At 64.7% G+C, this 55,997-nt stretch carries 55 protein-coding genes (2 of these 55 only partly in view); 23 read left to right on the top strand and 32 right to left on the bottom strand.

Features of this window, described 5'->3' with window-relative positions:
- Positions 1–1,627: the 5' portion of an outer membrane protein assembly factor BamB family protein gene (locus N1058_RS06260; protein ID WP_265516641.1), read on the bottom strand. The gene continues 1,028 nt to the left of window position 1, outside the view; 1,627 of the gene's 2,655 nt are visible here — the first part of the coding sequence; it begins with the start codon at positions 1,625–1,627; the stop codon falls past the left edge of the window.
- 320 nt (positions 1,628–1,947) lie between these two features.
- Here N1058_RS06260 and mutL point away from each other — a divergent pair, with 320 nt between their 5' ends.
- Together mutL and N1058_RS06250 are read left to right on the top strand one after the other, a co-directional pair.
- Complete coding sequence (mutL, locus tag N1058_RS06255; protein ID WP_265516640.1) at positions 1,948–3,798, top strand: DNA mismatch repair endonuclease MutL; 1,851 nt, start codon at positions 1,948–1,950, stop codon at positions 3,796–3,798.
- 67 nt (positions 3,799–3,865) lie between these two features.
- Positions 3,866–4,096 (top strand): DUF2093 domain-containing protein, encoded by a 231-nt coding sequence (locus tag N1058_RS06250; protein WP_265516639.1) that lies wholly within the window; start codon positions 3,866–3,868, stop codon positions 4,094–4,096.
- Here N1058_RS06250 and lpxK read toward each other — a convergent pair whose 3' ends face one another.
- The 6 genes from lpxK to N1058_RS06220 all read right to left on the bottom strand — a co-directional run bounded on the left by lpxK (position 4,097) and on the right by N1058_RS06220 (position 9,907).
- Entirely contained in the window at positions 4,097–5,128 is a 1,032-nt protein-coding gene (gene lpxK, locus N1058_RS06245; protein ID WP_265516777.1) for a tetraacyldisaccharide 4'-kinase, read from the bottom strand.
- A gap of 8 nt (positions 5,129–5,136) precedes the next feature.
- Positions 5,137–6,456, bottom strand: coding sequence for a lipid IV(A) 3-deoxy-D-manno-octulosonic acid transferase (gene waaA / locus N1058_RS06240; protein ID WP_265516638.1), 1,320 nt, complete (start codon positions 6,454–6,456; stop codon positions 5,137–5,139).
- A gap of 172 nt (positions 6,457–6,628) precedes the next feature.
- The gene (locus N1058_RS06235; RefSeq protein ID WP_265516637.1) at positions 6,629–7,417 is read right to left on the bottom strand and encodes a lysophospholipid acyltransferase family protein; all 789 of its coding nucleotides are present in this window, start codon (positions 7,415–7,417) and stop codon (positions 6,629–6,631) included.
- Positions 7,417–7,662, bottom strand: coding sequence for a DUF4170 domain-containing protein (locus tag N1058_RS06230; RefSeq protein WP_265516636.1), 246 nt, complete (start codon positions 7,660–7,662; stop codon positions 7,417–7,419). Before N1058_RS06230 ends, N1058_RS06235 begins: the two co-directional genes overlap by 1 nt.
- A gap of 111 nt (positions 7,663–7,773) precedes the next feature.
- Positions 7,774–8,577, bottom strand: a complete 804-nt coding sequence (locus N1058_RS06225; RefSeq protein ID WP_265516635.1) for a 3'(2'),5'-bisphosphate nucleotidase CysQ — start codon at positions 8,575–8,577, stop codon at positions 7,774–7,776.
- Positions 8,564–9,907: a TldD/PmbA family protein gene (locus N1058_RS06220; RefSeq protein WP_265516634.1), complete on the bottom strand. Its 1,344-nt coding sequence runs from the start codon at positions 9,905–9,907 to the stop codon at positions 8,564–8,566. Before N1058_RS06220 ends, N1058_RS06225 begins: the two co-directional genes overlap by 14 nt.
- Positions 9,908–10,046: 139 nt before the next feature.
- Here N1058_RS06220 and N1058_RS06215 point away from each other — a divergent pair, with 139 nt between their 5' ends.
- Positions 10,047–11,855 carry a monovalent cation:proton antiporter-2 (CPA2) family protein gene (locus N1058_RS06215; protein WP_265516633.1) on the top strand — a complete coding sequence of 603 codons (1,809 nt, stop codon included), beginning with the start codon at positions 10,047–10,049 and terminating at the stop codon, positions 11,853–11,855.
- Between the two features lie 126 nt (positions 11,856–11,981).
- On the opposite strand, the gene N1058_RS06210 is transcribed toward N1058_RS06215, so the two are convergent.
- The 3 genes from N1058_RS06210 to N1058_RS06200 all read right to left on the bottom strand — a co-directional run bounded on the left by N1058_RS06210 (position 11,982) and on the right by N1058_RS06200 (position 15,011).
- The gene (locus N1058_RS06210; RefSeq protein ID WP_265516632.1) at positions 11,982–12,860 is read right to left on the bottom strand and encodes a patatin-like phospholipase family protein; all 879 of its coding nucleotides are present in this window, start codon (positions 12,858–12,860) and stop codon (positions 11,982–11,984) included.
- A gap of 103 nt (positions 12,861–12,963) precedes the next feature.
- Positions 12,964–13,518: a 16S rRNA (guanine(966)-N(2))-methyltransferase RsmD gene (gene rsmD / locus N1058_RS06205; protein ID WP_265516631.1), complete on the bottom strand. Its 555-nt coding sequence runs from the start codon at positions 13,516–13,518 to the stop codon at positions 12,964–12,966.
- A 2-nt stretch (positions 13,519–13,520) separates the two neighbouring features.
- A complete protein-coding gene (locus tag N1058_RS06200; RefSeq protein ID WP_265516630.1) occupies positions 13,521–15,011 on the bottom strand; it encodes a pseudouridine synthase in 1,491 nt (496 codons plus the stop codon).
- A 99-nt stretch (positions 15,012–15,110) separates the two neighbouring features.
- Between N1058_RS06200 and N1058_RS06195 the strand changes: the two genes are divergently transcribed.
- Positions 15,111–15,539, top strand: a complete 429-nt coding sequence (locus N1058_RS06195) for a nucleoside deaminase (RefSeq protein ID WP_338040631.1) — start codon at positions 15,111–15,113, stop codon at positions 15,537–15,539.
- A 42-nt stretch (positions 15,540–15,581) separates the two neighbouring features.
- On the opposite strand, the gene N1058_RS06190 is transcribed toward N1058_RS06195, so the two are convergent.
- The 4 genes from N1058_RS06190 to N1058_RS06175 all read right to left on the bottom strand — a co-directional run bounded on the left by N1058_RS06190 (position 15,582) and on the right by N1058_RS06175 (position 21,744).
- A complete protein-coding gene (locus N1058_RS06190) occupies positions 15,582–16,253 on the bottom strand; it encodes a hypothetical protein (protein WP_265516628.1) in 672 nt (223 codons plus the stop codon).
- A gap of 383 nt (positions 16,254–16,636) precedes the next feature.
- A complete protein-coding gene (ileS, locus tag N1058_RS06185; protein ID WP_265516627.1) occupies positions 16,637–19,594 on the bottom strand; it encodes an isoleucine--tRNA ligase in 2,958 nt (985 codons plus the stop codon).
- Between the two features lie 294 nt (positions 19,595–19,888).
- On the bottom strand, positions 19,889–20,878 hold the full coding sequence (locus N1058_RS06180) for a bifunctional riboflavin kinase/FAD synthetase (RefSeq protein ID WP_265516626.1): 990 nt from the start codon (positions 20,876–20,878) through the stop codon (positions 19,889–19,891).
- 5 nt (positions 20,879–20,883) lie between these two features.
- Entirely contained in the window at positions 20,884–21,744 is an 861-nt protein-coding gene (locus N1058_RS06175) for a TIGR01459 family HAD-type hydrolase (RefSeq protein ID WP_265516625.1), read from the bottom strand.
- 256 nt (positions 21,745–22,000) lie between these two features.
- Here N1058_RS06175 and N1058_RS06170 point away from each other — a divergent pair, with 256 nt between their 5' ends.
- The 4 genes from N1058_RS06170 (at position 22,001) to hisG (ending at position 27,910) form a co-directional block, all read left to right on the top strand.
- A complete protein-coding gene (locus tag N1058_RS06170) occupies positions 22,001–23,782 on the top strand; it encodes a hypothetical protein (protein WP_265516624.1) in 1,782 nt (593 codons plus the stop codon).
- 552 nt (positions 23,783–24,334) lie between these two features.
- Positions 24,335–25,879 carry a histidine--tRNA ligase gene (gene hisS, locus N1058_RS06165; protein WP_265516623.1) on the top strand — a complete coding sequence of 515 codons (1,545 nt, stop codon included), beginning with the start codon at positions 24,335–24,337 and terminating at the stop codon, positions 25,877–25,879.
- A gap of 211 nt (positions 25,880–26,090) precedes the next feature.
- On the top strand, positions 26,091–27,212 hold the full coding sequence (locus N1058_RS06160) for an ATP phosphoribosyltransferase regulatory subunit (protein WP_265516622.1): 1,122 nt from the start codon (positions 26,091–26,093) through the stop codon (positions 27,210–27,212).
- On the top strand, positions 27,209–27,910 hold the full coding sequence (gene hisG, locus N1058_RS06155; RefSeq protein ID WP_265516621.1) for an ATP phosphoribosyltransferase: 702 nt from the start codon (positions 27,209–27,211) through the stop codon (positions 27,908–27,910). The genes N1058_RS06160 and hisG overlap by 4 nt, the downstream gene beginning before the upstream one ends.
- A gap of 88 nt (positions 27,911–27,998) precedes the next feature.
- Here the strand turns inward: hisG and N1058_RS06150 are convergent, their stop codons facing one another.
- From N1058_RS06150 to N1058_RS06140, 3 genes are all read right to left on the bottom strand, one after another.
- Positions 27,999–29,765 (bottom strand): TRAP transporter permease, encoded by a 1,767-nt coding sequence (locus N1058_RS06150; RefSeq protein ID WP_265516620.1) that lies wholly within the window; start codon positions 29,763–29,765, stop codon positions 27,999–28,001.
- An 85-nt stretch (positions 29,766–29,850) separates the two neighbouring features.
- Positions 29,851–30,813, bottom strand: coding sequence for a TAXI family TRAP transporter solute-binding subunit (locus N1058_RS06145; RefSeq protein ID WP_265516619.1), 963 nt, complete (start codon positions 30,811–30,813; stop codon positions 29,851–29,853).
- Between the two features lie 236 nt (positions 30,814–31,049).
- Positions 31,050–32,324 (bottom strand): DNA recombination protein RmuC, encoded by a 1,275-nt coding sequence (locus tag N1058_RS06140; RefSeq protein WP_265516618.1) that lies wholly within the window; start codon positions 32,322–32,324, stop codon positions 31,050–31,052.
- Between the two features lie 396 nt (positions 32,325–32,720).
- On the opposite strand from N1058_RS06140, the gene def reads away from it, so the two are divergent.
- The 3 genes from def (at position 32,721) to truA (ending at position 35,144) form a co-directional block, all read left to right on the top strand.
- The gene (def, locus tag N1058_RS06135) at positions 32,721–33,251 is read left to right on the top strand and encodes a peptide deformylase (protein WP_265516617.1); all 531 of its coding nucleotides are present in this window, start codon (positions 32,721–32,723) and stop codon (positions 33,249–33,251) included.
- Between the two features lie 37 nt (positions 33,252–33,288).
- The gene (gene fmt / locus N1058_RS06130; RefSeq protein ID WP_265516616.1) at positions 33,289–34,239 is read left to right on the top strand and encodes a methionyl-tRNA formyltransferase; all 951 of its coding nucleotides are present in this window, start codon (positions 33,289–33,291) and stop codon (positions 34,237–34,239) included.
- 161 nt (positions 34,240–34,400) lie between these two features.
- Positions 34,401–35,144 carry a tRNA pseudouridine(38-40) synthase TruA gene (gene truA / locus N1058_RS06125; RefSeq protein ID WP_265516615.1) on the top strand — a complete coding sequence of 248 codons (744 nt, stop codon included), beginning with the start codon at positions 34,401–34,403 and terminating at the stop codon, positions 35,142–35,144.
- A gap of 85 nt (positions 35,145–35,229) precedes the next feature.
- On the opposite strand, the gene N1058_RS06120 is transcribed toward truA, so the two are convergent.
- A complete protein-coding gene (locus tag N1058_RS06120) occupies positions 35,230–35,796 on the bottom strand; it encodes an Lrp/AsnC family transcriptional regulator (RefSeq protein WP_265516614.1) in 567 nt (188 codons plus the stop codon).
- Positions 35,797–35,844: 48 nt separating this feature from the next.
- On the opposite strand from N1058_RS06120, the gene N1058_RS06115 reads away from it, so the two are divergent.
- The gene (locus N1058_RS06115) at positions 35,845–37,053 is read left to right on the top strand and encodes an MFS transporter (protein ID WP_265516613.1); all 1,209 of its coding nucleotides are present in this window, start codon (positions 35,845–35,847) and stop codon (positions 37,051–37,053) included.
- Here N1058_RS06115 and N1058_RS06110 read toward each other — a convergent pair.
- Genes N1058_RS06110 through dapD form a run of 4 tightly spaced genes read right to left on the bottom strand, consistent with a single transcriptional unit; the run spans position 37,026 to position 40,117 of the window.
- Complete coding sequence (locus N1058_RS06110) at positions 37,026–37,613, bottom strand: transporter (RefSeq protein ID WP_265516612.1); 588 nt, start codon at positions 37,611–37,613, stop codon at positions 37,026–37,028. The genes N1058_RS06115 and N1058_RS06110 overlap by 28 nt on opposite strands.
- A gap of 5 nt (positions 37,614–37,618) precedes the next feature.
- On the bottom strand, positions 37,619–38,806 hold the full coding sequence (dapE, locus tag N1058_RS06105) for a succinyl-diaminopimelate desuccinylase (RefSeq protein WP_265516611.1): 1,188 nt from the start codon (positions 38,804–38,806) through the stop codon (positions 37,619–37,621).
- A gap of 53 nt (positions 38,807–38,859) precedes the next feature.
- Positions 38,860–39,228 carry a DUF805 domain-containing protein gene (locus N1058_RS06100; protein ID WP_265516610.1) on the bottom strand — a complete coding sequence of 123 codons (369 nt, stop codon included), beginning with the start codon at positions 39,226–39,228 and terminating at the stop codon, positions 38,860–38,862.
- A 34-nt stretch (positions 39,229–39,262) separates the two neighbouring features.
- The gene (gene dapD, locus N1058_RS06095; protein WP_265516609.1) at positions 39,263–40,117 is read right to left on the bottom strand and encodes a 2,3,4,5-tetrahydropyridine-2,6-dicarboxylate N-succinyltransferase; all 855 of its coding nucleotides are present in this window, start codon (positions 40,115–40,117) and stop codon (positions 39,263–39,265) included.
- A 163-nt stretch (positions 40,118–40,280) separates the two neighbouring features.
- Here dapD and N1058_RS06090 point away from each other — a divergent pair, with 163 nt between their 5' ends.
- The 4 genes from N1058_RS06090 to N1058_RS06075 all read left to right on the top strand — a co-directional run bounded on the left by N1058_RS06090 (position 40,281) and on the right by N1058_RS06075 (position 43,127).
- On the top strand, positions 40,281–41,120 hold the full coding sequence (locus tag N1058_RS06090; RefSeq protein WP_265516608.1) for an LOG family protein: 840 nt from the start codon (positions 40,281–40,283) through the stop codon (positions 41,118–41,120).
- 202 nt (positions 41,121–41,322) lie between these two features.
- On the top strand, positions 41,323–41,721 hold the full coding sequence (locus N1058_RS06085; protein WP_420847949.1) for a hypothetical protein: 399 nt from the start codon (positions 41,323–41,325) through the stop codon (positions 41,719–41,721).
- Between the two features lie 53 nt (positions 41,722–41,774).
- Positions 41,775–42,725 (top strand): DUF1775 domain-containing protein, encoded by a 951-nt coding sequence (locus N1058_RS06080; RefSeq protein ID WP_265516607.1) that lies wholly within the window; start codon positions 41,775–41,777, stop codon positions 42,723–42,725.
- A gap of 150 nt (positions 42,726–42,875) precedes the next feature.
- Positions 42,876–43,127, top strand: a complete 252-nt coding sequence (locus N1058_RS06075; RefSeq protein WP_265516606.1) for a hypothetical protein — start codon at positions 42,876–42,878, stop codon at positions 43,125–43,127.
- Between the two features lie 15 nt (positions 43,128–43,142).
- On the opposite strand, the gene N1058_RS06070 is transcribed toward N1058_RS06075, so the two are convergent.
- Positions 43,143–43,838 carry a pyrimidine 5'-nucleotidase gene (locus N1058_RS06070; protein WP_265516605.1) on the bottom strand — a complete coding sequence of 232 codons (696 nt, stop codon included), beginning with the start codon at positions 43,836–43,838 and terminating at the stop codon, positions 43,143–43,145.
- A 104-nt stretch (positions 43,839–43,942) separates the two neighbouring features.
- On the opposite strand from N1058_RS06070, the gene N1058_RS06065 reads away from it, so the two are divergent.
- From N1058_RS06065 to N1058_RS06055, 3 genes are all read left to right on the top strand, one after another.
- A complete protein-coding gene (locus N1058_RS06065) occupies positions 43,943–44,704 on the top strand; it encodes a GGDEF domain-containing protein (protein ID WP_265516604.1) in 762 nt (253 codons plus the stop codon).
- Between the two features lie 77 nt (positions 44,705–44,781).
- A complete protein-coding gene (locus N1058_RS06060) occupies positions 44,782–45,141 on the top strand; it encodes a hypothetical protein (protein WP_265516603.1) in 360 nt (119 codons plus the stop codon).
- A 78-nt stretch (positions 45,142–45,219) separates the two neighbouring features.
- Entirely contained in the window at positions 45,220–46,122 is a 903-nt protein-coding gene (locus tag N1058_RS06055) for a DMT family transporter (RefSeq protein WP_265516602.1), read from the top strand.
- Positions 46,123–46,134: 12 nt separating this feature from the next.
- Here N1058_RS06055 and argB read toward each other — a convergent pair whose 3' ends face one another.
- The gene (gene argB / locus N1058_RS06050; protein WP_265516601.1) at positions 46,135–47,028 is read right to left on the bottom strand and encodes an acetylglutamate kinase; all 894 of its coding nucleotides are present in this window, start codon (positions 47,026–47,028) and stop codon (positions 46,135–46,137) included.
- 216 nt (positions 47,029–47,244) lie between these two features.
- Between argB and N1058_RS06045 the strand changes: the two genes are divergently transcribed.
- The 4 genes from N1058_RS06045 (at position 47,245) to msrB (ending at position 49,792) form a co-directional block, all read left to right on the top strand.
- Positions 47,245–47,784, top strand: a complete 540-nt coding sequence (locus N1058_RS06045) for a sigma-70 family RNA polymerase sigma factor (RefSeq protein WP_265516775.1) — start codon at positions 47,245–47,247, stop codon at positions 47,782–47,784.
- Positions 47,781–48,500 carry an anti-sigma factor gene (locus tag N1058_RS06040; RefSeq protein WP_265516600.1) on the top strand — a complete coding sequence of 240 codons (720 nt, stop codon included), beginning with the start codon at positions 47,781–47,783 and terminating at the stop codon, positions 48,498–48,500. Before N1058_RS06045 ends, N1058_RS06040 begins: the two co-directional genes overlap by 4 nt.
- Before the next feature lie 123 nt (positions 48,501–48,623).
- Entirely contained in the window at positions 48,624–49,178 is a 555-nt protein-coding gene (locus N1058_RS06035; protein ID WP_265516599.1) for a fasciclin domain-containing protein, read from the top strand.
- 113 nt (positions 49,179–49,291) lie between these two features.
- Positions 49,292–49,792 (top strand): peptide-methionine (R)-S-oxide reductase MsrB, encoded by a 501-nt coding sequence (gene msrB, locus N1058_RS06030; protein WP_265516598.1) that lies wholly within the window; start codon positions 49,292–49,294, stop codon positions 49,790–49,792.
- 10 nt (positions 49,793–49,802) lie between these two features.
- On the opposite strand, the gene yihA is transcribed toward msrB, so the two are convergent.
- The 8 genes from yihA to N1058_RS05990 form a co-directional block, all read right to left on the bottom strand.
- The gene (yihA, locus tag N1058_RS06025) at positions 49,803–50,447 is read right to left on the bottom strand and encodes a ribosome biogenesis GTP-binding protein YihA/YsxC (RefSeq protein WP_265516774.1); all 645 of its coding nucleotides are present in this window, start codon (positions 50,445–50,447) and stop codon (positions 49,803–49,805) included.
- Positions 50,448–50,605: 158 nt separating this feature from the next.
- Positions 50,606–51,262, bottom strand: coding sequence for a CatB-related O-acetyltransferase (locus N1058_RS06020; RefSeq protein WP_265516597.1), 657 nt, complete (start codon positions 51,260–51,262; stop codon positions 50,606–50,608).
- Between the two features lie 227 nt (positions 51,263–51,489).
- A complete protein-coding gene (locus N1058_RS06015) occupies positions 51,490–51,897 on the bottom strand; it encodes a VOC family protein (protein ID WP_265516596.1) in 408 nt (135 codons plus the stop codon).
- Positions 51,898–52,040: 143 nt separating this feature from the next.
- Positions 52,041–53,879 carry a membrane protein insertase YidC gene (gene yidC, locus N1058_RS06010; RefSeq protein WP_265516595.1) on the bottom strand — a complete coding sequence of 613 codons (1,839 nt, stop codon included), beginning with the start codon at positions 53,877–53,879 and terminating at the stop codon, positions 52,041–52,043.
- On the bottom strand, positions 53,869–54,252 hold the full coding sequence (gene rnpA, locus N1058_RS06005) for a ribonuclease P protein component (protein ID WP_265516594.1): 384 nt from the start codon (positions 54,250–54,252) through the stop codon (positions 53,869–53,871). The genes yidC and rnpA overlap by 11 nt, the downstream gene beginning before the upstream one ends.
- A gap of 22 nt (positions 54,253–54,274) precedes the next feature.
- On the bottom strand, positions 54,275–54,409 hold the full coding sequence (gene rpmH / locus N1058_RS06000) for a 50S ribosomal protein L34 (RefSeq protein WP_265516593.1): 135 nt from the start codon (positions 54,407–54,409) through the stop codon (positions 54,275–54,277).
- Positions 54,410–54,634: 225 nt separating this feature from the next.
- The gene (locus tag N1058_RS05995; protein WP_265516592.1) at positions 54,635–55,489 is read right to left on the bottom strand and encodes a DUF937 domain-containing protein; all 855 of its coding nucleotides are present in this window, start codon (positions 55,487–55,489) and stop codon (positions 54,635–54,637) included.
- Positions 55,490–55,664: 175 nt separating this feature from the next.
- Positions 55,665–55,997: the final stretch of a glutamate--cysteine ligase gene (locus N1058_RS05990; RefSeq protein ID WP_265516591.1), read on the bottom strand. The gene runs 1,041 nt beyond the window's last position; only the last 333 of its 1,374 coding nucleotides appear in the window; its start codon lies beyond the right edge, outside the window — the gene reads right to left on this strand; its stop codon occupies positions 55,665–55,667.

Raw genomic sequence — 55,997 nt, 5'->3', positions numbered from 1 at the left:
GACTGCCGAGATCATAGTCCCACACGTCGCGATAGACCGTCTGAAAGTGCCAAACGTCCTCGCCGGTCGTGACATCCACTGCGACGACCGAAGTGGAATATTCGTTCTCGGCCTCGCTGCGGTTCGAGCCGTAATAGTCGACGGCGGAGTTGCCGAGCGGCAGATACACGTAGCCCAGTTCCTCGTCCGCCGCGGCTATGGTCCACATATTGGGCGTTCCGCGGCTGTAGGTCTCGCCCTCCGGTGGCTCGCCCTTCAGTTGCGGCTGCTCGAGATCCCAGGCCCAGGCTAATTCGCCGGTCACGGCATCGTAGCCGCGCACGACGCCCGAAGGCGAGTCCTCGGCTTCGTTGTCGTTGACCTGATGGCCGACGACTGCAATGCCGCGCACGATGGTCGGCGGTGACGTCACGGCCACCCAGCCCGGCACGGTGGCGCCAAGCCCTTCCTTCAGCGAGACTTCGCCGTTGATGCCGAAATCGGTGCAGGGCTGTCCCAGCCGCGCATCGACCGCGATCAGCCTTGCGTCGAGAGTGGCCTCGATGATGCGCGTTGCGCACAGCGCGTCCGGGTCATCCGCCTCCGGGTCCTCGAAATAGGCGACGCCTCGGCACGCGGCGGCGTGCGGAACGGCGTCGGTAGAGACCTGAGGGTCGTAGCGCCATTCCTCTCGCCCTGTGCGGGCGTCGATCGCGATGATGATGTTCGTCGGCGTGCACAGATAGAGATCGTCGCCGACCTTCAACGGCGTCGTTTCAGGCGACCACGCCACATCCTTGTCTTCGGGCGGCATGTCGCCCGTGCGGAACTCCCACACTCTCTCCAGATCGGCGACGTTGTCGCGGTTGATCTGGTCGAGCGGCGAGTAGCGGGTACCATGGTCGGTACCCCCATACGCCGGCCACATCTCGCCTGTCTCGAGATTCGGCTGCGGTCCGCTCACCTCGACCCCGGTCGGGGTCGTGTCGGCGGCGGCTTCTCGCTCGCCTGGCCCCGCAGACGCCGCTTCGCCTTCTGTTGTTTCTTGGGCATCGATCGCTGGCTCGAGTTCGCCGGTACCCTGGCCCTCCTCTACAGGGGGCGCCTCTACCGAAGGTTCGACAGGATCCTGACCCTGCTCGGTCGCAGGCGTCTCCTGATCCGTCTGTTCCTGCGCGACGACGATGAAGGAATCGCTTGCATAGAACCCGACACCGCCCGCCGCCGCCAACAAGAGGGCCGCCGACGCCGCAGCGGTACGTTCAGGACGGCGCGAGGACGCGCCGCTGCGCCGACGCAGCGGGGGGATGCATAGCAGGACCAGGATGAGGATGATCGTCGGCGCCACGAGCCGTGGCACCTGCGCCCACCAGTCGGTGCCAACTTCCCAGAATGCCCAGATGACCGTCAAGAGGTAGGTGAGGACGTATACCCACACGGCCGCCATCGATGCCATCGCGAGCAGGACGCCGGCTATGACGAGGCCCACCCCGGCGATCAGGTAGTACCAGGAGCCGCCCAGCGTGATAAGCCAGACGCCACCGGCGACCAGCAGGATGCCGATGATCACCAGCAGCGCCCCGAGGACCGCGCAGTACCAGTAGCCTGCGCCGCGCCGCTTGCCGATTGTACCGTCGTAAGAAGCCATTTCCAGCCTCTGTCGATTTCGCTTTCGGTTGCGGAACTCCGAGTGCATCACGGAAACGGCCCTCGCAGCGCCACGTTTCGAACCCCCGACTCGACGCATTGTTCCGAGAAAGGAGATTTACCGACCGACGCGCGTCAGCCCGAAAAGGGATGCGAGCCACGGCGCGGGCAGCGTGGCCGTCACGCGCGGGAGCACGCCCTGCTTCAGCTGATGCATGAAGACGGCAGAAGGAGGCCGGCGACGACCTTCCCCAAAACCAACCGCTGGAAAGCGCGCCCCGATCCCTTCGCAGCCACGGCGAATCCGCCTAGTATCGGCGCATGAGCATCCGCCAGCTTTCCGAGAACGTCATCAACCAGATCGCCGCCGGCGAGGTCATCGAGCGGCCGGCCAGCGTCGTCAAGGAGCTGGTCGAGAACGCGCTGGACGCCGGGGCGACGCGCATCGAGATCGCCACCGCCGGCGGCGGGCTGACATTGCTGCGCGTCATCGACGACGGCGGCGGCATCGCGGCGGAGGAGCTGCCGCTGGCCGTGTCGCGCCATTGCACCTCCAAACTGTCGGACGATGTGCACGACATCCGCTCGCTGGGCTTTCGCGGCGAGGCGCTTCCTTCCATCGGCTCGGTGTCGCGGCTCAGCCTGCGCTCGCGCCAGGCGGGCGGCGACAGCGGGGCGGAGATCGTCGTGGAAGGCGGGCGTGTGGGGCCGGTGAAGCCGGTCGCCGCCAACCGGGGCACCACGGTCGAGGTGCGGGACCTTTTCTACGCCACGCCGGCGCGGCTGAAATTCATGAAAAGCGAACGGGCCGAGACGGCGGCCATCACCGATATCGTCAAGCGCATCGCGCTCGCCTTTCCCGCCGTGCGCTTCACGCTCACCGGCACGGACCGCGGCACCACCGACCTTGCCGCCGTGCCCGAGGATGGCGAGGGGCTCCTGCGCCGCATCAGCCAGATACTGGGCAGGGAGTTTCCCGAAAACGCGCTGCCGATCGAGGCGGAGCGCGAGGGCGTGCGCCTTTCGGGCTATGCCTCGATCCCCTCCTTCACGCGCGGCAACGCGCTCAATCAGTTTGCCTATGTCAATGGCAGGCCGGTGCGCGACAAGCTGATCGCCGGGGCGATACGCGGCGCCTATATGGATGCGCTGCCGCGCGACCGCCACGCGGTGGCCGCGCTCTTCCTCGATGTCGACCCGGCGCTGGTCGACGTCAATGTGCATCCGGCGAAGGCGGATGTGCGCTTTCGCGATCCGGGCCTCGTGCGCGGCCTCATCGTCGGGGCGATCCGCCAGGCGCTGGAGGCGAGCGGCATGCGCGCGGCCACGACGGGCGCGGCGGCGATGCTTGAGGCGTTCCAGAACCCGGCCGCCGGCCCGGCGGCAGGCAATGGCGACGGCCGCAGCCGCTTCGCCGCCGCCCGGTCCCCCGAGCCCTGGCGCATGGAAACCTCGCCTTCGCGCCCGCTCGAAATGGCCGCGTCCTCCGCCGGCGGCTTTGGCGCCGGCGAACAGGCGGCGTTCTCCGTCGACGGCGCAGTCAGCGCCGACACGCGGGCGGCCGCCGGCGATGCGCCTGCGGAGGCCCTGCGCCAGCCCCTGGGCGCGGCCCGCGCGCAGGTGCACGAGAACTATATCGTCGCGCAGACGGAGGATGCGCTGGTCATCGTCGACCAGCACGCGGCCCATGAAAGGCTCGTCTACGAGGCGCTCAAGCAGGCCATCCATGCGCGCCCCCTGCCGGCGCAGATGCTGCTGATGCCGGAGATCGTCGACCTGCCGGAGGAAGACGCCGAACGCTTGGGCGGCCATGCGGCTTTCCTGCAAAGGCTGGGCCTCGGCCTCGAACGTTTCGGCCCCGGCGCCGTGGCAGTGCGCGAGACGCCTTCCATGCTGGGCGAGGTGGACGTGCCCAAGCTCGTGCGCGACCTTGCCGACGAAATCGCCGAGCACGACACCGCCGAAACGCTCAAGGAGCGGATCGACCACATCGCCGCCACCATGGCCTGCCATGGTTCGGTGCGTTCCGGGCGCCGCCTGCGGCCGGAAGAAATGAATGCGCTGCTGCGCCAGATGGAGGCGACACCCGGCTCCGGCACATGCAATCACGGCCGGCCGACCTATATCGAGTTGAAGCTGGCGGATATCGAGAAGCTGTTCGGGCGGCGATGAGATATCCGCCTTGCCATGACGCCGCCGGCGCTTTATGGCGCAAGAGCGGAATGACGAGGCGATTGCGATGAACCGTTTTGAAGGACCCGGCGCGCGCGAAGCACGGGTGCGCTATCTCGATGGCGATTTCCAGGTGCTGACGCCGGGTGCCTTCGTGCGGTGTGCCGTTTCCGGCGAGGCCATTCCGCTTGAGGAACTGAAATATTGGAGCGTCGCGCGTCAGGAAGCCTATTCGAGCGCCGAAACCTCGCTCGCGCGCGAACTCGAGCTCGATCCGGAACTGCGCAAGCGCGCCTGATCAGCCGCCCTTCAGCATCCGCTCGCGCCAGGCCACAATTGTCTGGCGGATGATCGCGCCGGGCGTATCTTCTGTCTCGAAAGCGGCCTCGACAGGCAAAGCCCGGACCGATTTGGCGAATTCCCGCATGGGCCTGTGGCCGCTCGACAGGCGCACCAGATCCTTCTCCGTCGACACCAGCTGCAACGCCTCGGATTGTGCCTGGGCGGAAAGCTCCGACAAATCATCCTCTGAGAACTGATAGTGGTCGGGAAAGGATCTGGTCGCCACCAGTTCGGCCCCGATTTCGCGCAAGGTGGCGTAGAATTTGTCCGGATTGCCGATACCCGCGAAAGCTAGCACACGGGCTCCTTTCAAGCCGCGCGTCTTCAGCGGCTTGGCGTGGGCGTGATAGACGGGCTTGCCGGCCCGCGCCGCGCGGCGCACGACATATTGGGCGGCATCCCCCTGCCCCATGGTCACCACCGCATCGGCGAACCGAAGCTGGTTGACGACCGGCGCGCGCAGCGGCCCGCCCGGTATGACATGGCCGTTGCCGAGCCCGCGCCGCGCATCCACGACGATCAGCGCGTAGTCCATGTGAATGCGGGCACTCTGGAAGCCATCGTCCATGATGAGGAAGTTGCAGCCCTCCTCGATCAGCCGTCGTGCACCCGCCACCCGGTCCGGCGAAACGACGACCGGGGCATGCCGCGCGAGCAGCAGCGGCTCGTCGCCCACATGGTGCACCGCATCGTGCCTGGCATCGACGAGATGGGGTTGGGAAAGGCTGCCGCCGAAGCCGCGGGAAAGGAATCCGACCTTATGGCCATCCTTCCGGGCCTGCTTGCCCAGCGCAATTGCAACGGGCGTCTTGCCTTCGCCACCAACGGTAAGGTTTCCCACGCACAGAACCGCCGCCGGCAGCTTCTCGCGTGGCGCGGTCCGTATGCGGGTGGATGCGACGGCGCCATAGATGGCGGAGGCCGGCCACAGCGCCCAGGCACGCCAATCGGGCTTCTCCCACCAGAACGGCGGCGCTTCACTGCTCACCGCCATCGCTAAGTCCTGCCGTTGCCGCGCTGCAGGCGGCTTTGCACGATGAGCGGATGGATGAAAGGTTCAAGCGCCGTCAGCGTGCGCGTCAGCGCGCCGGACATCTCCTCAACCGTATGCCGGCCCGCCGCGATCATCTCGTCGCGCTTGTCGGCGTTGTTGAGGAGATAGTTCACGGCGCCGGCCAGCATCTGCGTATCGCGCACCAGCCGCGCACCTCCGCTGTCGATCAGCCGGCGATAGGCGTCGCGGAAATTCTGTACGTTGCAGCCGGAAAGGACGGCGGTCCCCAGCATCGCCGGCTCGATCGGGTTCTGGCCGCCACTGCCGGTCAGCGAGCGGCCAACGAAGGCAATCTCCGTCAGGCGTAGATAAAGCCCCATTTCGCCGATCGTATCGCCAAGAAGGATGTCGGTGTCGGCAGCAATGGGCTCGCCGGTGCTGCGGCAAATCACTTTCAGGTCGCGCGCCTCCATTTCGGCCTTCAGCGCCGGAGCGCGCTCGGGATGACGTGGCACGACGATGGACAGAAGATCCGGGTGGCGCTTGCGCAGCATCTTGTGAACGTTGGCCGCCGCCATTTCTTCGCCGTTGTGGGTCGACACGGCGGCCCATGTTCGGCGGCTGCCGATCTGGCCCTTGATGGTTGCGAGCGTCCCGGCATCCACCGGCGGGTGCTGCGTGTCCACCTTGAGGTTGCCCGAGACAGTGACCGGCCGCGCGCCAAGCTTGCGGAACCGCTCGCCGTCGACTTCCGACTGGGCGACGACATGGGCAAGGTTCTCGAACAGCGCCTCGGCAAGGAAAGAGCGCTTGCGCCAGCTCTTGAAGGATCGGTCGGACATGCGGCCATTGACGAGGACCTGGGGAACCCGTCGGGCGCCAAGCTCGAGAATCGTCATCGGCCAGATCTCGGATTCGGCCATGATGGCGAGATCGGGACGCCAGTGGTTGAGGAAGCGGCTAACCGCCGGCTTCAGGTCCAGCGGCACATATTGATGGATGACCCGGCCGCCGAGCCGTTCGTTCGCCACGGACGCAGAAGTGACGGTACCCGTCGTCAGAACGATCTTGATGCCGGCCCCCAGGAAATGCTCGATCAGCTCGGTTACGGCGATGGTCTCGCCGACGCTGGCCGCATGTACCCATATGAGCGGTCCTTCCGGGCGCTCGTGGCTCGGCCTGCCATAGCGTTCATGGCGTCGCGTCCGCTCTTCCTTGCCCTTGTTCACGCGCCAGGCAATATAGCCGCCGACCAGCGGATATGCTGCCGCACCTGCCCAGCGATAGGTGGTGAGTATGGTGCGTGCCCAGCGTTCGCTCATTGCCTGCCCATCAGAGATCGCCCCATCAGAGACCTGAAAATGGATAAGGGAGGCGAAAATGGTGATGTTTGGGGCCGCGCAGCGACGAGCGGGGCGTACATTGGGTACGTGAGCACCGGAGCACAGGAAATCGCCATTTGCAGGCCGCTCTCATCCATTTCCAGACGCTCTCTCAGCGGAATTGCTTGTCGACGAGCTTATAGGCGTCGCGCGTGGCAAGATTGAGCGCGTCCGTGACTTCGCGGCGCTTTTCTTCCATGAGCTCGTCGCTGGCGTCGGCGGGCACGTGGATGGGATCGCCCATCACGACTGCGCTGCGGCCGAAAGGCAGGTTGATGGTCGTCTTGTCCCAAGTCCGTTCCAGAACCTTGCGGCGGCTGGTGGCGATCGCCACGGGAACGATGGGTCGGCCCGCCAACCGCGCCAGCGTGACGATGCCCAACCCGGCCTCGCGCGGCGTGCCATGCGGGATGTCGGCGATCATGGCGACGTTGCAGCCTTTGTCGATGGTCCGCTTGAGTTGGATCAGCGCTGCAGCGCCACCCTTCTTGGCGCTGTGCCCTTCGCGTCCGCCCGAACCGCGCACGACGTCGAAGCCCAGCTTCTGGGCTACCAGCGCGTTGAGTTCGGCATCCGCGCTGCGCGAAAACAGCGCGACCAGCTTGTGCTTCGGCGGATTGATCGTCGGCCCCAGGATATGCTGGCCATGCCAGAGCGCGGCGATGGCGGGCGTATGCTCGGCAATCGCTTTTCGAGGATCGTGCGAACCCTTCACGGGGGGATTTGTAAAGGCGATGAAGCGTATCGTATTGGCCAGCAGCGACGCGACCACCTGCTTGACGACACGCGACCTTGCCAGCGGCTTGCGTATCCGCCGCCAGAGCGCCTTGAAAGGCCGCCGCCTGCGGGACCCGGCCTTCACGTCAACCACCGTCGAAGCGGCCGCGGCTTCATTCTTCATCAGCCGGCCTTGCCTGCGCCAGGATCGAGGAAGCGGTGCAGGTGAACAACGAAATAGCGCATATGGGCATTGTCCACGGTTTCCTGCGCCTTGGACCGCCATGCCGCCTCGGCCGCCCGATAGTTGGGATAGATGCCGACAATGTCGAGCGCGTCGATATCCTTGAACTCGGTCCCCGTCAGCGACTTCAGCTCGCCGCCGAAGACCAGGTGAAGCAATTGCCGGCTCTCGGTTTCTTCAGCCATCCATTCGTCCCATCTGATTTTTCGTCAATGCGACGCAGAACTTGCGCGTCATGTAAATGAACCGGCCCACTTTTGAAACCATTCGCGTGAGGAGGCAACAATAAGTTGCTGCTAGACCGGGAGTTCCGCCAGAACCTTCGCCATGGAGCGCAGAATGTCGCCGCTCCCCGCTGCCAGCGACCCCAGTTTCGGGTTGGGGCCGGCATAACGCGGGCGGCGCATCGACGCATCCACGATCTGGCCGCCGGCTTCCGATAGAAGAAGATCGGCCGCCGCGAGATCCCAGTCGTGGGAAGCCGGTTTGACGAAGGTCGCATCCAGCGTGCCGCGCGCCACGAGCGCGATACGATAGGCGAGCGACGGGATATATCCGTGCGGCGTGATGCGCTCGCGCAGCTGCGGAGGCAATCTATCGATCATGGCTTTCGGACCGCCCATGGCGATGTCAGGCTGGTCCTTCCGCACGCCGATGCGCACGCCGTTCATACAGGCGCCCGCGCCGGCGGCAGCCGTGAAAATCTCGTCGCTGGCCGGACAATCGAGCACGCCGGCCAGGCTGCGGCCGTCTTCCACGACGGCGATGCTGATGCACCAGACCTTGCGCCCGTCGATAAACGCGCGCGTGCCGTCGATGGGATCGACCACGAAAGTACGCCGCGCGGCGAGCCGTTCGGCGTTGTCGACCGTCTCCTCAGACAGCCAGCCATAATCAGGGCGGGCGGCAAGCAGCGTCGACTTGAGAAATGCATCGACGGCCAAGTCGGCGGCGCTAACGGGAGAGTCGCCCGCCTTCATCCAGACCTCCGGATCGCGCCGGAAATAGCGCATGGCGATTTCGCCCGCCTCGCGCGCCGCCGTCTCGATCAGCGTCAGGTCTTCGGCATGTTCGGCATGACGCGGCTCACTCTCCCGCAATGGTCATGCCCTCGATAAGCAGGGTCGGCGCCGCCGTGCCGTAGTTGCGGTCGAGGTCGCTTGCCGGCGTCATGTTCAGGAACATGTCCTTCATGTTCCCGGCGATGGTGATCTCGGAAACGGGATGGGCAATCACCCCGTTCTCGATCCAGAAGCCCGCCGCCCCTCGGCTGTATTCGCCGGTAATCATATTGACGCCCTGGCCGAAGACCTCGGTCACGTAGAGTCCGGCCTTGATCCCGCTGATCAGATCGTCGCGATCCGTCTCCCCCGGCTCGATGGCGAAATTGGTCGAGGACGGGTTGACCGAAGAGGAAGCGCGGGCACCACGACCGTTGGTCTCGAGCCCCAGCTCGCGCCCCACGGAGGAGGATAATAGCCAGGCCTCCAGAACCCCGTTCCTCACAGGCACGATCGGAACACCGGCCACGCCTTCGCCGTCGAAGGGACGGGAGGCCTGCCCGCGTACGCGCGTCGGGTCGTCCGTTATGGTGATGTCGGCGGAAGCGATCTGCTTGCCCATTCGGTCGCGCAGAAAGCTCGTCTTGCGTGCCACCGAGGCGCCATTGATGGCACCCGCGATGTGGCCGGCGATGCCCCTTGCCACGCGGGAATCATAGATGACGGGATATCTGCCGGTGGGAACCTTGCGAGCGCCCAGCCGGCGCGCCGCGCGCTCGCCTGCGGTGCGGCCGATCTTCTCCGGCGTATCGAGGTCGGCAAAGTGAAGCCGGGAGGAAAAATCGTAGTCGCGCTCCATTCCGGTGCCCTCGCCGGCGATCACACTGACCGAGCGGGAGAAGCGGGTCGCGGCATATTGGCCGACGAAGCCCTGAGAGGTCGCAAGAACCAGTCCGCCGGAACCGGCGCTGGCGCCGGCACCCGACGAATTGGTCACGCCGGGCACGGCAAGCGCCACCTCCTCGGCCGCCAGCGCGTCGTCCCTCAAGCGGTCGGGCGAGACCTCGGTCGGATCAACCAGATCAAGATCGGCGAACCGCCGGGCGAGCTTGTCGGGATCGGCAAGGCCGGCGAATGCATCTTCCGGCGACACGCGGGCCATGGCGACGGCGCGCACAGCGAGCGAGGCCGGATCGGACGCCGTGGTCGCCGATACGCTGGCCACGCGCTGCCCGACAAAGACCCGCAAGGACATGTCGTCGCTTTCGGACGATTCGGTACCCTCGACCTTGCCCAGGCGCACGGAGACGTTGCGCGACCGCGACCGGATCACCACCGCGTCGGCGGCATCCGCACCGGCCTTCTTTGCCGCCTCGACAAGCGAGGCGACGCGGTCCAGAAGCTGTTTCTCATCCGATGATCCGGTCATCCGTTCACCCGCTGGTTTGAGGGAGGAAAGTGGCGAGACATGGCATGGTCAACCATTTATGGTTCCGGGAGCGGTAGCGCAATGGCGTGAGAATGTCATATGGCCGCAAAGACTATGGCGAACCAGGCGGGGAACACGGATGGAGGCAACCACTACCGGCATCTACCAGGAACCTCTCCTTTTACTGATGGCTGCCGTCATCGCCGCACCGCTGTTCCAGCGCATCGGGCTCGGCACCATCCTGGGCTATCTGGCCGCAGGCGTCGCCATCGGCCCTGTCGCCCGTCTTATCTCGGACGGTGAAGAACTGCTGCATGTGGCCGAGCTCGGCGTGGTCTTTCTGCTTTTCATCATAGGGCTCGAGCTCAAGCCATCCAGGCTTTGGGCCATGCGCCGCGACATCTTCGGGCTGGGGCTCGCGCAGGTTCTGATGACGGGCGCCGTGCTGGCGCTGCTGGCATCGTTCCTGCCCGGATTTTCGATTTCGGCCGCCATTATCGTCGGTTTCGGCCTTGCCCTGTCATCCACCGCCTTCGCGGTGCAGACACTGGAGGGCCAGGGTCTGCTCAATACCGGCTTCGGGCAAAAATCGTTCTCCATCCTGCTTTTCCAGGATATCGCGATCGCTCCACTTCTGGCGCTCGTGCCGCTGCTTTCGCCGGGTGGTGAAGGCGCCGACGCCATCAGCGGAACGCGGTTCGCGGTGGCGCTGGCCTCCATTGCCGCCCTGGTGATCGCCGGACGCTACCTGCTCAACCCGCTGTTCCGCCTCATCGCCCAGTCCGGCGCGAAGGAGGCGATGATCGCAACCGCGCTCCTCGTCGTGCTCGGATCCGCCACCCTGTTGCAGGTCGCCGGCCTCTCCATGGCGTTGGGTGCTTTCATCGCTGGCGTGCTTTTGGCCGATTCTTCCTTCAGGCACGAGCTCACTGCGAATATCGAACCCTTTCGCGGCATCCTGCTCGGCCTGTTCTTCATGGCCATCGGGCTTTCGCTCGATCTCGGCGTCGTGTTGGAAAACTGGCTGGTCGTGGTTCTCGCCGTGCCCGCGCTCATGCTGGCGAAGGCCGTTATCCTCTATGGAATATGTCGCATTTTCGGCTCCGACCATGACAATGCCCTGCGGATAGCGTCGCTGCTGCCGCAGGGCGGCGAATTCGGCTTCGTGCTTTTCACCGCCGCCTCGGCCGCGCTCATCTTCGCCCCGGCGATGGCCTCGCTGCTGACCGCCGTGGTGACGCTGTCGATGGCGTTGACGCCGCTTACGGTCCGTATCGGCGAGCGGTTGGTGCGCGGCGATACGCCCGAGGAGATGGAGGAGGATTTCGAGGGCGCGGGGGCGGACGTGCTGATGATCGGCTTCTCGCGCTTCGGCCAGATCGCCTCGCAGGTGCTTCTGGCCGGCGGCAGCGACGTCACCATCATCGACCACTCCGCCGCCCGTGTGCGCACGGTCGAGAAGTTCGGTTTCCGCATCTATTTCGGCGACGGCCGCCGCAAGGAGGTGCTGGAAGCGGCCGGCATCAGGCGAGCGAAGGTCGTCGCCGTGTGCGTCAACGGCCGTGCCCAGACGGATATGATCGTCGACCTTATCCGTTCCGAATACCCCGACGTGAAGCTTTTCGTCCGCTCCTACGACCGGGCGCACGCGCTTTCGCTGAGAGCGCGCGGCGTGGAATACGAACTCCGCGAAACGCTGGAATCGGCCCTCGTGTTCGGCCAGATGTCACTCAAGGTGCTGGGCACGGAAGAGGAGGTCGCTCGCGCCATCACGGACGACGTGCGCCGCCGCGACGAGGAACGCCTCGAAATCCAGGCGGTGGACGGCCTGTCGGCTGGACAGGACAGGATGCACACCCGCCCGGTCACACCCGAACCGTTGATCAAGCCAAGCCGCCAGGCGCGCCGGCTGAACCGGGATGAAAAGGTGATCGCTGATCGGGGCTGATACAGGGCATCATGGCCTTTTGCGGTCAGGCGGAACCACCTGACGTCCGCATAAATGAAGAAAACAACAAGATGGAGCGTCCTTTGCGCATCCTAATGAACGCATGGCGCACCGGTGTCCTCGGTATCAGACTCTGCTCTCGATCGCGCGCTCGACTGCGCGCTTGAGTTCGTCCTTGATCCCGGACGTCTCTTTGAGAATCGCGTCGATCTTGAGGAAATCCAGCACCCGGAATCGCGAGACCGCCGGCCGCAGCAGAATGTCCGGCCGCGTGCTCTGCAGCTTCATCGATATGATCGACTGCATCATCAGTTGCGTCGCGCCGAACATCATTTCGATGGCGCTCGGCACCTTGGCGGTCTTGACGGTCGGTGCGCCCACCACGTCGACGGCAATGACCACATCGGCCATCCCTTGAAGCAGGTCGAAGGGAACGGGATTGTAAATGCCGCCGTCGATGAGCGTGCGCCCATCCCGCTGCACCGGCCGGAAGACCGCCGGCAGCGCGGCTGAGGCGGCCAGCGCCGAATTGAGGTCGCCGCTGTCGAACACCGCCAGGTGATGTCCGTAATAGTCCGTCGCCGTCACCCGGAGCGGGATCTGCAGCGCCTCGAACCGGTCCGGAATATTCGGAGGCAGGAAGGCGGCGATCACCCGCTCGGCGTTGAACTGGCCGAGACGCAGCCCACCTTCCACCATTTCCGACAGGCTGGCGGGCCTTGAGCGCCAGACGCGGCTGACCACCTCGGCGCGGCTCGACAGGATCGAATAGGCATGATCGCGGATTTGCGCGCCGCTCATGCCCGCGGCCATGCCGGCGCCCATGAGGGCTCCGATGGACGAGCCGGAGATGACGGCTGGGCGGATGCCGAGTTCGTCGAGCGCATCGATGGCGTGGATGTGGGCCAGCCCTCGCGCGCCGCCGCCGCCAAGCGCGAGCGCGAAGGTCGGCCCTGCGCCGGCGCCCGGCCGTGTGACTACGGGATCGAGTACTTCTTCGGCCACTCTACGCATTCCTCATATTGCACGAGGCCGGCATCATCGCCGAATGAAGACCCCGGATGCAACAAAAAGCCGGTCCCTGGGGATGCACCCCGGGCACGGGAATTCAGGCAACGCGGCAAATGGTGATCACGGAGGAAGCATATTCGCGCCGTTCCGCCAGGGTCAGGCCTTCCGGCGGCTGAAACGGCGAGACCGACGCCTCCTCCACAAGCACCAGCGCATCCGGCAGCAGCCAGCCCCCTTCGAGCGCCGAAGCAATGGCCCGTTCGCCGAGCCCCTTGCCGTAGGGCGGATCGGCGAAAACGAGGCCAAAGGGCTGCATCGTGCCGATCGGGCCGAGACGGGCTGCGTCGCGACGGAATATCCGGGTGTGCCCCTGAAGCCCGAGTGTCTCCACATTCTCACGGATGAGCGCGCGCGAAGCGCCCTGCTCCTCGACGAACAGGCAATATGCCGCTCCGCGCGAAATTGCTTCGATGCCGAGCGCGCCCGTTCCGGCAAAAAGATCGAGCACGCGAACGCCGTCGAGGCTGCCCGGATAGCCATGCTCGAGTACGTTGAAGAGCGATTCGCGCGCGCGGTCGGTGGTCGGACGGATCGTGTCGTCCTCGGGCGAGGCCAGCCGTCTGCCCCGCATCCGTCCGCCGACGACGCGCATCGTCAACGGTCCTTAGGTCCCTTGGGGGGGCCCTTGGATCCTCGGCTTGGCGAAGGCTTGCGCGGGCCATGCGGTCGCGATGCCCCCTTGCGGTCGTCGCGGCGCGGCTTGTCGGTTCCGGACCTTTCCTTCGCGCGGTCCGGTCCAGCCGCGCCACGCCTTTCGCTTCGGGCATCGGCAGCCGCTTTTTCCTCGCGCTTCTTTGTGCCCAGCGGGCGTGCGCCCGGCGCCATCCACACATTGGCCGCGCGCGAGCGCCTTTCGATCGGCTTGCGCTTTTCGTCGTCGCGCTTGCCGGCGGGCTTGCCAGTGGACCTGGACGGCGGCTTGGTCTGCAGCCGGCCCCGTATTTCCTCGCGCTTTTCCTCGCGCTCGCGCTTGCGGTTGATCGGCTGTCTTTCGCGTTCGCGCTCGCGCGGCGGGCGCGGGGCCGGCGTTTCGGCCTCCGGGGCTTCCACTGGCGCAACGCGCACCGGCTTTTCGGCGCGCACGGGCTTGTTGGAGAACGGTGTCGTGATGGGTGCGTCAAAATCCGCGCCGGCTTCGGCAATCAGGCGCTCGCCGAGCTGATCGCGCAGCATACGGCCTTTGATCTCCTGCACCGCTCCTTCGGCAAGCGCGCCAAGCTGGAACGGGCCGTAGGAAATCCGGATCAGCCGCGTCACATCGAGGCCGAGCGAGCCCAGCACGTTCCTGACTTCGCGGTTCTTGCCCTCGCGCAGCCCCAGCGTCAGCCAGGCATTGGTTCCTTGCGTGCGGTCCAGCGTCGCCTCGATGGCGCCGTAATAAACGCCGTCGACAGCTATACCCTTTTCGAGCTCGGCCAGCGCCAGCGGGTCGACCTTGCCGTGAACGCGCACGCGATAGCGGCGCAGCCAGCCGGTCGACGGCAACTCCAGAACGCGCGCCAGCCCGCCATCATTGGTGAGGATGAGCAGGCCCTCGGTGTTGATATCGAGGCGGCCGACGGTGATCAGGCGCGGCAGGCCCGGTGGCATGATGTCGAAGATGGTGCGCCGGCCCTCGGGGTCGCGCGACGTCGTCACTACGCCCGCCGGCTTGTGGAACAGGAAGAGCCGCGTGCGCTCGGCATCCGGTATGGGCGCCCCGTCTACCTCGATCTTGTCGCCGGGGCTCACATTGAAGGCGGGAGAAGCGAGGGCACGGCCATTCACCTTGACACGTCCGGCCTCGATCATGGCTTCGGCATCGCGCCGCGAAGCAACGCCGGCCCGCGCCAGCCGCTTGGCGATACGCTCGCCGGCGGCAGCCGGCTCTGCCTTGCCGTCCTCTTGCAATGGCTTCTGTGACCCTTGCGGCGCACGCTGCGCCTTGTCAGGCCTGCGGGCGAATTCGGGTTTTGCGCCTTCCCTGGCCGGAAAGCCAGGCTTGCCGCCGAAGCGAGGCTTGCCGGTCGAGGCAACCTTGCCCGGCTTGCGGTCTCCGGCTTTTCGGTCCGGGTTTCCCCGGGGTTTGGATGGTTTGTCGTTCATGGTGGCCTTTGCCTTTCAAGGCGGGTAGGTATCAAGTCGCATTCAAGCTTGCGAGCAAAAAGATTGGCGCGCGCGGAACCACACAAATATTCAGGCTTCATGGAGCCTGCCCTCGACGAGGCACGCCGTGCCGCCGCACGTGGCGAAGTGCCCGTGGGCGCGGTCATGGTCCGCGACGCAAAGGTGATCGCTCGGGCAGGTAACCGGACGCGCGAACTGGGCGATCCGACCGCCCATGCCGAATTGCTGGCGATCCGCGAAGCCTGCCAAGCCCTTGCCAGCGAACGCCTGGCCGACTGCGATCTCTATGTGACGCTTGAGCCCTGCGCCATGTGCGCCGGAGCGATCTCGTTCGCCCGCATCAGACGGCTATACTTTGCGGCACCGGACGAAAAAGGCGGCGGGGTGCTCCACGGCGGGCGCTTCTTCACCCAGCCCACCTGCCATCATGCGCCGGAAGTTTATGCCGGGCTGGGCGAGAGAGAGGCCGCCGATCTTCTAAAGGCGTTCTTCAGGGAGAGGCGCTAGACCTGTAGCTGCGATTTGCTGCCGTGCCGCGCTTTCTCCGCCTCAGTTCAGCCAGGGTATGAGGTTGCGGAGGCCGCCGGTTCCGGAACCTGCGGCTCTCTTTGCCTGGCGCTCCTTCTTCCACTCGTCCTCGCCGAGTTCGTCTGCCGGCGCGGTGGGCGCGGGCTGGCGGTATTCGGTAGGCGGCTCGCTCAGATAGCGGCGCGTGGTGGGGCTGCCCTGCTTGGTGATTTTCTGGCGGCGGAAGAATTCCGCGCGGCGTTCGGCCTGCGAAGCGTTGGCGGCGAGGGGTGAGACTCCATCCGCCGTTGCCCCATCCACATCTTGAATGATATTGGGACGGTAGGACGGGTTGTTCTGGTTCGCCGTCGCTTCGGCGCGGATACGCGCAAGCCGCTCCTCCGGCGATTCCGGCCAAGCAGGATTGTCGGCGCCGGCCACGTCCTCCTGCGGCGGGGGAAGCACCTCCTTGGAAGCCGGCTGGACGATGCCCGGACGCGGCGCATAGGAGATGGATTCCCTTTTCTTGGGAGCAAGCGACAGCGCGCCGGTAACGTCCTCTACCAATTGCTGGTTGGCCGGCGTGCCCGTGCCGTAGGTGGGGCCGCCACAGCCAGCCAGCAGAATAGCCGAAAACACGCTGGCCGCAGCCACGATCCTGGTTCCGCGCGGCCCACGGCTCAACGCGGTGATGCCGCCCTTAACACTCGTCAACGTCAGTTCTCCTCAGCGCCGACAGGCCCGCGAGCCCGTTTATCTCTTCGCCTCCTCGCCGATAAATCCGACGACATGATGGCGCTCTATCCATGCCGCCTTTTACCGGACGCTGGCGGCTGACGCAACGGCATGACCGGCAAGACAATCGGGTGAAGGAAAATACTCTTTCACCGAAACGATCTCCAGGGTTGGAATATCCGCGCGCCAAGTGGGACCCATGCGGCGGCGCGCCCGGTGCGAGCCAAGGGCGCGAATGGGCCCGCTAGGCACGGCTTTGCCGTGCCTGATCCAGAGCAAAGAGGATGGGCTTTGCCCGCCCAGCGCTTGAGGGACGGAGAAAGCCAGGGCAAACGGGTTCACCCGATTGCCTTGGGCAACGCCTACAACCGGCCGAGCGCCCGCAGCTCGCGGAGCGCGGCGGCATCGCGGGCCGAGACCTCCGGAAATTCGGGATCGTAGCCTACATCGTCCGTATAGCGCCAGGAGCGCGCGCATTTGGTGCCGCCCGCCCGGGCGAAGACAACGGAAACGCCCTTGACGTCGTCGAGGCGGAAGGCGTCCGCCGGCCCCTCGTCTTCGCGGAACTCGATACCGCTGGTGATGCAGATATCGGCCATGTCGTGACCGCCGATCGCCTCGCGCAGCGCCGCATCGGTGATGTGGACGATGGGCGCGGCCTCCAGCGAGGAGCCGATAGTCTTTTCCTTGCGCTCGATCTCCAGCGCACCGGTCACCACGCGCCGGACCTGGCGGATCTTGCGCCACTTGGCGGCAAGCGCATCGTCCTTCCAGTCCGCCGGCACGGCGGGGAACTGCTCCAGATGAACCGATTCCTTATCGGGATGGCGGGCGAGCCAGGCTTCCTCCGTCGTGAAGGGCAGGATCGGCGCCAGCCATTTGACCAGGCAGTCGAACAGCGTTCGCACCACCTGCAGCGACGCCTTGCGGCGGGTGCTCGACGGCGCGTCGCAGTAGAGCGCGTCCTTGCGGATGTCGAAATAGAAGGCCGACAGCTCTATGACCATGAAATCGAGCAGGGTGCGGATGATGCGCTTGAAGTCGAAATTGTCGTAGCCGGTGCGCACGACCGCATCGAGCTCGGCCAGCCGGTGCAGCATCAGCCGCTCCAGTTCCGGCATCTGCGCCAGCGGCACGTCCTCGCCCGCGTCATGGGCCAGCGAGCCGAGCATCCAGCGCACGGTGTTGCGCAGCTTGCGATAGGCGTCGACATTGGTCTGGATGACGTTCTTGCCCAGCCGCTGGTCTTCCCAATAGTCGGTGGTGCCGACCCACAGGCGCAGTATATCGGCGCCCGACTGGTTCATGATGTCCTGCGGGAAGGTCTGGTTGCCCAGCGACTTCGACATTTTGCGGCCGTCCTCGGCCATGGTGAAGCCATGGGTGATGACGGTGTCGTAGGGGGCCCTGCCCCGCGTGCCGCAGCTTTCCAGCAGCGAGGAATGGAACCAGCCGCGATGCTGGTCGGAGCCTTCCAGATAGACGTCGGCGGGCCATTTCAGGTCGGGCCGATCCTCCAGCGTAAAAGTGTGGGTGGAGCCCGAATCGAACCATACGTCGAGAATGTCGGTGACCTGCCTCCATGGCTCGCCGGCGCGCTCGCCCAGGAAGCGCTCGCGCGCGCCCTCGGCGAACCAGGCGTCCGCGCCCTCGGCCTCGAAGGCTTCGAGGATGCGCTGGTTGACCGCCTCGTCCTTCAGGACATTGCCGTCCTCGTCGGCAAAGACGCAGATCGGCACGCCCCATGCCCTTTGCCGGGAAAGCACCCAGTCGGGCCTATCCTCGATCATGGCGCGCAGGCGCGCCTGACCGGCGGCGGGCACGAAGCGCGTCTCGTCGATGGCCTTGAGCGAGCGTGAACGCAGCGTGGTGGCGTCGCCCAGATCCTTGTCCATATGGACGAACCATTGCGGCGTGTTGCGGAAGATGACGGGTTTCTTCGAGCGCCAGGAATGCGGATAGGAATGCTTCAGCCGCCCGCGCGCGAACAGCATGTCCTTGTCGATCAGTGCCTTGATGACGGCACCGTTGGCGTCGCCCTTCTTGCCCTTGTCGTCGATGACGCGGGCCGGCCCGCCCTCGCGGTCGGGCCCCAAGCCGGGCGCATCCTTGGTGAAGAAGCCGGCGTCGTCGACGGTGAAGGGGATGGCGGTGTCGATGCCGCGTGCTTCCAGTTGCCCGCGCGCGTCCATCCAGGCGTCGAAATCCTCGCGGCCATGGCCGGGGGCGGTGTGCACGAAGCCCGTGCCGGCATCGTCGGTGACGTGCTCGCCGGGGAGCAGCGGGACAAAGAAGTTGTAACCGTTGCCCATGCCCTTAAGGGGATGAGCGCAAAGGATATCTTCCATATCCTCCTTGCTGACGTCACGGAGCCGGCGAAACTGAAGTTTTGCCTTCGCAAAAGATTCTTCGGCCAATGCATCCGCGAAGATCAGCTTCTCGCCAGGCTGCGGGCCGAAATCGTTCTCCGCCGCCGTGACCTCATAGAGACCGTACGCGACGCGCGTCGAAAACGAGATCGCGCGGTTGCCGGGGATCGTCCACGGCGTCGTGGTCCAGATGACGACGAAGGCGTCTCGTAGTTCCTCGATATTTTTCCAACCGTCTGCAAGTTTGTCAGTGTGCCGCCCTGGTCCTTTTCCAACGATTTGAAACTTCACCCAGACCGTATCGCTCTCATGGTCGTGGTACTCGACCTCGGCTTCCGCCAGCGCCGTGCGTTCCACCACCGACCACATCACCGGCTTGGAACCCCGATAGAGCTGGCCCGACATGGCGAATTTCAGGAGTTCGCCGGCGATGCGGGCTTCGGCGTGGAAGTTCATTGTCGTATAGGGATTTTCGAAGTCGCCCTCGACGCCGAGCCGTTTGAACTCCTCGCTCTGGACCTTGATCCAGTGCTGGGCGAAGTCGCGGCATTCCTTGCGGAATTCGTTGACCGGCACCTCGTCCTTGTTCTTGCCCTTGGCGCGGTACTGTTCCTCGATCTTCCATTCGATGGGCAGGCCGTGGCAGTCCCAGCCGGGCACATAGTTGGAATCGTAGCCGCGCATCTGGAAGGAGCGGGTGATGATGTCCTTCAGCACCTTGTTCAGCGCGTGGCCGATATGGATGTTGCCATTGGCATAGGGAGGGCCGTCATGGAGCACAAACTTCTCGCGGCCCTTGGCGTCCTCGCGCAACCGCTTGTAAAGGCTCATCTTCTGCCAGCGGGCGACAAGCTCCGGCTCCTTCTGCGGAAGGCCGGCGCGCATCGGGAAATCCGTCTGCGGCAGGTTGAGGGTCTTGGAATAAACGATCTTTTCGGACGTGTCGGTCATGGTCTCGCCGTGGGAAATGCGGGGCGGAAAGGCCCCGCCAGTGCCAGTATCATGTTGCGGAGAATGCGCAAATGCGCGCGGTCGCAATCCCGGACCTTCCGACCGCCTTCAGGCGCGGAAGGCCGGGCCGATAATTCGCGAAATGATCGCTATGAAGCCGGCGCAGGTCGTCATGTGCGCGCTTTTAACCGAGACGGAAGCAAGAATAAAGGCCGATTTTTCTCGGCTGAAGGCCGAAAATCCGGGGTGAAACGAGCTGAAACCGGCCCATTCCCAGCTGAAACGGACCCGGTTTCAGCTGGAAAATGCGATAGCCAGTTCGATTTTCGAGAGCGGACGCACGCTGGAGAGCAGGGCACGGGCCTCCTCCTCGTCGCGCTTCATCTGGGTGACGAGCGCATCGAGGCCATCGAACTTCACCTCCCCGCGCAGGAAGCCGAAGAAGGAGACGGAGCAGGTCTCGCCGTAAAGATCGCCGGAGAAATCGAAGAGGAAGGTCTCGAGCAGCGGCGCGCCGTCCTCGTCCACTGTCGGGCGGCGGCCGAAGTTGGCGACCCCGTCGTGAAGGCTGCCGTCGGCGCGGCGGAAGCGCACGGCGTAGATGCCGTGGCGCAGCGCGGTTTCGGGCGGAAGCGACATGTTGGCGGTGGGAAAGCCCAGCGTCCGGCCAAGCTTCCGGCCGCCGGTCACCTGCGCCTCGACCGTGAACCGGTAGCCGGCAAGGCCGGCCGCCTGGGAGACGTCGCCCCCGGCCAGCAGGGCTCGGATGCGGCTCGACGAGATCACTTCGCCGCCCTCGTCGGCGAAGGCCTCGACCACGGTAACGCCGAAACCGTTCGCCTTGCCGGCGGCGGCCAGCGTCGCCGGCGTGCCGCCCCGGCCCTTGCCGAAGTGGAAATCGAACCCCGTCACGACATGGGCAACGCCCAGACCGCCGATAAGGACTTCGTCGACGAACTGGTCGGCCGGAAGTGAGGAAAAGGCCGGCACGAAGGGCTGTTCGACCACACCCGAAAAACCCATCGCTTTCAGAAGGCGCGCCTTCATGGGAGCTGGCGTGAGGCGGAAGAGCGGAAGGTCGGGCCGGAAGACAGCGCGCGGATGCGGCTCGAAGGTGAGCGCAAGCGCCGGGCGGCTTTCCCTGGCCGCGATCTCCAGCGCGGCATTCAAAACGGCCTGATGGCCGCGATGCACGCCGTCGAAATTGCCGATGGCCACGACGCCGCCGCGCAGCGCTTCAGGCAGCGCGTCGAACCTGTCGATCCGGTGAAACACGGCCGCCAATTCAGCTACCGTAGCCGTTCTATGGCCGCAACGGGCATGAGGCCATGCTTTTCCAGGAAGGCATTCATCATCTGCCGGTCCGGCGCGTCGTTATGCCGGTATTCGACCGCGTGAATGCCCGCCGTCACGAAAAGCACGTCGATGCCCATATTGACACCGCCCTTGACGTCGGTCAGCACGCCGTCGCCGACGGCAAGCGCATCCGCAATGCCGATCTGGCGCCCGAGCGCCCTGCCGGCCGCCGCCAGCGCCGCCTCGTAGATGGGACGGTGCGGCTTGCCGGCGATCTCGGTGCGGCCACCCAGCAGACCGTAGTCCCGGGCAAGCGCGCCGGCGCAGAAGACGAGCTTGTCGCCGCGCTCAACCACGATATCCGGGTTTGCGCAGATGAAGGGCAGATTGCGCGCGCGCAGGCGCTGGAGAAGCTCGGCGTAGTCCTCGGGCGTTTCGATTTCGTCGTCGACAAGACCGGTGCAGACCACGCCGGCGGCCTCGAATTCCTCGACCAGTTCGATGTCCAGCCCGTCATAGAGCGTCATATCGCGGTCGGGGCCGATATGGAAAAGGCGGCGCGGGGCGTTGGAAATCAGCTCGCGGGTGACGTCGCCCGATGTCACCACCGCGTCCCAGGCCTCGTCTGGCACGCCGAGAAGGCGCAACTGTTCCTCGACAAGGCCGTGCGGGCGCGGAGCGTTGGTGATCAGCACCACCGCCTTGCCGGCCTGGCGCATGCGGGCCAGCGCGGCGCTCGCCTGGGGAAACGCCGACACGCCATTGTGCACCACACCCCATACATCGCAGAGAATGGCCGAATAGGGTTCGGCGACCGCATCGAGGTTTTCGATCAACTCCAGCGATTGCGGCATGGATGCTCCTTTGAGAATGGCAGCTTTGAAAATGGCAGCATGCGCCTGCGGATTAGCCCAGTTGTTGCCGTCTGTCACCATGATCCGTCGACTTGCACCGATGCGGTTAACCCAGCGTGAACCAGGACTCCAGTTCGGCCGGCAACGTTAAGAAAAATGTTCAGTGGCTAGAGAGCATGATTGTCACAACCAATGACAGGCAGGGGTAGCTACGATGTTTCGCAGGTTTTTGAGCGACAGGCGCGGAAACTACGCGATGCTCACGGTATTTCTCATGGTCCCGATCGTGGGCGGGGTCGCGCTGGCCATCGACTATAGCCAGGCCAGCCGCCACCGCAATATCACGATCAACGCGCTGGATGCGGCGGGCATGGCGACGGCGTTGCAGATCCTGAAGGGCGCCAGCGACGAGGATGCGAAGCAATACGCCAAGGAATTCTTCGAAGCCAATCTCGGCCCCGTCGATCCCGCCGATACGACGCTCAATGTGGTGCTGCCGAACAACAATGCCGGCGGCGGTACGCTGAAACTGTCGGCCACGCTCAACTACGATCCGATATTCTACCCGGCTTTCCAGGCCATGCGCGGGACATCCGGCGACGAAACGGCCATGAAGATCAACGCATCCAGCGAGGTGCGGCTCAAGAACACGCTCGAGGTGGCGCTGGTGCTCGATAATTCGGGTTCCATGGCCTACACCGGATCGGGCTCCGGCAAGAAGCGCATCGATCTGTTGAAGGAAGCTTCCAAGGAACTCGTCAAGACGCTGGCCGCGCAGGCCGGCCAGATGAAGCAGGTGTCGAAGCCGGTGCAGTTCGGCCTCGTGCCGTTTGCGGCCTCGGTCAATGTGGGGCCGGAAAACGAGGGCGCGTCCTGGCTGGACATGGATGGGCTTTCTCCAGTGCATCACGAGAATTTCGCTTGGTCGACCATGCCCGACGATAAGGACGTGCGGCTGGTCGGCGGCGTCTATCGCAAGGTGGGCGACGCTTGGGGGGACGAAAAGGACAAGATCGTCACCCGCTTCACGCTTTTCAAGGAAATGACGCGCGTGACGGAGACCGAGTGGCAGTGCCCCGATGGGGAAACGTACTGCGGAGAAAAGGAAGAAGTCCCCACCGGCTGGGGGCCGGCTTCGGCCTGGGCCGGCTGCGTGGAGATGAGGCCTTATCCCTTTGGCCTCGACAATACGACGCCCACGGCGGCCAATCCGAAAACGCTGTTCGTTCCCATGTTCGCGCCGGATGAATTCGGCCCGGCCGGATACTACTCGTATAACAGCTGGTGGGGCGATGCCGAGGCAACCGGCACTTACGAAGAGCGGCAAACTTACATGCCCAAATACTTCCAGTCCTTCAAGACCGGCTATTTCGGCCTGGGCAAAGGCCCCAACGGGAGCTGCACGACCAAGCCCATCACGCCGCTGACCGACGTCAGCACGCTCGCCGGACTCACCACCATCAACGATGCCATTGACGAGATGCAAGCCAACGGTGCGACCAACGTGCCGGAAGGGCTCGGCTGGGGCTGGCGGGTGGTTTCGGGCAGCGAGCCCTTTACCCAGGCCCGCGCCGACACGGAAAGGGGCAACGACAAGGTGGTGATCGTGCTGACCGACGGCGCCAACACCTATTATACGCCCGGCTCGCTGGGCGCCCAGGACTATGCCGGCAACAAGTCGATCTACTCGAACTACGGCTACGCCAAGAATGGCCGCATCTTCGAGGGAACGACGGTAAGCAAGAGCTATTCCAACAGCAACTACACCGCCGCCATGAACCAGCAGATGGACGAGCTGTGCCAGAACGCCAAGAACAAGAGCATCATCCTGATGACGGTGGCGCTCGACCTGAGCACAACCAAGAGCGACGAGAGCGGCCAGATCGAAGCGCTCAAGAAATGCGCCTCGGAATCACGCTTCCGCAAGGACGGCAACGGCAACGCGGCCAAGCTGTTCTGGAACGCCACCGGCGGGGACCTGGCCGAGAAGTTCAAGGAAATCGCGGACGAGCTTTCGAATCTGCGCTTCGTCAGTTAGGGGTGGGTGGGTTCAGGTGGGGTTGGCGCCATGCGCCCACGTCCGTCATCCCGGCCGACCGCAGCGAGAGCCGGGACCTATTGGGTTGGCGCGGCCGGGTTCCGCAGAAGCAGTGGGCGGTGCTGAAGCGCGCCGGGGCGAGGCCCTTCGGCAGCTCAGAAGGGCCGGGCTCTGCGATGTTCTTCCAATGGGTCCCGGGTAGCCCTCTTGGGTTCCGGGATGACGGGGTGGGGACCTGGGAACTGGTGCTCTCCGAACGTGTCCGCAAACTTTCCTAGAGCAGATCATCGTTTCACTGAAACGTTGTTCTGCTCTATCTACTTGTTTTCACTGCATTTGTGCGACGTCAGGTGATTCCACCCGACTGCAAAATGCTCTAAGGTGACGATTGCGGGCGTGTTTGATCCAAATTGACGTCATCGTGCTTTGTGGGTCCGAAATGCGGACAGCCTTAGAACCGCCCGCCCTTGCCGCTTCCAGCCTTATCGGCTACGACAGCCGCGCCCTGAACGGGGCACGGTTTTCTTATTCTCGACGGATGGATTTTCGACCATGGCGAACAAGGCTGACAGGGTGAAGGCGCGGCTGCCGCGGGGCTTTGCCGACCGTCATCCGCACGACATCCGCGCCACGGGCGAGATGATGGAGAAGATACGCGCCGTCTATGAGCGCTACGGCTTCGATCCGCTCGAGACGCCGCTGATGGAATATACGGACACGCTGGGCAAGTTCCTGCCCGACCAGGACCGGCCGAACGAAGGCGTGTTCTCGCTGCAGGACGACGACGAGCAGTGGCTTTCGCTGCGCTACGACCTGACGGCGCCGCTGGCCCGGCATGTCGCCGAGAATTTCAACGAGATCCAGCTTCCCTACCGCACCTACCGCGCCGGCTGGGTGTTCCGTAACGAGAAGCCGGGGCCCGGCCGCTTCCGCCAGTTCATGCAGTTCGACGCCGACACGGTGGGGGCGCCCTCCGTCGCGGCGGATGCCGAGATGTGCATGATGATGGCGGATGTGATGGAGGCGCTGGGGCTCAAGGGTCAGTACGTCATTCGGGTCAACAACCGGAAGGTGCTGGATGGGGTGATGGAGGCGATTGGCCTCGGCGGGGACGAGAACGCCGGACGGCGGCTGACGGTGCTGCGGGCGATTGATAAGCTGGACAAGTTTTCGGTCGACGATGTGATGCTTCTTCTTGGACCTGGCCGCTGGGACGGCGGACGAGAAGGTGAAGGTGACTTCACGAAGGGTGCCGGTCTCGACGACGCCCAGATCACGAGACTGCTGAACATCACCGGCTGGAACGAGCAGGGATCAGGCGCAACCGGCGTGGCCAACGGGCTTACGGTGGACAATCTAAGTCGGGGTTTCGAGGATTCCCCGCTTGTTGTGCAGGGGTGTGCCGAGCTTGATGAGATTCAGTTGCTTTGCGCGGCGGCGGGCTATGACATTGATCGCATTCGCATCGACCCCTCCGTCGTGCGCGGCCTCGAATATTACACCGGTCCCGTCTATGAGGCCGAACTGACCGCCGAGATCCCCAACGAAAAGGGTGAGATCGTGCGTTTCGGCTCCGTCGGCGGTGGGGGGCGGTATGATGGGCTTGTCTCGCGGTTTCGCGGGCAGCCGGTGCCGGCGACGGGGTTTTCCATCGGCGTTTCGCGGCTGATGACGGCGCTGAAGAACCTCGGCAAGCTGGGGCAGGACCCGGTGCTGGCGCCGGTGCTGGTCACCGTGATGGACGGCGACATGGAGGCGATGGCGAAGTACCAGTCGTTCACGCAGCGGCTGCGCGATGCCGGCATTCGCGCCGAGATGTACCAGGGCAACTGGAAGAAATTCGGCAACCAGCTCAAATATGCCGACCGGCGCGGCGCGCCGCTGGCCATCATCCAGGGGGCGGACGAGCGGGAAAAGGGCGAAGTGCAGATCAAGGACCTGATCGAGGGCAAGCAGCTTTCGGCCGAGATCGAAAGCAACGAGGAATGGCGCGAGGCGCGCGTGGCGCAGTTTTCCGTGAAGGAGGACGAACTGGTGGAAACGGTGCGCGCGATGCTGGACGCGCAGAAGCGCGAGCGGGACGGCGCGGCTGGATGATGTTGGACGCCGGCGCCAAGGCTACCCCCCTCTGCCCTGCCGGGCATCTCCCCCTCAAGGGGGGAGATTGGCCGTCGCGCCGGCTTTCGCCAATCGTGGAGTCGGAGGTCGATGACAGGATAAACTCCCCCCTTGAGGGGGAGATGCCCGGCCCGTTCGACAAGCTCAGGGCAGAGGGGGGTGTGACGGCTACGGCGCCCGCGACGTCCTCATGAGCATCCGCTACCCCTCCTTCGCGGCTGACATCCTCTCGCTGTTTACCGAGCGCGAGGCGGCGATGACGGATATCGACATCATCCAGCCGGCCGACCCTTTTCTCGACATGGCAGGCGAGGATCTGCGCCGGCGTATCTTCCTGACGGAGAGCGAGACGGGGCAGAGCCTTTGCCTCAGACCCGAATTCACCATTCCCGTCTGCCGCGAGCATATCGCCAAGCGGGCCGCCACGCCGCGCCGCTATGCCTATCTGGGCGAGGTTTTTCGCCAGCGGCGCGAGGGCGGGGCGGAGTTCTTCCAGGCGGGCATCGAGGATCTGGGCGCGCCCGACCACGCATCGGCCGATGCGCGCTCGCTGGCCGATGCGCATGCGCTCCTGTCGCGCGTCCTGCCGGGGGCGGCGCTTTCGATCACCATCGGCGACCAGGCGGTTTTCGAGGCGGTGCTTTCCGCGCTCGGCCTGCCGAGGGGCTGGCAGAAGCGGCTGGTGCGCGCCTTCGGCTCTGCTGCCATGCTGGACGCCGTGATGTCGGAACTGGCCAACCCGCAGAACGCGGCGTCGATGCCGCGCGAAGTGGCCGGGCTGGTCGCGCGGGGCGATGAAAGCGCGCTGGAAGCCCATATCGAACAAGCGATGGAGGCCGCCGGGCTTTCGCCCTCGGCGGGCCGCACGCCCGGCGACATCGCGCGCCGCCTCGCCGAAAAGGCGGAGCTGCGCAGCGTGCGGCTGAACGACGACGCACTGGCCGCGCTGAGGGCGTTTCTGGCGATCCGCACGCCCGCCTCCGAGGCGGCGGAGCGGCTTACCGCCTTTGCCGGCGGGCACGGCCTGATCATCGATCACGCGCTGGAGGATTTTTCCGGGCGCGCCTGGCGCATAAGCGATGAGGGGCTGGCGCTGGCGGATATCGAGTATCGCGCCGGGTTCGGCCGTCCGCTCGACTATTATACGGGCTTCATCTTCGAGATCGGGGCCGGCGACGGCGGCCAGCCGCTGGCCGGCGGCGGGCGGTACGACCGCCTGCTGACGCTGCTCGGCGCTTCCGACCCGATACCGGGCGTCGGCTTTTCGATCTGGCTCGACCGGGTTGCGGCGCTGCGGGGAGACGCGCGATGAGCATCGCCCTCGCCCTGCCGTCGAAAGGCCGGCTGAAGGAGCAGGCGGTGGAAACGCTGCAGGCAGCCGGCTTCACCATCGCCATGCCCGAGAACGACCGGCGCTATCGCGCGACGATGGAAGGCTATCCCGGCATCGAGGTCGCGTTCCTTTCGGCCTCCGAGATCGCGCGCGAGCTCGACCGCGGCACCATCGACATGGGCGTGACGGGCGAGGACCTGGTGCGCGAGACTATTCCCGACTGGGAGGGCAAGACCAGGATCGCGGCTCGGCTCGGCTTCGGACGGGCGGATGTGGTGGTGGCGGTGCCGGATGTCTGGTTCGACGTGGCCACCATGGCGGACCTCGACGACGTGGCCGCCGATTTTCGCCAGCGCCATGGGCGGCGGCTGCGCATCGCCACGAAATACTGGCGGCTGACGCAGCAGTTCTTCTCGCAGAAGCACGGCATCCAGGTCTATCGCATCGTGGAGAGCCTGGGCGCCACCGAAGGCGCGCCGGCGGCCGGCTCGGCCGACATCATCGTCGACATCACCACGACCGGCTCGACGCTTGCGGCCAACCATCTGAAGGTGCTGGACGACGGGGTGATCCTGCGGTCGCAGGCCTGCCTGGTGGCGGCCCGCAGGGAGCGCGCGCCGGAGGATGCGGCGTTGACGGAGGAACTCGCGCGGCGGCTCAACGCTGGATCGCGATGACGCCTCGCTGAATCGTCTTCACGATCCAGCACCTTGTTTCAGCATGATCTTTCCCGAAAACCGGCATCCACTTTTCGGATCATGCTGCTTACGAAAGACTGAGCGGGACGAAGAGAACGATGAGCCCCGCCGCCACCAGCATGACCCGCGTCAGCGGCCTGTAGGCGGCGATCAGTCCGTAGGATACGCAGATCAGGCCGAGCGCCACCTTGACCCCCGCCGCCACCGCCGGAACCGGACTTTGCGCCGTCCGCAGGAGCATCGGATTGGCGATCATGGCGAGCGGGATCAGGTAGAGGCCGACGCCGAGCGCCATCGCCGTGACGGCCACTTTCAGCCAATCCTCGCGCACCATGCCGGCCGCAATGAAGACCGCACCGCAGACGGGCGGTGTGATGGTCGACAACAGCGCGAACCAGAAGACGAAGAGATGCGCCTGCAGCGGCTCCAACCCGAGCTGGGTCAGCGCCGGGCCGGCGACGGAGACGCAGATGACATAGGCCGCGGTGGTCGGCACCTCCATGCCGAGAATCAGGCAGGCAAGCGCCGTCAGGAACAGCGACGGCCACAGCATGCCGCCGGCGCCGGAGAGAATGAGCGAGGTGATCTTCACGCCGAGCCCGGTGATCGAGAGAACCCCGATGACAATGGAGGCGCACAGGATGATGGCGCCAATCAGCGAAACCTGTCTTGCCGCCGTCAGCAACGCCGATTCCAGCCGCAGCGCCGCGCCATCGGCGGTGAAGCGCAGGCGCCCGTCGATAAGCAGCAGCAGGGCGCCGGCGAATATCGCCAGGGCAGCGGCGTATTGCGGCGTGTAGCCGGCGAGGAACATGCCCCACAGGAGAACCGAGAAGGGGATGAGGAAGAAGCCGGACGTGATGACGACATCGCGCAGCGCCGGCTTCTGGTCTTCCGGCAGGCCCCGCAGCGCGCAACGGGTGGTGAAGGCATTGATGCCGACCCACACGGCCAGGAAATACAATATGGCCGGCAGGAGCGCGGCCGCCATGATGCCGGTATAGGGCGTGCCCGTGAGTTCGACCATGACGAAGGCGCCGGCCCCCATCAGCGGCGGCATGATCTGCCCACCGGAGGAGGCGACGGCCTCGATGGCGCCGGCCAGCCGCTTGGGATAGCCGAGCCCCACCATGGCGGGAATGGTGATGGCGCCGGTGGAGGCCACGTTGGCGGAGGCAGAACCGGAGATCGAGCCGAACAGCGCGGAGGAAATGACCGACACCTTGCCCGCGCCGCCATTGAGCCGGCCGGCGGCGGCGGCGGCGACGTTCATGAAGCCCTGCCCCGCCTCGCCGGCGTTCAGGATCGCGCCGAAGATGACGAAGATGGCGACCGTGCCGACCGAGACGCCCGTCAGGCTGCCCCACAATCCTCCCTCGGCGATGGTCAGCGTGCCGAGGAAGCTCGCCAGCGGCGTTCCGGCATGGCCGAACTCACCGGGAATGTGCTGCCCCAAGAGGCCATAAAGAAGCGCCAGGAACGCGACGGTGGGCAATGCCCAGCCGATGGCGCGGCGCGCGGTCTCAAGGACGACGGCGAGCAGGAGGAAGGCAATGCCGGTCTGCACCGAGCCTTCCAGGAAGCCATACTGGTCGGCGAGGGTCCGATGATTGGTCGCGATCCACAAGGTCGCGGCAATGCCCCCCGCCGCCAACACCCAGCCGAAGACCTTCGACAGCCCGGCCGCCGGCGTGAAGACCAGCAGCCATGGAAGGATCAGGGCCATATGCAACGGCCGGCTGACCAGGTTCGGCACCAGACCGGAGAAGATCAGCGACAGATGAAAGGTAACGAGCAGCGCTGCGAGGGCCGCCAGGAGAATGCGCTTTGTCATGAAGGCGGTCGGGCTGTGTGGAGGAACCGGTTGCGAAGGACGCGCATCGCGGTAAAAGCCGCGATGCGCCGGGAGATCAGCCGACCTACATCTGCCCGTCAGCCAGTTCGACACCGGCTTCCTTGTAATAGCGGATCGCGCCCGGATGCACCTTGCCCGTGACGTTGGCCATCAGCGCGGTGTCGACACCCTTCCACCAAGGGGCCGCGTCGCTCATCGCCGCCTTCTGTTCCCAGAAGGCCTTGGTGAGTTGATAGGCGGTTTCCTCGTCCATCGCCGTCGTGGTGTAGGCGACGACCGGCAAAGAGGTGGTGACGATGTCGGTGTCCTGGCCGGCATAGGTCCCGGCGGGAATCGTCAGCGCCGTGCGCTTGGTCGCTTCGACCTGCTCGGGCGAAAGCGACAGGACATTCACGTCAACACTCGCCGCGGCCTCGACAACATTGGGCGCCGGCCAGGAACCGGCGGTCACGAAACCGTCGATCTGGCCGTTCTTGAGGGCGGCGACGGCGTTGGACAGTTCGGCGTCGGCGAGGTTCACCTTGCCTTCGAGGCCGAACAGGCCGAGGTATTTCTCACCTTCCGTCGCGCCGAAGGAGCCTTTTCCCAACAGGACGGTCTTGCCTTCCATGCCGGCGAAATCCTCCACGCCGGACGCCTTGGACATGACGAAATGCATGGTCAGCGAGGGGATGGGGAACAGGGCGCGGATTTCGGCGAATTTCGGATCGCCCTTGCCCTCGAACATGGCCTTGCCCTGCTGCGCCAGGCTCACCAGCGCCGGCGGCGTGGTAAAGACATAATCGGCACCGCGCGCACGCGCCTCCATCACGTTCTGGACCGAACCCTGGCTTTCCTCGATAGTCACGATGATATCGCCATCCGTGCCCTTTTTCACGGCCTCGGCGATCTCGACGCCCATCTGGTAATAGGATGAGCCGGCCTTGGCCGATTTGTAGGTAACGCGGGTCTCGGCACCGGCGCTGGAGGCGGCAACGCCCGTGGCGGCGGCCAGGACAAGCGTCGTCTTGATGGCTGAACGAAACATTTTCTGAATTTCCTCCCTGAAGCAAAGTTCTTGCAGTCAGGTGGAACCACCTGACGTTCGTGCAAATGTGGCAAAACGAACGGAAAGGGCGAAGCGCGCGCCTGGATGGGAGCGCGCCCTGCTCTATCGTCACCGTCGAATAGCAAGCAATGCCCTGTCGCGCAAAGGCCTCGGAGGAGGATTTGTTGGCGCAAATGGTGCTGTGGGCATCTGTGGGGATTCTTTTTGCAGGGTTTTTATTCGTCGACGACGCGCAGCCTGAGCCTGCCGGAGTTCGGACCGTCCTCGGAAGAAATCTCATCCTTACCCGTTGGGCCCGCCGGCGCCTCGCCCTCCGTCTTTTCCCCTTGCAAGGCGCCGAGTTCCAGCGCTTCGATCCTGGCACCGCGCTTGGTGACCTTGTCGGCGGAGGTCAGGATCATTTCCACGTCCTTATTGGCCTGCAGGAAATGGCCCTGGAGCTTGCGCACCCGGTCGTCGAGGCGGGAGACGTCCTGCATCAGGCGCACGACCTCGGCCTGGATGAGATGGGCCTGCTCGCGCATGCGGGCGTCCTTCAACACGGCCTGGATGACCTGGATCGACAGCATCAGAAGCGAAGGCGAGACGATGACGACGTGGGCGCGATGCGCCTTTTGCACCAGCGCCTCGAAATTCTCGTGGATCTCGGCGAAGATCGATTCCGACGGTACGAACATGAAGGCCGTGTCCTGGGTCTCGCCGGTCAAAAGGTACTTTTCGGCAATCGCCTTGACATGCACCTCCACGTCGCGGCGGAAGGACTGCTCGGCCTGGCGGCGGGCCTCGGGCGAGCCGCCCTCGGCCTCGGCCGCGGCGCGGATGGCGTTCCAGGATTCCAGCGGAAACTTGGCGTCGATCACCAGGGACGGCGCGCCATTGGGCATCTTGACGAGGCAGTCGGGCCGGCTGTTGTTGGAAAGGGTTGCCTGAAACTCATAGGCCGTGTGCGGCAGGCCGTCGGCGATGATCGCTTCCATCCGCGACTGGCCGAACGCGCCGCGCGTCTGCTTGTTCGACAGGATCTGCTGCAACTGAACGACCTGGCCGGCCAGCGACTGGATGTTGTTCTGGGCGGTGTCGATCACCGCCAGGCGCTCCTGCAGCCGGGCGAGATTTTCGTGGGTCGATTTGGTCTGCTCGGTGATCGAATGGCCGAGGCGCGACGTCATGCCGTCCAGGCGCTCGGAGATCGACTTCGTCATCTCCGCCTGGCGCTGGCCGAAGACCTCTGCGATCGTGCCCATGCGGCCCTGAAGCTCGGCCTGCGCCTTGGCGAGGTCGGCAAGGCGCGCCTCCGCCTCGCGGGCGCGCTCGGCAGCCTCGACCGCCGCAATGGCACGGGCCGAGGCGCCGCGCCAGATACCCACCACCAGCAAGGCCAGCAGCAGGAGCACGACGCAGGCGCCGGCGGCCGCCAGGTGGCCCAGCGTCAGCGTGGTCGCGCCCAATTGTGCAACCGGCGAGGAAAACAGCGAGATCGTGTCGTTCATGGATGGAGCCTATCCGATTCGCTGATGCATAATAAGACCAAAACGTGAACAATGTGCGGTACGCAACCAGGGCGATTGCGAGGTTCCTTCCCCACAAGGAGGAGAGATTGGGCGAGCGCTCCATGGTCCCCTCCCCCTTTTTGGCAGGCTATCGCATAAGGAAGCGCCTGCTCCCCCACTCCGTCTCGGCCTCCGGCCGATCCACCTCTCCCCCACCAAGAAGTGGGGGAGAGGAAGGGCGCCTAGCGTCACAGCCGGCGTTTCCTCTCCCCCGTTGCGGGGGAGAGGTGGACCGCGAAGCGGGACGGAGTGGGGGAAGGCGCCGACATATGCGATGGCCCTGGCACGCAGTGCTTTCATATTGACGGCAAGTCCGGGAGCCATTACCTGACGCGCATGACGATCCGACCGCTGATAATCCTTCCCGATCCGCTGCTGCGCGAGGTTTCCAAGCCCGTGGAGCGGGTCGACGATGCGCTGCGCAAATTCGCGGGCGACATGCTCGACACCATGTATGACGCACCCGGCATCGGGCTGGCGGCGATACAGGTGGGCGAGCCGCTGCGCATGCTGGTGCTGGACCTTGCGGAAAAGGACGAGGAGCCCCAGCCGCGGGTGATCATCAATCCCGAGATCGTCGCCAGTTCCGATACGCGCAGCGTGCATGAAGAAGGTTGTCTGTCGATCCCCGACTATTACGCCGAGGTGGAGCGCCCGGGCGAGGTGACGGTGAAATATATCGACCTCGACGGCAAGGAGCAGACGGTCGAGGCCGACGGGCTTCTGGCCACCTGCCTGCAGCACGAGATCGACCATCTGAACGGCGTGCTCTTCATCGACCACCTGTCGAAGCTCAAGCGCGACATCGTCGTGCGCAAGTTCAAGAAGCTTGCGAAAGACCGGCCGCCTGCCCGCATGGCGGGATGAAGCGGCTGAGCCGGGACACTCTCAGGGGGGTGCGGGCATGCCCCTTCGCCTGATTTTCATGGGAACGCCGGATTTCTCGGTCCCGATGCTTACTGCCCTGGCCGATGCCGGGCATGAGATCGCCGCCGTCTATACCCAGCCGCCGCGGCCGGCCGGACGGCGCGGGCTGGAGCTTACGAAATCGCCCGTGCACCGCGCGGCGGAGGTGCGCGGCCTTGAAGTTCGCACGCCGAAATCGCTGAAGGGCGCGGAGGAACAGGAGGCTTTCCGGGCTCTTGAAGCCGATGCGGCCATCGTAGTCGCCTACGGGCTTTTACTGCCGAAGGCTATTCTGGAGGGTGTGTTTCTCGGCTGCTTCAACGGCCACGCATCGTTGCTGCCGCGCTGGCGGGGGGCCGCTCCCATCCAGCGCGCGATCATGGCGGGCGACCGGGAGACCGGCATGACGATCATGAAGATGGACGAAGGGCTCGACACCGGACCTGTCGCGCTGGAAGAGCGCGTCGCCATCGGCCCGGACATGATTGCGGGCGAATTACACGACCGGATGATGGAGGTCGGCGCGGGGCTGATGGTCGAGGCCATGGAACGGCTGGAACAGGGGGCGCTGACCCTGACGCCGCAGCCGGCAGAGGGCGCGACCTATGCGAAGAAAATCAGCAAGGAGGAGACGCGGGTCGACTGGACCCGGACCGCGCCGGAAGTGCACAACCATATTCGCGGCCTTTCGCCGTTTCCGGGAGCCTGGTGCGAAATGCCCATCGGCGGGAAGGCCGAGCGGGTGAAGCTGCTGCGGTCGGCCGTCGCGGAAGGCGCAGGGGAACCGGGCCTGGTGCTGGACGATGCGCTGACCATTGCTTGCGGTTCGGGTGCCTGTGGTTCGGGTGCCGTGCGCCTTGTGGAAGTGCAGCGCGCGGGCGGCAAGCCGGTCGATGCTGAGAGCTTCCTGCGCGGCGCCAAGCTGGCCGCCGGCGCGAAGGTCGGATAGCATGACAATCGTTTACGCCGCGCCCTGCGCTACCCCCCTCTGCCCTGCCGGGCATCTCCCCCTCAAGGGGAGAGATCGGCTCTTCATCGACGTTTCGCTTCTTCTTCGACGCGTGCGCGCAGGGCGCGGCGGACAATCGCAACCGTAGAACCGACCAGGCCATGCCGCGCTATCGCATCGATGTAGAATATGACGGGAGCCCCTATGCCGGCTGGCAGCGCCAGGCGGGGCAGCACACGGTGCAGGAGGCCATCGAGAACGCCATCGAGGGCTTTTGCGGCGAGCGCATCACGCTGAACGGGGCCGGCCGCACCGATGCCGGGGTCCATGCCCTCGGCCAGGTCGCGCATTTCGACCTGTCGCGCCTGTGGAAGGGAGCAACGGTCCGCGATGCGCTCAACGCGCATCTGGCGATGGCCGACGAGGCGGTGGCGGTGCTGGAAGCGGCGGTGGTGGACGACGGTTTCGATTCCCGCTTTTCGGCTAAGGGAAGGCAGTACCTTTATCGCATCATGAACCGACGCGTTCCCGCGCCGCTGGAGCGCAATCGTACGTGGCACGTCAAATACCATCTCGACGAACATGCCATGCACGAGGCAGCGCAGCGGCTGGTGGGCCATCACGACTTCACCACCTTCCGCGCCGCGCAATGCCAGTCGAAAAGCCCGGTGAAGACGCTCGACGGGCTGTCGGTGACGCGGGAGGGCGACGAGGTCCACGTGCGGGCATGGGCCCGCTCGTTCCTGCACAACCAGGTGCGCTCCCTCGTCGGCACGCTCAAGCGGGTGGGCGAAGGCGCGTGGAGCGCCGACGACGTGACGGCCGCGCTGGAAGCGCGCGACCGCGCCGCCTGCGGCCCCGTCGCGCCGGCGCACGGGCTCTATCTCGTCAAGGTCGACTACTGAGGCCCTCAGGCGCCGGGCGGGCGCATCCGCGCCCTTGGCTTGCGCGCCAAACGGCGCGGCCCGCGGTCGCGGGCTTCATGGGTCATCAAGAATGACCCATGGTATGAGCCGCCGCGCGGGCCTTCGACGCCAGTCCTTCCGGGACTTTCCATTCCCCGGTCACGGCCGGCTGGACGGGGCGCTCGAAATAGGTCGTCAGGACGACGTAGCTGCGCGTCGCCACCACGCCGGGCGTCGCATACAATTCGGCCAGGAGGCCCTCGAGCGCATGGGTGTCTTTCGCGCGCACCTTGAGCAGCATGCAGGTATCGCCGGCCACCGAATGGATTTCCTCGACCTCCGGATGCCTGGCGATGGCCATGAGCTCCGGCGACTTGCCCCAGCCGCTGGTGTCGACATGGACGAAGGCCAGAAGCGGCTTGCCCACCGCCTCGGGATCGATGCGCACTGAGGTGCCCGTAATGGTGCCGCTTTGCCTCAAACGCTTGACCCGCTCATGGGCCGCGGGCGCGGACAGGCCAACCGCGCGCCCCAGCTCCGCGTAGCTGACCGTCGCGTCGTCAACCAGGACACCTAATATTTTTCGGTCCATCGCATCCAGAGACGGGTGCGCTGCCGCCCTTCGCTGAATGCTGTCTGTTTTTTCTACCATTCTGCATTTTCCAGTTGTTGCCTAATTTCGTTCAGCCATTATGCCATTATGTCGATCCATCTTAAAGCCAATTCGATTTCCGAACCGGGACCGGCGGCCGCGCCCATCCCGGCGACCGTGTATGTGCTCACCGGGGCGATCGCCGTCATCGGTTCCAACTCGCTGGTCCTGTCGCCGATCGCGCCGGATGTAGCCGCCGCGTTCGGGGTCCCGGTTCCCGCCGTGATGGCCGGCACTGGCGCCTTCGGGCTCGGGACTGCCGGCAGCGCGCTTCTTCTGGCACGCTATATCGACCGTGTCGGCGCATGGCGGATCCTGCGGCTGGCTTTCGGGCTGCTGGCGGCGGCATTGGCGCTGAGCGCGGCCGCGCCTGCCGTTCCGGTGCTCGTTGCGGCGCAGCTTCTGGCCGGCATAGCGGCCGGTCTCTCCCTGCCCGCGATCTATGCCAATGCGGCGGCCATCGCGCCGCCCGGCCGCGAAAGCCGCACCGTCGGCATCGTGCTGACGGGGTGGACAATAAGCATGGTGGCCGGCGTTTCGCTCTCCGCCGTGCTGGCCGACATGCTGAACTGGCGCGCCGTCTTTGCAGTTGTCGCCTGCCTCGCGCTGCTGGGACTTGTAGCGCTCATCGTGGGCGGACATGAGGACCGGAAGACCTCGACACCGGCGACATCGCCGCTGGCGGCCCTCACCACGCCCGGCCTGCTGCCGCTTCTTGCCGCCAATGGCGCCTTCATGACCGCCTTCTACGGCACCTATTCCTATCTGGGCGATCATCTGCACCAGTCGCTCGGCCTGCCGCTCAGCGCCGGCGGGCTCACCACGCTTGTCTACGGCCTGGGTTTCGGCGCGGCGGCGTTCCTCGACCGGGCGGGCGGCCGTGTGCCGGCGCGGATGGCCCTTCCCATGGCGTTCTCGCTGGTCCTGGCCGTCTATGTGCTGCTTGGCCTGACCGCGCATATCTATGCGGCACTACTGGCGGTGGCATTCGTCTGGGGGGTTGCGAACCATCTCGGGCTCAACCTGCTCATCGTGCGGCTGACGGCGATCGATCCGGCAAGGCGCGGCGGGATTCTGGGCCTCAACAGCGCCGTCACCTATCTTGCGGCTTTTGCCGGGTCCGTGGCGTTCGGGCCGCTCTACCTGGCGGGATCGTTTCCCGCGCTGGCCACCGCAGCGGCTGTGCTCATGGCGGTCTCCGTCGCGGCCACGCGGCCGCGCGGTGAGCTTCAGAACGTGAGGCCCAGCAGCGACTGAAGCGCGACCAGGGTAGCGACCGAGGCGGCGAGCATCGCGAAGAAGACGGCGCTTCCGAGCGCCGGTCCCTTGTCGATCACCGCGGTGGTGAGCCTCCAGGAAAGAAACAGCGTCGCAAGGAACAAGACCAGCGCCAGGATGTCCACAATGCCATCGCCGACGGGGAAAAACAGCCGCATGATGGCGGCGGGCGCAAGCAGCCAGGCAAAGAACGCCGACGCCCAATTGGTGGCGACCACATAGTGCACGAAGCGGTCGGATATCCCGGCCGGCCCGGCGACGGCCGCCAGCATGGCGAGCGGGATCAGCCAGGCGCCGACATCGACCAGGAACAGGCGAACCAGGAGAGCGAACCGCACACCCGCGCTCACATCGCCCGCGACATCGTTGGCGACTCCGACCCAACCGACCATCAAGGGCGGTATCGCCACCAGAATGGCGAAAAAGGAGTTCCAGAAGCCGTCGGCCGACAGGTCGAGCCAGCGCACGCCGTCGGGCCGGCCCATCATCAGCCGCCAGACGCCGGCCATATATTGCTGTATTTCGACGCCGGTGGGCATAGTGGCTAACCGAACCAGTCTTCGAGGAAGCGCAGGTAGATCCGTGTCAGGGTCTCGAGATCCGAAAGCGCGGCACGCTCATCCACCATATGCATGGTCTGGCCGACGAGGCCAAATTCCACGACGGGACAGTAATCCTTGATGAAGCGCGCGTCCGAGGTGCCGCCGGAGGTCGACAGTTGGGGCCGCTTGCCCGTGACGGCCGCGACCGAGGCGGTGAGGGTTTCGATCAGTCTGTCGTCGCGGGTCAGGAAGGCGGAGCTGGGACGGTCCCGCCATTCGATGTCGAAGGCGACGGGGTCGCCGCACCCCGGCCTCAGCCGCGAGGAAGCGGCCGCGCGGTCGAGCCGGTTGTGGATTTCGGCCTGCAGGCTCTCGGGCGTCCAGCGATCGTTGAAACGCACGTTGAAGGTCGCCGTGGCGCGGCCGGGAATGACGTTTGTCGCGGTATTGCCGACATCGATGGAGGTCACTTCCAGGTTCGTCGGCTGGAAGTCGGCCGTGCCTTCGTCGAAGGGCGGCTCCAGCAGCGCCTCGACGAGCATCAGCAGGCCGCGCACCGGGTTGTCGGCAAGGTGCGGATAGGCGACGTGACCCTGCCGGCCATGGACGACGATGGTGCCGGAAAGCGAACCGCGGCGGCCGATCTTGATCATGTCGCCGAGGGCATCGGGATTGGTGGGCTCGCCAACCAGCGCCGCATCCCACGCCTCGCCGCGCTCCCTTGCCCATTCGAGCAACTTGACCGTGCCGTTGATAGCCGGTCCTTCCTCGTCGCCGGTGATGAGGAAGGAGACAGAGCCGGCCGGCGCGCCGTGACTTTCGTGGTAGCGGGCGAGCGCGGCCACGAAACAGGCGATGCCGCCCTTCATGTCGACCGCGCCGCGGCCGAACATTTCGCCATTGGCGATCTCGGCAGCGAAGGGCGGATGGGTCCAGGCGGCCTCGTCGCCCGGTGGCACCACGTCGGTGTGGCCGGCGAACAAGAGGTGGGGGACTTTCGTGCCCACCCTGACATAGAGGTTCTCGATGTCGGGCGTGCCGTCTTCCCTGAAGACGGGGCGCTCGATCTTCGCCCCCAGGCGCTCCAGCATTTGTGAAAGCGCCCCCAGCGCACCGGCGTCATCCGGCGTGACGGAGGGACAACGGATCAGAGCGGCGAGGTTTTCGGCGGGGTCGGTGGGCAATGTCATGGTGAGAGGGATATTCGAAAGGAAAGCGCCTGTCACCCGTCCGGCGGCGTACTTCAATCCGGCGCGTTGGTCCGCTCCCCATATTCGTTTGCGCCAGGATCGCCGGGATAAAGGCACAGGACGATGAAAGCCAGGATCGAGACCATGGGGATGAAAAGTGTCACGGCGAAGATACCCGGCTTGCCGAAATCGTGAAGCCGCTTCACCCCGAGCGCTACATATGACCAGACGGAGAGGAAGAAAACGGCCCAGAAAAGCGTCGCCCATACGGCGCTGGCGCCGCTTTCTTCAGGGGCCAGCGTGAAGCGGTAGAGAGCGAACGCCTGGAAGATTGCCAGAAGCAAGCCAGCCAGAAAATAAGCCATGCGGCTGACACGGCCGGAAAAGCCGAAGAAGAGCCAGGAAATCTGCCTGCGTGTCATAGCCTCCCCCCACTTTCCGGTTCATGCTCTCGCGTCAGTCGCGCAGCAACTCGTTGATCGAAGTCTTCGACCGGGTCTTCTCGTCCACACGCTTGACGATGACGGCGCAGTAAAGGCCGGGGCCCGGCTCACCATTGCCCATGGGCTTGCCCGGCATCGTGCCGGCGACGACGACCGAATAGGGCGGAACCTCGCCGTAGGAGATCTCGCCGGTGGCGCGGTCGACGATCTTGGTCGACTTGCCGATATAGACGCCCATTCCCAGCACCGAGCCCTCGCGCACGATGCAACCTTCCACAACCTCGGAGCGGGCGCCGATGAAGCAATGATCCTCGATGATGGTCGGTCCGGCCTGCATGGGCTCCAGGACGCCGCCGATGCCGACGCCGCCCGAAAGATGCACATTCTCGCCGATCTGCGCGCAGGAGCCGACAGTGGCCCAGGTGTCCACCATCGTGCCCTTGCCGACATGGGCGCCGAGATTGACGAAGGAAGGCATCAGCACCACGCCGGGCGCGATATAGGCGGAGCGGCGGACGACGCAGTTGGGCACCGCGCGCAAGCCTGCTCTTTCGAACTCGTTGGCGCTCCAGCCGTCGAACTTTGAGGGAACCTTGTCCCACCAGACCGAATCGTCGGGCCCACCCTTGATGATCTGCATCGGGTTCAGCCGGAAGGAAAGCAGCACTGCCTTCTTGAGCCACTGGTTGACGGTCCAGGCGCCATCGGCGCCCCGTTCGGCGACGCGAGCCTGCCCGCTGTCGAGCAGGTGCAGCGCGGCCTCGACCGCTTCGCGAACCTCGCCGCGCGTGTCGGTGGTGATGCCATCGCGATTGTCGAAGGCTTCTTCGATGGTCGTTTCCAGGGCGGAGATGTTCGTTTTCGTCATATTTCGTCCCGTTACACGCGCAATTAAGGGGAAGCCCGCTAGTTTCTTAAGGGAAGCCTTGAGCCGGCGCGGAACCTATGCGAAGCGCCCGAAGGGGTCAATCGATGGTTACGCGCCGGGCAGAATCGACTCTTGGGCGCGCAAGAACGGGAAGTCATGCCTGATGGACGCAAAAGACAAGAGTAGCTGGACGCCGCTGCCGCATTCGGATGAAGACCTGAAACGGGCGCGCAGCGTGCCCGATACGCCGCAGACCCGCTCCGATACCTATCGGCTGGCATGGGACGACGAGGAATTCATGACCCGGCGCGAGCTCAGGCCCGTGCGCCTCCAGCTCGAACTGCTGAAGCCGGAGATGGCGCTGGCCGAGCGCGGCATCCGCTCTACGGTCATCCTGTTCGGCGGGGCGCGCATTCCCGAGCCCGGCGGCGAGGCATGGGCGGCCAAGAACGATGTCCAGAAGGATAATTTGCAGAACAACAGCCGCTTTTATGAGGAAGCGCGTAAATTCGCACGGCTGTGCTCGGAGCAATCGGCCAAGAGCTACTACCGCGAATATGTCGTCGTCACCGGTGGCGGCCCCGGCGTGATGGAAGCCGGCAACCGGGGAGCGGCCGATTGCGGCGCACCGACGATAGGCCTCAACATCGTCCTGCCCCACGAGCAGGCGCCCAATCTCTATGTGACCCCGGAACTGTGCTTCAACTTTCACTATTTCGCGATCCGCAAGATGCATTTCATGATGCGGGCGAAGGCGGTGGCGGTCTTCCCCGGCGGTTTCGGCACAATGGACGAGCTTTTCGAATCGCTCACGCTCATTCAGACCGGGCGCATGGAGCGGATGCCGGTGATCCTGTTCGGCAAAGAGTTCTGGAAGCACGCCATCAACCTGCCCTATCTGGCCGAGCAAGGCACGATTTCTCCCGGCGATGACGAGTTGATCACCTTCGTCGACACGGCCGAGGAAGCCTGGGCGAAGATCGCGGAGTTCTATGAGTTGTAGTCAGCTGCGATTTAGCACCGAGCCCCGCGACCCCCCTCTGCCCTGACGGGCATCTCCCCCCTCGGGGGGAGATTACCTTTTCATCGACGTCTCGCCTGACTCTTCAAAGCTTGGTGAAAGCGGCCGTGGATCGCGATTTTAGAACCAGCGCGCCAATGCCGCAGGCGGGGTGCTGGCGTCAGGGCGGCGGGCGCGTTATTCGTTGAGCATGAGCAAGGCGCGCAGACAACCAGGCTGGTTTGCCACGCTTCGGCGGGACCGGGGGCTTTTTACCGCCCTGGCCGTGCTGTTGCTGTTCGTCGGCGCGCTGCAACCGCTGTCGGCAGCCAACGCCGCCCGGTTTGCCGGTCTCGACATATTGTGCAATCCGCTGAACGCGGCGGACAAGCCGCAGCAAAGTCGGGGCGAGCCTGAATGCCCGCTCTGCCCCACCGGGCACCTGTGCGCGATGAGTGTGGCCATGGATGCCCGCGCGGATGCCACGATGCCCGTTGTCGACCGGCCCGGCGTACGGCTTCCCTCCCCCGCGCGCGGTCATGCGGTCGCGGCCTCAAGTGCCGGCGCGCCGCCTTCCATACGCGGCCCTCCCCCTTCGATGTGAAACGTCCGGCATGGCCGGCGCGACCCACAAAGCACATCGAAAGGATCGTCAAAATGTACCGCAATGTCATTACCGCCGCGGCGGCGGCTTCGTTTCTCACCTATTTCGCTCCCACGGCTTCGGCGCATGTATCGCTCCAGCAGGACCAGGCCGCGCCGGGCTCGTTCAAGGCCGTGCTGGGCGTTCCGCACGGCTGCGACGGACAATCCACCACGGCGGTGAGGGTTCAGCTTCCCGAGGGCTTCGTCGGCGCCAAGCCGATGCCGAAGGCCGGATGGACGATCGACATCGAGCAAGGCGACTACGCCAGGGCCTATACGCTGCATGGCAGGGAAGTCCGTTCCGGCCCTGTCGCCGTCACCTGGAAGGGCGGCCCGCTGGACGACGCTCATTATGACGAGTTCGCCTTGCACGGCACGCTTGCCGGTGTCGAGGAAGGCCAGCGGCTCTTTTTCAAGACCGTTCAGACCTGCGCCGAAGGCACGGCCGAATGGGTGGAGGAGCCTGCGCAAGGCCAGGATTCCCATTCGCTCGAAAGGCCGGCTCCCGCGCTCACCATCCTGGCGGCGGAGACGGCCGGCCATCAGCACGAGGCCAGCATTTCCGCCGGCGCGCTGGAAATCGCGGCCCCATGGGCCCGCGCCATGCTGCCGGGCCAGCCCACGGGCGGCGCCTATCTGGACATCGTGAACACGGGCGAAAGCGCCGACAGGCTGGTCTCCGTGCGCTCGCCGCGCGCCGGCAAAGTGGAAATCCATACGATGGAGGTTGTCAACGAGGTCATGACCATGCGGCCCGTCGAAGGGGGGCTGGAAATTCCCGCCGGCGAGCGGGTCGAGCTGAAGCCGGGCAGCATGCATCTCATGTTCATGCAGGTGGAAGAGCGGTTCGAGGAGGGGCAAACGGTGCCGTTGATCCTGGAATTCGAGAAAGCCGGCGCCGTGAAACTGGATCTTCCGGTGAAGCCTGCCAGCGCCGGCCGGGGCGAAACCCACAAGCACTGACGGCGCTCATTTCGGCATTTCACGGGAACCGTGAAACGACTTCCGGGGCCGGTTTTTGCCGCCGGCCCTGGAACGCCCGGCGCAAGATCGGCGTTACAGCGTGCGTCCATCCGGACGTATCAAGGCTGCCGAGCGAAGGAGACCCCCACCATGACCAAAAGCGTTCCCGACAAGGACGTCATGAACAAGCAGCAGGCCAAGGATCTCGGCCACGCCACCAAGTCGCAGCCTGAGCAGGCCAAGGATGCCGAGAAGGAAACGGCAGCCGAACGGATCGAACACGACACGCGTGCAAACCGCGCCATCGGTGTTGCGATGTACGGTGACAAGAAGGAAGCCGCGACGGAACGCAAGCTCGAACGCGCCGCAGAGCGCAACGACCGGGCGCAGCGCAACAGGTGACGACTGGCGCTTGTCCTAAAGAATGCTGCGCAGGAAAGCGGTGAGGTCGTCGGTCACGAAATCGACTTCGTCCTCGTCACAGGGATCCCGCTCCCAGATCTCGGTGAAAGTCGGTTCGAAATTTTTCGGCACGATGAGGACCGTGGTCATGCCCAGCGCCTTGGGCACGCGGAGATTGCGCGCCAGATCCTCGAACATGACGGCGTTCGAGCCGACCACGGCATGCAGGTCGATGAAACGGTCATAAGTCGCCTTTGACGGCTTGGGCTCCAGCCCGGCGGCGACGATGTCGAAAATATCCTCGAAATGGTCGAGCACGCCCAGCTGCCGGGCGGCACGTTCGGCATGGCTGCGGTCGCCATTGGTGAAGATGAACTTGCGGCCGGGCAGAGCGCTTATCGCCCGACCCAGCTCAGGGTTCGGATCGAGCCAGGAATAGTCGATGTCGTGGACCTTCTCCAGGAAATCGTCCGGATCGACGCGATAGAGTTCCATCAGCCCTTTCAGTGTCGTGCCATGGTCGCGGTAAAGCTGCTTCTGAAGCGTCCGCGCTTCTTCTCTGGGCATCGACAGGAGCTCGGACACATAGGCCGTCATTTTCACGTCGATCTGCGAGAACAGGTCGCTGTGATGGGGATAGAGCGTGTTGTCGAGATCGAAGACCCAATCGGTGACATGGGCGAATCTGAATGGATCGGGGCGGTTTGTCATGGCTCCTTATGGCAGATTTGCACCCGCTGTCTCAAACTTTAAGTAAGCTGGAAAGGAAGCGGCAAAACACCTTTGTCATGTTGCGCGCGCATTGGGAGCGCCGCATGAGGAAAGTGTTCGTCTACGCCTCGATTTCGACGGCCATATCGATCTTAGGGTCTCTTGCCGTTGGCTGGCTGGCATTGACGATGCTGGGCCGCGACATGGATTCGACGGCTTTTGCGATATGCACCCTGTGCCCGACCGCGATCGTCTTTCCGGCAAGCGCCTACACATACAATCAAAGGCGCAAGGTGGCCGAGGTCCACAACAGGCTCCGCGCCGCCCATCGCGAGCTGGCCGCCATGAATCGCAGACTTGCCGAAAAGGCGCTCGTCGACAGCCTTACGGGGCTCCTCAACCGGGGCGTCTTCATCGAAGTGGTCGAGAGATCGAAGAACGTGCGAAAGCGCGGCTCGCTGCTGGTTGCCGATGCCGATAATTTCAAGCAGATCAACGATCGTTTCGGGCATCTGACGGGCGATGACGCGCTCAGGAAGATCGCCCGTGCGATCGCCGACTGCACCCGGCGAGCGGATTATCGCGGACGGCTGGGCGGCGAGGAGTTCGGTGTCTTCCTCGTCGATGCCGATCTCGGCGAGGCGTCGAAGGTGGCCGAGCGCATCAGGAAGGCCGTCGAGGAGGCAGGCTTTGTCGCGCCGGACGGCACCCCGGTGCAGCTTACCGTTAGCATCGGCGTCGCGACCGCCGAGACGGGCGCGTCCTTCGCCGACCTGATGAACGTGGCCGACAAAAGGCTTTACGAAGCCAAGGCCAAGGGCCGCAATATGGTCATTCTTCCTCCCCAGACGCCGGTCGCGGCCTGACCCGCCATATTGTGGTCGCGCTTTTGTCGCCAATGAAGCCGTTCAACGAGGGGCATGTCGTGTACGGCGGAAAGCTTTTGACGGCGGGTACCGTGCTCGCAGCATTATCCTGGTCCCCGGCCGCACAGGCCCAGCCCGCGCCCAGCTTCGAGGCGGAGTGCGGCACGCTGCGGGAAAAGCTGGCGCAGCTCCAGCCCGGCGATGAGGAACTGGTCGTGATCGACGTCGTCGGCCCGCTGACGATGGTCGAGCATGACGGAACGCTCGGCTACATGGCGGTTTGCGAGGCGCCGGATCCGCAGGTCCTTTGCATCACTTACCGGATCAACGATTACGAGGTCGGCGACCGGGTGATACTGAGCGGCGGGCTGAACGTCATCGACGAAGGCCATATCCGGCTCGACCCCTGCCTGCACTATCCGCCGGAGCCGCAATAGGCGCGCCCCTGGTGTTGCGCTGGAGTTGCAACGGGAGTAATCCGAGCACACTTCCCGCCTGCACCCCCGGACATCTTCATGGAACTTTGGATCCCCATCACGATTGCCGCCGCATTCCTGCAGAACCTGCGGTCGGCGGCGCAGAAGCACCTGAAGGGCGTGATGGGCACGACCGGGGCGACCTTCGTGCGGTTCGGCTTCGGCCTGCCGTTTGCGGTGCTGTTTCTCGCCTTGCTTCATCTGGCCGCCGGTTACCCGCTTGCCCGGCCCAATGGCGGCTTCCTTGCCTGGGTCATCGTCGGCGGGCTGACGCAGATCGGCGCGACGTTTCTTTTGATCCATCTGTTCTCGTTCCGAAATTTCGCGGTGGGAACTGCCTATTCACGCACCGAGCCGGCGCAGGCCGCCGTTTTCGGGCTGATCTTCCTCGGCGAACTTGCCGGCGCCGGCGCGCTTGTCGCCATCGCCATCACGGTACTCGGCGTGATGGCGATCTCGGTGGCCCATGTGCCGATGAGCTGGCGCAATCTGCTCGCCTCGCTCGTCAGCCGCAACGCGCTGATCGGACTTTCCTCGGGCACCTTGTTCGGCATTGCGGCGGTCGCGTATCGCGCCGCCTCCCTGTCGCTCGGCGGCCCGAACTTCATGATGCAGGCAGCGACCACGCTGCTGTTCACCATCTTCTTTCAGACGGTGGTCATGCTCGGCTGGATTATTTGGAAGGAACGGGCGGAGCTGGCGCATATCGCCAAGGCCTGGAAAGCCTCGCTCTTCGTCGGCCTTGTCGGCGCCTCTGCCTCGTTCGGGTGGTTCGCGGCGATGACGCTGCAGCAGGCGGCGGTGGTGAAGGCGCTGGCGCAGGTCGAGATGATCTTCACCTTCGCCTCCACGGTCTATTTCTTCCGGGAGAAGATCAACGCGACGGAGGTGGCCGGCTGCGCGCTGATCGTGACGGGGATTATCGTGCTGGTGCTGGTCTGACGCGACGGGCTCTCAGGGAACGATCAGCGTGCCCGCGCCGTGCTCGGTGAAGAGTTCCAGCAGCACCGAATGGGCGGTCTTTCCGTTGAGGATGACAACGCCCTCGACGCCGCGCTCGATAGCCTCGATACAGGTTTCCACCTTGGGGATCATGCCGCCGGAGATAGTGCCGTCCTTTATGAGGGCGCGGGCTTCGGCGACGGTGAGTTCGTCGATGAGCTTCATCTGCTTGTCGAGGACGCCCGGGACGTCGGTCAGGAACAGAAGGCGCGTCGCCTTGACGGCTCCGGCGATGGCGCCGGCGAAGGTGTCGGCATTGATGTTGTAGGTATGGCCGTCGCGTCCGGGTGCCACGGGGGCGATGACCGGGATCATCTCGGAGCGCGCCAGGAGGTCGAGCAGCGTGCGGTCCACCTCCACCGGCTCGCCGACGAAGCCCAGATCGAGTACGCGCTCGATGTTGGAGTCAGGGTCGGTGACGGTCTTATGGGCCTTTTCGGCGAAGACCATGTTGCCGTCCTTGCCGCACAGGCCGATGGCCCATTCGCCCTCGGCATTGATCAGGGCGACGATCTCCTTGTTTATGGAGCCGGCCAGCACCATCTCGACGATCTCGACGGTCTTGGCATCGGTGACGCGCAAGCCGCCCTCGAACTTGGATTCGATGCCCATCTTCTTGAGCATGGCGGCAATCTGCGGGCCGCCGCCATGGACGACGATGGGGTTGACGCCGGATTGCTTCAGGAGGGCGATGTCGCGGGCAAATGCCTGGCCGAGGGTCGCGTCACCCATGGCATGGCCGCCATACTTCACGACGACCGTCTTGTTCTCGTAGCGCTGCATATAGGGCAGAGCCGCAGAAAGAAGGCGCGCCTGCGCTTCGGCCGTTCCCGCAATATCCGTCATCCGGCAGCTCCCAAGCATTAGATCAGGATGACGTTTCGAAGAACTGCCCCCTGAACCATCTCCTTATTGGTGCATGATCCTTCCCGTAAAACGGCGGGATCATGCTTTGACCGCTCGTCTCTTATCGCATTCGCGCGCCGGCGCAAATGGCCTGTCGCGACCTCGGCACCGCGATCGGGTATTGCCAACATGACGGCGGACTGTATCTTTGCCGCCATGGGGTCCGACGACATCTCCAAGCTCATATTCCGGACTGCCCTGCGGGACCGTACGTCCTTCGACCAGCTCTACAGCCGGACGAGCGCGAAACTATTCGGGGTGTGCCTGCGTATCTTGGGAGACAGGGCAGAGGCCGAGGAAGCGCTGCAGGAAGTCTATGTCAAGATATGGACCAAGGCGGATCGGTTCTCGGCTTCGGACCTCAGCCCGATATCCTGGCTCGTGGCAGTGGCGCGCAATCACGCAATCGATCTTATCCGCGCCCGCCGCCAGCGCGGCAGCGGCCTTGACGAGGCGATGGATGTGCCGGACGACGGGCCAACTCCCGAAGCGCAAGCGATCGCCAGCGGCGAGCACCGGCTTATCGATCGCTGCCTCGGCGAGCTGGAGGAAGATCGGGCAGCGGCCGTGCGCGGCGCCTATCTCAACGGCGACAGCTACTCCGAACTGGCGGAGCGCTTCGGTGTTCCGCTCAATACGATGCGAACCTGGCTCAGGCGCAGCCTGGCCAAATTGAAGGAATGCCTGGAACGATGACGCCGGCTGACGACCACAGGCCATACAGGGAGGAGGACGACCTCGTCGCCGCCGAGTATGTGCTTGGCGTGCTTCGGGCCGATGAACGGGCGGCGGTGGCCGGGCGGATCGAGGCAGAACCCGGATTTGCCCGTTTGGTCGAGGCTTGGGAAGCCAAGCTTTCGCCGATGGCGGACGGGTTCGAGGAAGTCGTCCCGCCGGAATCGGTACGCGCGGCCCTGCAGCAACGCCTGTTCGGGCAGTCAGCGCGCCAGCAACCGGGCGCGCTGGCGCGGATGTGGCAAAGCGTTTCGGTGTGGCGGGCGGCCACGGCGGCGACCGCGGCGGCGCTGCTTGTCCTTGCCGCCGTCACGTGGATGGAGGCCCCTGCCCCCGAGGCGGACGAGCGGTTCGTGGCGTCGCTGTCCGGCGAAGGAAGCGAGGTCCACTATTTCGTCGTTTACGACGCACGGGCGCAAGATATCGGCCTCTCCCATGTCACGGGCGCCCGGCCGGAAGGGCGGGATTTCGAGCTGTGGGTGATCGACGACGGCCAGCCCCACTCGCTGGGCGTCATCCCGGAAGGAAGCAGCGTGCATGTCGCCGTCGGCGAAGCGCTCCAGGCCGCCATCGACGACGATGCCGTTTTCGCGATCACGACCGAGCCCCCGGGCGGCTCGCCCAGCGGCGCGCCTACCGGACCCGTCGTTGCGCAAGGCGCCCTCAATCCGATCTGATCGCCGCCAAAGCGCTTTCTTCACGCGCTTTTTTTCGGCTCTCCTGAAACTCTTCTGTCCTCGCCTCCGTATCTCCTTGTGTCTCCAGGAACGGAGCACAGGAACAATCAGGGAGTTACCAATATGAAGAAGCTCGTTTCATTCATTCTCGCCGGCACCGCAGTCCTCGCCCTTACCGGGGCAAGCATGGCCGACAATCCCATGGTCGGCGGCGCGGCCATGTACGCAGACAAGAACATCATCGAGAACGCCGTGAATTCGGCCGATCACACCACGCTGGTGGCCGCGGTCAAGGCGGCAGGTCTCGTCGAAACCCTGTCCGGCGACGGCCCGTTCACCGTCTTCGCCCCGACCGATGCCGCTTTCGAAAAGCTTCCCGACGGGACTGTCGAGACGGTGCTGAAGCCCGAGAACAAGGAACTGCTGACAACCATTCTGACCTGCCACGTGGTGGGAGCGGAAGCAATGTCCGGCGCGATCGGCAAGATGATCGCCGATGATGGCGGCACGCACCCGGTGGAAACGCTTGGCGGCTGCACGCTGCAGGCCAAAATGGACGGCGACAAGATAACCCTGACCGATGAGAACGGGAATGTGGCGACCGTCACCATTGCCGATGTCGACCAGTCGAATGGCGTCATCCACGTCATCGACACGGTACTTCTGCCCAAGCAGTAAGCCGCAAACGGTGGCCGGGCGCTCATCCTCTCCGCCCGGCCATCACGGGCCATTGATTTGCCGTTGACCTGTCCCGATCGCTAGACTCAGCCCGACATCAAGGAGTGCAAGACATGAAACGCAGACATTTCCTCTATGCCGGCGCAGGCGCGGGCATTGCCATTGCGGGCGGGGCGTTGGCGTTTCGCGGCAGGCCCGGCTACAGCGCCATGGCGGAGAGCTTCGAGATCACGAAGACCGAAGCCGAGTGGCGCAGCATCCTGACCGAACAGCAGTTCGCGGTAATGCGCCAGGAGGCGACGGAGCGGCCCTATACGAGCCCATTGCTCGAGGAGAAGCGGGCCGGCACCTATAATTGCGCCGCCTGTGCGCTGCCGCTCTATGCATCGCAAACGAAGTATGATTCAGGCACCGGCTGGCCGAGCTTCTATGAGGCGCTGCCCAATGCCGTCGGCACCAAGGAAGACAATACGCTGTTTCTCACGCGGACCGAATGCCATTGCCGCCGGTGCGGCGGGCATCTTGGCCATATCTTCGACGATGGCCCGCCGCCGACGGGGAAGCGTCACTGCATCAACGGCGTCGCGCTGACATTTTCGCCGAAGACGGCGTAGCGGGAGGCGCTTACACCTCGATCGCTCGCAGGATGGTGGCGCGCAGGTCCTCGACACCTTCGCCTTTTTCCGACGAGGTGGCGATGAGTTCGGGGAAGGCGGCGGCCCTCTTTTTCAGTTGGGCCACGGTCTGGTCGACCAGCTTGACGACCGCCGGGGGCTTGATCTTGTCGGCCTTGGTCAACACCACCTGATAGGACACGGCGGCCTGGTCCAGCAGGTCCATGACCTCCTCGTCGATCTTCTTGATGCCGTGACGGGCGTCGATCAACAGATAGACGCGCTTCAGCGTCACGCGGCCGCGCAGATATTCGAAGACGAGCTTGGTCCAGGCATCCACCTGCTCCTTGGGGGCCTTGGCGAAGCCGTAGCCGGGCATGTCGACCAGTGCCATGGGCGGCAGGTCGCCCGCCTCGCCGCTGTAGCCGTCGGGCACGAAATAGTTCAGTTCCTGGGTGCGGCCGGGGGTGTTGGACGTGCGCGCCAGCCCCTTCTGGCGCACGAGCGCGTTGATGAGCGAGGATTTGCCGACATTCGACCGACCCGCGAAAGCGATCTCCGGCGGACCTTCCGGTGGCAGGAACTTCATCGTCGGGACGCCGCGAATGAAGACCCAGGGCTGGGAAAAGAGGCGGCTTTCGGTCGTGTCGCCCATGCCCCTGTCGCTCGATCTGCTCACGCCGTCTCTCCTGCCGGTGATATCGTCAACGTAAGCGAACCCGCTTGCCGCCCGCATGAAGCGGGAAAACGATGCGTCAATGCCAAGCCTAGGCCATCAATGCTTGTCTCCCCTTTGTCAACCGGCAATGCGTATCAGGCCGCAGCCTCGAGGCGCGCGATGTCGTTTCCGCGGATGGCGTCGAGATTGCGGGTGATCTTGTCGGCGGACCAGTTCCACCAGGCAACGGCGAGCAGCCGCCGCACCGTGTCGCCGTCGAAACGGTGCTTCACGCTCTCGGCCGGATTGCCCGCGACCACCGCATATGGCGGCACGTCATGGGTGACGACGGAGCGGCCGGCGACGATGGCGCCGTCGCCGATGGTGATGCCGGGCATGACGATGGCTTCCATGCCTATCCAGACATCGTTGCCGATGACCGTGTCGCCGCGCATTTCGCGGCGCCAGGTTTCCGGGTCGAAGCCTTCCTCCCAGCCCTGCCCGAAAATGTTGAACGGGTAGGTCGAGAACCCCGAAAGCACATGGTTGGCACCGTTCATGATGAAGCGCGCGCCCTCGGCAATGGCACAGAAGCGGCCGATGATGAGGCGGTCGCCGATGAACTCGTAGTGATGCAGGACGCATTTCTGGACGAACAGGTCGGGGCCTTCGGGATCGTCGTAATAGGTGTAGTCACCGATTTCGATGTTCGGCGCGTCCACGAGCGGCTTCAGAAAGCCGACGCGCGGGTGGAGATATATGGGGTGCTTGATTTCGGGCTTCGGTCCGTTTTCGGTTTTCGGTCCGTACATGGAAACCTCCACGATCAGCAATCGAGGTGACTATCTCGGCAACACCCAATCCACACAAGGGGCGCTTCCTGGAACAGGCCTCTACTTGATCATCGGATGTCTCCCTGACAGGCAAGAGCGCCGTGGGTCGTGCTGAAACGCTGAAGCAGAATCTTATCGCAGCCCGATCAAACCAGCAAATCCAGTGCGGCGCCCGGGCAGAACGATCATCGGGCGCCCCAGATGGGTCAGCCCCCACTTGGCGAATCGATCACCCAGGTGACGCCGAAGCGGTCCATCGCGAGGCCAAAGCCTTGCGACCATGGCTGCGGGCCGAAGGGCATGATAACGGCACCCCCATTCGACAACTCCTCGAACATGCGACGAGCTTCGTCGACAGAGTCGGCCGAGATGGTCACGCTGTAGCCCTTGCGACCGGAAAAATCCTGCATGTCCTGCCCCATCAGCCCCTGATCGCCGATGTCGATCCAGGCATGGATAATGCGATCCAAGCGATCCTCGGGAACGCCTTCCGCCATTTCGGGCATGTCGCGATGGCTTATCATAGCGCGGATCTCACCGCCGAGAATGCCGGCATAGGTGGTGAACGCCTCGCGGCAATCGCCATCGAAATCGATATTGGCAACGACTTTCATGAAATCCTCCTCGTTCGACATGGACAGCGAGCATAACAAGGTAGGTGAACGAGAATGTGACGGGTGATGTCACAGATGCGCCCTGCCGCTCAAGCAGAAGAGGCCCCGGCAACGCCGGAGCCTCCTGAGGTTTCATACGGGCTCTATTCCGCCGGTTTCGGCTTCTTCTTGAACAGGCCTATCAGATTGTCCCACAGCTCGATCTTGGCGCCCTGGCGCTTCATGATCACGCCCTGCTGGATGATGGAGAGCAGGTTGTTCCAGGCCCAGTAGATCACCAGCCCCGCGGGGAAGGTCGCCAGCATGAAGGTGAAGACCACCGGCATCCAGTTGAAGATCATCGCCTGGGTCGGGTCGGGCGGGGTCGGGTTCATGCGCATCTGCAGGAACATGGTGACGCCCATGATGAGCGGCCACACGCCTATCATCAGGAAGGCCGGCACGGCGAAGGGCAGAAGGCCGAACAGGTTGAAGAGCGAGGTCGGATCGGGAGCCGAAAGGTCCTGGATCCAGCCGAAGAACGGCGCATGCCGCATCTCGATGGTGACGTAGAGCACCTTGTAGAGCGAGAAGAAGACGGGAATCTGCAACAGGATCGGCCAGCAGCCGGCGATCGGGTTGATCTTCTCCTTCTTGTACAGCTCCATCATGGCCTGCTGCTGCTTCATCTTGTCGTCCGCGTATTTCTCGCGGATCTCCATCATGGCAGGCTGCACCTTCTTCATGTTCGCCATGGACTTGTAGGACTTGTTGGCAAGCGGGAAGAAGAAGAGCTTGACGATGACGGTGGTCGCCAGGATGGCCAGGCCGAAATTGCCGAGCAGCTTGTAGCACCAGTCGATGAGGTAGAACATCGGCTTGGTGATGAAGTAGAACCAGCCCCAGTCGATCATCAGCTCGAACTGGCGAATGTCTTCGGCCGCCTCGTAGGCGTTGATGACGCCGACTTCCTTCGCTCCGGCAAAGACGAGCGTGTCGACCGTGGTGGAACCGCCGGCAGCCACGGAAAGAGGCTGGGTGAGAAAGTCCGCCTGGTAGCGCGGGCGCTGGTCATCGAAATAGGCAAAGCGCGGCTGGAAATCCTTGCCGGCGCGCGGGACCATGGCCACGGCCCAATATTTATCGGTGATGCCGAGCCAGCCATTGGACGACATGCCGGGCACGATGCGACCGTCTTCCTTGGCGTCGGAATAGCTGATTTCCTGCAGACCTTCCTCGCCGGTGACGCCGATCAGGCCTTCGTGCAGGATGTAGATGCCGGAGGTCTTCGGCTCGCCGAAGCGGGTGGTGCGGCCGTAGGTTCTGAGCTCGACCGGCGCGCCGCCGGCGTTTTCGACCGTATCGGAAACCGTGAAGAGATAGTCTTCGTCGATGGCGATCGTGCGCCTGAATGTCAGGCCCTGGCCGTTCTCGTAGGTGAGCGTGACGGGGCTGTCGGGGGTAAGAACCGCATCCTGGGGCGCGCTCCAGACAGTGTCCGGGCCGGGCACGTCGCCGGCCGTCTCGCCGCCCACGAAACCGACTTCCACATAGTAGCCATCGGGCAGCGGGGCCGGATTGAGAAGGGTGACGTTAGGCGAATCCTTGTCGACGGTGACGCGGTAGTTCTTCAGGAGCAGGTCGTCGATGCGCGCGCCGGTGAGGTTGATCGAACCTGCAAGGCGCGGCGTGTCGATCTCGACACGGGTGGTTCCGGCCAGCGCCGAAGCGCGATTTGCCGGTGCGCCTGCCGACGGGCTTTGCCCGGGGATGGCGGCGTCGCCCGTCGTTGCATTGCCTGTCGATGGGCCTGCCGACGGAATGTCGGCGGGCTGCGCGCCGGAGCCGGCGGCGGGCGAGGTGCTCTCTCCCGATTGCTCGGCCTCGACCTGGGCAGCCTGACGCTGTTCCTCGATACGCGGGTTCATATAGAACACCTGCCATACCGTCAGGATCAGTATCGACAGCGCGATCGTGATGAGGAAATTGCGATTATTGTCCATGAAGAGTCCTTGAGAGCGCCTTTCCGCGGAACCGCCGGGCAAGCTCGTCTTTCAGAGCCGCGAACGGCGCGTCGAGTATGTCGCGCCGCCCGACGATGACATAGTCGGTGCCGGGCGCCATGTCACGAGCGGCATAAACGCGCGTCGCCTCGCGGAGGCGGCGGCGAATGCGATTGCGCACAACCGCGTTGCCGACTTTCTTGGTCACCGTTATGCCGAGACGCGGGGGACCACCGTCGCCCCGGTCCAGCACTTCCAGCAGGAAAAGGCGGCCCCGCCGTTTATCACCGCGACGAACCGCCAGAAATTCCGCGCGCTTGGTCAAACGCGCGGGATAGGTTTGCGGCGCATCGCCGGTCGATGGGCCAGTCAATGCCCCGGCCCCGCGCCCGCACTTAGGCGGAAAGCCGCTTGCGGCCCCGGTTGCGGCGCGCCGCGATGACGCGGCGGCCACCGGAGGTAGCCATGCGCGCGCGGAAGCCATGCCGGCGCTTGCGGACGATTTTCGAGGGCTGATATGTGCGCTTCATTTATTTTAATACCGCGGAGTGCGGCCCTTCTTGGGTCTGTTCACAGTTAACAGGAGCGTTTCGGACCACCACGATGGCGCAGAAACGCGCGCCGGGGCGGTCAGCCCGAACGTGCGGCGCTTATACGGAGCGTAAAGCCCCGAGTCAACGAAGGGAGCGCGGACTTTCGTGTGGCATTGGAGCGATCCGCGCGCCGATGATGCGTCCCACTTTTCCCGGGATATTCTAGCGACGGCGCTCCATGCCCTGACGGAACTGCTCGAAGACGTCCTTCACGTTGCGCTCGTAGTCGTCGCGCGTCTTGCGGCCGGTCTCGAACATCTGGCCGAACAGGTCGTCATAGGGATTGCGCGGACGGCCGCTCGGGTTGCTCTCCGCCTGCCGGGGCTTGGCTGCCGGCTCTGGGGAGGGCGTTTGCTGCCCGGCCTTTAGGAACTCCTCGAATATCTGGCCAAGCGGATTGTCCTGCGAACCCGGGCGGGGCTGGCCCTGCCGGACGCCAGCGAACATTTCCTCCAGCATGCGGCCGAAAGGATTGGCGTCCTGACCGGCGGGCGCCGACCGCGAGCTGGCGCCGGGCTGCATCATCTGCTTCATGATCTCGCCCAGCAATCCGCCGCCGCCCATGCCGGCGCCGCTGGCCTGCGCCTGGGGCATCTGCCCGGTGGTCTGCTTGAAGAGGCCGCCCATGATCATGGTGGCAAGCGCGGGCAGCATCTGCTTCAGGGTCTGCTCGGCGAGGCCCGTCGTCTGGGCGGCCTGTTGAGCGACCGCACGGCTAAGTTCCTTGGAGCCGAAGAGATGGCCCAGAATGCCGTCGCCTTCCGCCCTGCCCTCAGCGGAGGCGGCCCTTGCGGCATCCTCGAAATATCTGGCGTGCTGGCCGGACGACAGCGCCGCCATGAACGCACCGAGGCCGTTAGGGTCGGATACATTGTGCTTGAGCCCCTGGCTGAAAGCCGGCAGCAGCGCTTCCATGGCTTGCCGGGTCTGTTCGGTGGTGAGGCCGAACTGGCGGGCCAGAACGTCGACGCCCTGGCCGTTCTGGGCGTTCTGGAGCATTTCAAACAAGGGCAACATGGCTGGCCTCCCGGATCAAAAGCGGTGGGGGAGTTTAGCGGAGAATCCGGCTGCGGCCTACAGTATGGGGCCGAGAATCGGAACTGATTTCAGGAAAGGGCGACGCGCGGCCCCCAAAGGGATGGGCTGACGGCCAATCGCCAGCGTGGTGATTGCAGCCTCGGTCTCCAAGCGCTCAGTAGGCGTGTTCGAGGAAGACCGGTTCTATGGAGCCGCCCCAGCGGGTGTTGAAGGCGTTGACCATTTCCTGGGCGCTCGTGGTGCCGCGGGCGACGACCTCGTCGAGCGGATTGAGGAAACCGGTCTCGTCGAAGCCCTCGCGGTTGAAGCGGGCGCGATTTTTCAGGCCCAAGCGGGCGATGGCGAGCACTTCGCGGGCGGTCTCGCGGAGCTCGTGATTGCGGAACGAGGCGGACAGTGCTTCGACGGGCACGGCGTCGCGCATGGCGATGACTTCCTCGAAGCTCCAGCCCTTGGTGAGTTCCTCGGCGGCATCCAGCGCCTCGCT

It is taken from the genome of Nitratireductor luteus, assembly GCF_026162365.1.
GTDB classification, from domain to species: Bacteria; Pseudomonadota; Alphaproteobacteria; order Rhizobiales; family Rhizobiaceae; genus Chelativorans; species Chelativorans luteus.
Note: the sequence above shows the minus strand (reverse complement) of the source record. Positions and strands in the feature narration are given on the sequence as shown.

Excerpts from the sequence above, each read along its gene's own strand:
- mutL (WP_265516640.1), top strand. The coding sequence starts at position 1,948 with ATGAGCATCCGCCAGCTTTCCGAGAACGTCATCAACCAGATCGCCGCC.
- N1058_RS06250 (WP_265516639.1), top strand. The coding sequence starts at position 3,866 with ATGAACCGTTTTGAAGGACCCGGCGCGCGCGAAGCACGGGTGCGCTAT.
- waaA (WP_265516638.1), bottom strand. The coding sequence starts at position 6,456 with ATGAGCGAACGCTGGGCACGCACCATACTCACCACCTATCGCTGGGCA.
- N1058_RS06235 (WP_265516637.1), bottom strand. The coding sequence starts at position 7,417 with ATGAAGAATGAAGCCGCGGCCGCTTCGACGGTGGTTGACGTGAAGGCC.
- N1058_RS06230 (WP_265516636.1), bottom strand. The coding sequence starts at position 7,662 with ATGGCTGAAGAAACCGAGAGCCGGCAATTGCTTCACCTGGTCTTCGGC.
- N1058_RS06220 (WP_265516634.1), bottom strand. The coding sequence starts at position 9,907 with ATGACCGGATCATCGGATGAGAAACAGCTTCTGGACCGCGTCGCCTCG.
- N1058_RS06215 (WP_265516633.1), top strand. The coding sequence starts at position 10,047 with ATGGAGGCAACCACTACCGGCATCTACCAGGAACCTCTCCTTTTACTG.
- rsmD (WP_265516631.1), bottom strand. The coding sequence starts at position 13,518 with ATGCGCGTCGTCGGCGGACGGATGCGGGGCAGACGGCTGGCCTCGCCC.
- N1058_RS06200 (WP_265516630.1), bottom strand. The coding sequence starts at position 15,011 with ATGAACGACAAACCATCCAAACCCCGGGGAAACCCGGACCGAAAAGCC.
- N1058_RS06195 (WP_338040631.1), top strand. The coding sequence starts at position 15,111 with ATGGAGCCTGCCCTCGACGAGGCACGCCGTGCCGCCGCACGTGGCGAA.
- ileS (WP_265516627.1), bottom strand. The coding sequence starts at position 19,594 with ATGACCGACACGTCCGAAAAGATCGTTTATTCCAAGACCCTCAACCTG.
- N1058_RS06175 (WP_265516625.1), bottom strand. The coding sequence starts at position 21,744 with ATGCCGCAATCGCTGGAGTTGATCGAAAACCTCGATGCGGTCGCCGAA.
- N1058_RS06170 (WP_265516624.1), top strand. The coding sequence starts at position 22,001 with ATGCTCACGGTATTTCTCATGGTCCCGATCGTGGGCGGGGTCGCGCTG.
- hisS (WP_265516623.1), top strand. The coding sequence starts at position 24,335 with ATGGCGAACAAGGCTGACAGGGTGAAGGCGCGGCTGCCGCGGGGCTTT.
- N1058_RS06160 (WP_265516622.1), top strand. The coding sequence starts at position 26,091 with ATGAGCATCCGCTACCCCTCCTTCGCGGCTGACATCCTCTCGCTGTTT.
- hisG (WP_265516621.1), top strand. The coding sequence starts at position 27,209 with ATGAGCATCGCCCTCGCCCTGCCGTCGAAAGGCCGGCTGAAGGAGCAG.
- N1058_RS06150 (WP_265516620.1), bottom strand. The coding sequence starts at position 29,765 with ATGACAAAGCGCATTCTCCTGGCGGCCCTCGCAGCGCTGCTCGTTACC.
- N1058_RS06145 (WP_265516619.1), bottom strand. The coding sequence starts at position 30,813 with ATGTTTCGTTCAGCCATCAAGACGACGCTTGTCCTGGCCGCCGCCACG.
- N1058_RS06140 (WP_265516618.1), bottom strand. The coding sequence starts at position 32,324 with ATGAACGACACGATCTCGCTGTTTTCCTCGCCGGTTGCACAATTGGGC.
- def (WP_265516617.1), top strand. The coding sequence starts at position 32,721 with ATGACGATCCGACCGCTGATAATCCTTCCCGATCCGCTGCTGCGCGAG.
- fmt (WP_265516616.1), top strand. The coding sequence starts at position 33,289 with ATGCCCCTTCGCCTGATTTTCATGGGAACGCCGGATTTCTCGGTCCCG.
- truA (WP_265516615.1), top strand. The coding sequence starts at position 34,401 with ATGCCGCGCTATCGCATCGATGTAGAATATGACGGGAGCCCCTATGCC.
- N1058_RS06120 (WP_265516614.1), bottom strand. The coding sequence starts at position 35,796 with ATGGTAGAAAAAACAGACAGCATTCAGCGAAGGGCGGCAGCGCACCCG.
- N1058_RS06115 (WP_265516613.1), top strand. The coding sequence starts at position 35,845 with ATGTCGATCCATCTTAAAGCCAATTCGATTTCCGAACCGGGACCGGCG.
- N1058_RS06110 (WP_265516612.1), bottom strand. The coding sequence starts at position 37,613 with ATGCCCACCGGCGTCGAAATACAGCAATATATGGCCGGCGTCTGGCGG.
- dapE (WP_265516611.1), bottom strand. The coding sequence starts at position 38,806 with ATGACATTGCCCACCGACCCCGCCGAAAACCTCGCCGCTCTGATCCGT.
- N1058_RS06100 (WP_265516610.1), bottom strand. The coding sequence starts at position 39,228 with ATGACACGCAGGCAGATTTCCTGGCTCTTCTTCGGCTTTTCCGGCCGT.
- dapD (WP_265516609.1), bottom strand. The coding sequence starts at position 40,117 with ATGACGAAAACGAACATCTCCGCCCTGGAAACGACCATCGAAGAAGCC.
- N1058_RS06090 (WP_265516608.1), top strand. The coding sequence starts at position 40,281 with ATGGACGCAAAAGACAAGAGTAGCTGGACGCCGCTGCCGCATTCGGAT.
- N1058_RS06080 (WP_265516607.1), top strand. The coding sequence starts at position 41,775 with ATGTACCGCAATGTCATTACCGCCGCGGCGGCGGCTTCGTTTCTCACC.
- N1058_RS06075 (WP_265516606.1), top strand. The coding sequence starts at position 42,876 with ATGACCAAAAGCGTTCCCGACAAGGACGTCATGAACAAGCAGCAGGCC.
- N1058_RS06070 (WP_265516605.1), bottom strand. The coding sequence starts at position 43,838 with ATGACAAACCGCCCCGATCCATTCAGATTCGCCCATGTCACCGATTGG.
- N1058_RS06065 (WP_265516604.1), top strand. The coding sequence starts at position 43,943 with ATGAGGAAAGTGTTCGTCTACGCCTCGATTTCGACGGCCATATCGATC.
- N1058_RS06055 (WP_265516602.1), top strand. The coding sequence starts at position 45,220 with ATGGAACTTTGGATCCCCATCACGATTGCCGCCGCATTCCTGCAGAAC.
- argB (WP_265516601.1), bottom strand. The coding sequence starts at position 47,028 with ATGACGGATATTGCGGGAACGGCCGAAGCGCAGGCGCGCCTTCTTTCT.
- N1058_RS06045 (WP_265516775.1), top strand. The coding sequence starts at position 47,245 with ATGGGGTCCGACGACATCTCCAAGCTCATATTCCGGACTGCCCTGCGG.
- N1058_RS06040 (WP_265516600.1), top strand. The coding sequence starts at position 47,781 with ATGACGCCGGCTGACGACCACAGGCCATACAGGGAGGAGGACGACCTC.
- N1058_RS06035 (WP_265516599.1), top strand. The coding sequence starts at position 48,624 with ATGAAGAAGCTCGTTTCATTCATTCTCGCCGGCACCGCAGTCCTCGCC.
- msrB (WP_265516598.1), top strand. The coding sequence starts at position 49,292 with ATGAAACGCAGACATTTCCTCTATGCCGGCGCAGGCGCGGGCATTGCC.
- yihA (WP_265516774.1), bottom strand. The coding sequence starts at position 50,447 with ATGGGCGACACGACCGAAAGCCGCCTCTTTTCCCAGCCCTGGGTCTTC.
- N1058_RS06020 (WP_265516597.1), bottom strand. The coding sequence starts at position 51,262 with ATGTACGGACCGAAAACCGAAAACGGACCGAAGCCCGAAATCAAGCAC.
- N1058_RS06015 (WP_265516596.1), bottom strand. The coding sequence starts at position 51,897 with ATGAAAGTCGTTGCCAATATCGATTTCGATGGCGATTGCCGCGAGGCG.
- yidC (WP_265516595.1), bottom strand. The coding sequence starts at position 53,879 with ATGGACAATAATCGCAATTTCCTCATCACGATCGCGCTGTCGATACTG.
- rpmH (WP_265516593.1), bottom strand. The coding sequence starts at position 54,409 with ATGAAGCGCACATATCAGCCCTCGAAAATCGTCCGCAAGCGCCGGCAT.
- N1058_RS05995 (WP_265516592.1), bottom strand. The coding sequence starts at position 55,489 with ATGTTGCCCTTGTTTGAAATGCTCCAGAACGCCCAGAACGGCCAGGGC.